General features: G+C 33.9%; 52 protein-coding genes. 15 read left to right on the plus strand and 37 right to left on the minus strand.

Translation table 11 applies throughout. From position 1 onward, the window contains the following. Positions 1-326: 326 nt before the first annotated feature. From T537_RS0103945 to T537_RS13255, 12 genes are all read right to left on the minus strand, one after another. Entirely contained in the window at positions 327-1,100 is a 774-nt protein-coding gene (locus tag T537_RS0103945; protein ID WP_031556421.1) for a CvpA family protein, read from the minus strand. Positions 1,101-1,112: 12 nt separating this feature from the next. Then, positions 1,113-2,363, minus strand: a complete 1,251-nt coding sequence (locus T537_RS0103950; protein WP_031556422.1) for a DUF5711 family protein — start codon at positions 2,361-2,363, stop codon at positions 1,113-1,115. Positions 2,364-2,378: 15 nt separating this feature from the next. Continuing rightward, positions 2,379-3,473 carry a hypothetical protein gene (locus tag T537_RS0103955; RefSeq protein WP_027438006.1) on the minus strand — a complete coding sequence of 365 codons (1,095 nt, stop codon included), beginning with the start codon at positions 3,471-3,473 and terminating at the stop codon, positions 2,379-2,381. A gap of 177 nt (positions 3,474-3,650) precedes the next feature. Further along, positions 3,651-5,939, minus strand: coding sequence for a hydratase (locus T537_RS0103960; protein WP_031556424.1), 2,289 nt, complete (start codon positions 5,937-5,939; stop codon positions 3,651-3,653). Between the two features lie 50 nt (positions 5,940-5,989). Beyond that, a complete protein-coding gene (locus T537_RS0103965) occupies positions 5,990-6,406 on the minus strand; it encodes an HIT family protein (protein ID WP_027438004.1) in 417 nt (138 codons plus the stop codon). A 110-nt stretch (positions 6,407-6,516) separates the two neighbouring features. After that, a complete protein-coding gene (locus T537_RS0103970; RefSeq protein WP_027438003.1) occupies positions 6,517-7,539 on the minus strand; it encodes a hypothetical protein in 1,023 nt (340 codons plus the stop codon). A gap of 64 nt (positions 7,540-7,603) precedes the next feature. After that, positions 7,604-9,187 carry a DUF6382 and FHA domain-containing protein gene (locus tag T537_RS0103975; protein WP_031556426.1) on the minus strand — a complete coding sequence of 528 codons (1,584 nt, stop codon included), beginning with the start codon at positions 9,185-9,187 and terminating at the stop codon, positions 7,604-7,606. After that, complete coding sequence (locus T537_RS0103980; protein ID WP_031556428.1) at positions 9,174-9,665, minus strand: TadE family protein; 492 nt, start codon at positions 9,663-9,665, stop codon at positions 9,174-9,176. Before T537_RS0103980 ends, T537_RS0103975 begins: the two co-directional genes overlap by 14 nt. Next, a complete protein-coding gene (locus T537_RS0103985) occupies positions 9,662-10,141 on the minus strand; it encodes a hypothetical protein (protein ID WP_031556430.1) in 480 nt (159 codons plus the stop codon). Before T537_RS0103985 ends, T537_RS0103980 begins: the two co-directional genes overlap by 4 nt. Continuing rightward, on the minus strand, positions 10,134-11,033 hold the full coding sequence (locus tag T537_RS0103990) for a TadE/TadG family type IV pilus assembly protein (RefSeq protein WP_031556432.1): 900 nt from the start codon (positions 11,031-11,033) through the stop codon (positions 10,134-10,136). The genes T537_RS0103985 and T537_RS0103990 overlap by 8 nt, the downstream gene beginning before the upstream one ends. A gap of 41 nt (positions 11,034-11,074) precedes the next feature. Then, a complete protein-coding gene (locus T537_RS0103995; RefSeq protein ID WP_031556434.1) occupies positions 11,075-13,189 on the minus strand; it encodes a DUF5702 domain-containing protein in 2,115 nt (704 codons plus the stop codon). Between the two features lie 4 nt (positions 13,190-13,193). Beyond that, entirely contained in the window at positions 13,194-13,295 is a 102-nt protein-coding gene (locus T537_RS13255) for a Flp1 family type IVb pilin (protein WP_081823253.1), read from the minus strand. A gap of 738 nt (positions 13,296-14,033) precedes the next feature. On the opposite strand from T537_RS13255, the gene T537_RS12825 reads away from it, so the two are divergent. Both T537_RS12825 and T537_RS12345 read left to right on the plus strand, forming a co-directional pair. Next, the gene (locus T537_RS12825) at positions 14,034-14,438 is read left to right on the plus strand and encodes a plasmid mobilization protein (protein WP_051637152.1); all 405 of its coding nucleotides are present in this window, start codon (positions 14,034-14,036) and stop codon (positions 14,436-14,438) included. Then, positions 14,387-15,982, plus strand: a complete 1,596-nt coding sequence (locus T537_RS12345) for a relaxase/mobilization nuclease domain-containing protein (protein WP_081823251.1) — start codon at positions 14,387-14,389, stop codon at positions 15,980-15,982. The genes T537_RS12825 and T537_RS12345 overlap by 52 nt, the downstream gene beginning before the upstream one ends. Before the next feature lie 235 nt (positions 15,983-16,217). Here the strand turns inward: T537_RS12345 and T537_RS0104005 are convergent, their stop codons facing one another. The 11 genes from T537_RS0104005 to T537_RS0104055 all read right to left on the minus strand — a co-directional run bounded on the left by T537_RS0104005 (position 16,218) and on the right by T537_RS0104055 (position 29,153). Next, complete coding sequence (locus T537_RS0104005; RefSeq protein WP_031556437.1) at positions 16,218-16,910, minus strand: hypothetical protein; 693 nt, start codon at positions 16,908-16,910, stop codon at positions 16,218-16,220. Between the two features lie 190 nt (positions 16,911-17,100). Continuing rightward, positions 17,101-19,095 carry a hypothetical protein gene (locus T537_RS0104010; RefSeq protein WP_031556438.1) on the minus strand — a complete coding sequence of 665 codons (1,995 nt, stop codon included), beginning with the start codon at positions 19,093-19,095 and terminating at the stop codon, positions 17,101-17,103. A gap of 28 nt (positions 19,096-19,123) precedes the next feature. Further along, positions 19,124-19,387 carry a hypothetical protein gene (locus tag T537_RS0104015; RefSeq protein WP_031556439.1) on the minus strand — a complete coding sequence of 88 codons (264 nt, stop codon included), beginning with the start codon at positions 19,385-19,387 and terminating at the stop codon, positions 19,124-19,126. Between the two features lie 37 nt (positions 19,388-19,424). Then, positions 19,425-19,841 (minus strand): hypothetical protein, encoded by a 417-nt coding sequence (locus tag T537_RS0104020; protein ID WP_051637154.1) that lies wholly within the window; start codon positions 19,839-19,841, stop codon positions 19,425-19,427. Positions 19,842-19,854: 13 nt separating this feature from the next. Continuing rightward, positions 19,855-20,502 carry a DUF2290 domain-containing protein gene (locus T537_RS0104025; RefSeq protein ID WP_031556443.1) on the minus strand — a complete coding sequence of 216 codons (648 nt, stop codon included), beginning with the start codon at positions 20,500-20,502 and terminating at the stop codon, positions 19,855-19,857. Then, complete coding sequence (locus T537_RS0104030; RefSeq protein WP_031556445.1) at positions 20,492-22,510, minus strand: DEAD/DEAH box helicase; 2,019 nt, start codon at positions 22,508-22,510, stop codon at positions 20,492-20,494. Before T537_RS0104030 ends, T537_RS0104025 begins: the two co-directional genes overlap by 11 nt. Positions 22,511-22,529: 19 nt before the next feature. Then, a complete protein-coding gene (locus tag T537_RS0104035) occupies positions 22,530-23,990 on the minus strand; it encodes a restriction endonuclease subunit S (protein WP_031556447.1) in 1,461 nt (486 codons plus the stop codon). Further along, a complete protein-coding gene (locus T537_RS0104040; protein WP_031556449.1) occupies positions 23,987-25,462 on the minus strand; it encodes a type I restriction-modification system subunit M in 1,476 nt (491 codons plus the stop codon). The genes T537_RS0104035 and T537_RS0104040 overlap by 4 nt, the downstream gene beginning before the upstream one ends. A gap of 29 nt (positions 25,463-25,491) precedes the next feature. Next, the gene (locus T537_RS12350; protein ID WP_051637155.1) at positions 25,492-25,998 is read right to left on the minus strand and encodes a hypothetical protein; all 507 of its coding nucleotides are present in this window, start codon (positions 25,996-25,998) and stop codon (positions 25,492-25,494) included. Position 25,999: 1 nt separating this feature from the next. Beyond that, positions 26,000-28,333, minus strand: a complete 2,334-nt coding sequence (hsdR, locus tag T537_RS0104050) for an EcoAI/FtnUII family type I restriction enzme subunit R (RefSeq protein ID WP_031556453.1) — start codon at positions 28,331-28,333, stop codon at positions 26,000-26,002. A gap of 82 nt (positions 28,334-28,415) precedes the next feature. Further along, positions 28,416-29,153, minus strand: a complete 738-nt coding sequence (locus T537_RS0104055) for a hypothetical protein (protein ID WP_031556455.1) — start codon at positions 29,151-29,153, stop codon at positions 28,416-28,418. 647 nt (positions 29,154-29,800) lie between these two features. Between T537_RS0104055 and T537_RS0104060 the strand changes: the two genes are divergently transcribed. The 8 genes from T537_RS0104060 to T537_RS0104095 all read left to right on the plus strand — a co-directional run bounded on the left by T537_RS0104060 (position 29,801) and on the right by T537_RS0104095 (position 37,566). Next, the gene (locus T537_RS0104060; protein ID WP_031556457.1) at positions 29,801-30,034 is read left to right on the plus strand and encodes a hypothetical protein; all 234 of its coding nucleotides are present in this window, start codon (positions 29,801-29,803) and stop codon (positions 30,032-30,034) included. A gap of 40 nt (positions 30,035-30,074) precedes the next feature. Continuing rightward, on the plus strand, positions 30,075-31,187 hold the full coding sequence (locus T537_RS0104065; RefSeq protein WP_051637156.1) for a tyrosine-type recombinase/integrase: 1,113 nt from the start codon (positions 30,075-30,077) through the stop codon (positions 31,185-31,187). A gap of 142 nt (positions 31,188-31,329) precedes the next feature. Further along, a complete protein-coding gene (locus tag T537_RS0104070; protein WP_031556459.1) occupies positions 31,330-33,246 on the plus strand; it encodes a tyrosine-type recombinase/integrase in 1,917 nt (638 codons plus the stop codon). Continuing rightward, a complete protein-coding gene (locus T537_RS0104075) occupies positions 33,237-35,126 on the plus strand; it encodes a tyrosine-type recombinase/integrase (protein WP_031556460.1) in 1,890 nt (629 codons plus the stop codon). Before T537_RS0104070 ends, T537_RS0104075 begins: the two co-directional genes overlap by 10 nt. Next, positions 35,126-35,503 carry a DUF6262 family protein gene (locus T537_RS0104080; protein ID WP_027105271.1) on the plus strand — a complete coding sequence of 126 codons (378 nt, stop codon included), beginning with the start codon at positions 35,126-35,128 and terminating at the stop codon, positions 35,501-35,503. Before T537_RS0104075 ends, T537_RS0104080 begins: the two co-directional genes overlap by 1 nt. A gap of 18 nt (positions 35,504-35,521) precedes the next feature. Then, positions 35,522-36,439, plus strand: coding sequence for a ParM/StbA family protein (locus T537_RS0104085; protein ID WP_027105270.1), 918 nt, complete (start codon positions 35,522-35,524; stop codon positions 36,437-36,439). Next, positions 36,439-36,792 (plus strand): hypothetical protein, encoded by a 354-nt coding sequence (locus tag T537_RS0104090; RefSeq protein WP_031556462.1) that lies wholly within the window; start codon positions 36,439-36,441, stop codon positions 36,790-36,792. The genes T537_RS0104085 and T537_RS0104090 overlap by 1 nt, the downstream gene beginning before the upstream one ends. A gap of 57 nt (positions 36,793-36,849) precedes the next feature. Further along, positions 36,850-37,566 (plus strand): hypothetical protein, encoded by a 717-nt coding sequence (locus tag T537_RS0104095; RefSeq protein WP_051637157.1) that lies wholly within the window; start codon positions 36,850-36,852, stop codon positions 37,564-37,566. A 4-nt stretch (positions 37,567-37,570) separates the two neighbouring features. Here the strand turns inward: T537_RS0104095 and T537_RS0104100 are convergent, their stop codons facing one another. The 6 genes from T537_RS0104100 to T537_RS0104130 all read right to left on the minus strand — a co-directional run bounded on the left by T537_RS0104100 (position 37,571) and on the right by T537_RS0104130 (position 42,818). Then, the gene (locus tag T537_RS0104100) at positions 37,571-37,864 is read right to left on the minus strand and encodes a hypothetical protein (protein ID WP_031556465.1); all 294 of its coding nucleotides are present in this window, start codon (positions 37,862-37,864) and stop codon (positions 37,571-37,573) included. A 232-nt stretch (positions 37,865-38,096) separates the two neighbouring features. Next, positions 38,097-39,422 carry an immunoglobulin-like domain-containing protein gene (locus tag T537_RS0104110; RefSeq protein WP_031556466.1) on the minus strand — a complete coding sequence of 442 codons (1,326 nt, stop codon included), beginning with the start codon at positions 39,420-39,422 and terminating at the stop codon, positions 38,097-38,099. A 4-nt stretch (positions 39,423-39,426) separates the two neighbouring features. Continuing rightward, the gene (locus T537_RS0104115; protein WP_197017989.1) at positions 39,427-40,221 is read right to left on the minus strand and encodes a type II secretion system F family protein; all 795 of its coding nucleotides are present in this window, start codon (positions 40,219-40,221) and stop codon (positions 39,427-39,429) included. Beyond that, positions 40,133-41,368 (minus strand): TadA family conjugal transfer-associated ATPase, encoded by a 1,236-nt coding sequence (locus T537_RS0104120; RefSeq protein WP_031556470.1) that lies wholly within the window; start codon positions 41,366-41,368, stop codon positions 40,133-40,135. The genes T537_RS0104115 and T537_RS0104120 overlap by 89 nt, the downstream gene beginning before the upstream one ends. Further along, positions 41,358-42,344 carry a P-loop NTPase family protein gene (locus tag T537_RS0104125; protein WP_031556473.1) on the minus strand — a complete coding sequence of 329 codons (987 nt, stop codon included), beginning with the start codon at positions 42,342-42,344 and terminating at the stop codon, positions 41,358-41,360. Before T537_RS0104125 ends, T537_RS0104120 begins: the two co-directional genes overlap by 11 nt. 21 nt (positions 42,345-42,365) lie before the next feature. Continuing rightward, a complete protein-coding gene (locus tag T537_RS0104130; RefSeq protein WP_081823252.1) occupies positions 42,366-42,818 on the minus strand; it encodes a prepilin peptidase in 453 nt (150 codons plus the stop codon). A gap of 126 nt (positions 42,819-42,944) precedes the next feature. Here T537_RS0104130 and T537_RS0104135 point away from each other — a divergent pair, with 126 nt between their 5' ends. Next, positions 42,945-43,925: a glycoside hydrolase family 25 protein gene (locus T537_RS0104135; RefSeq protein WP_051637158.1), complete on the plus strand. Its 981-nt coding sequence runs from the start codon at positions 42,945-42,947 to the stop codon at positions 43,923-43,925. On the opposite strand, the gene nudC is transcribed toward T537_RS0104135, so the two are convergent. The 8 genes from nudC to uvrC form a co-directional block, all read right to left on the minus strand. Continuing rightward, entirely contained in the window at positions 43,926-44,972 is a 1,047-nt protein-coding gene (gene nudC, locus T537_RS11960; RefSeq protein WP_034244246.1) for an NAD(+) diphosphatase, read from the minus strand. It lies immediately after the preceding gene. 53 nt (positions 44,973-45,025) lie between these two features. Beyond that, on the minus strand, positions 45,026-45,976 hold the full coding sequence (locus T537_RS0104145) for a TIGR03943 family putative permease subunit (RefSeq protein ID WP_031556478.1): 951 nt from the start codon (positions 45,974-45,976) through the stop codon (positions 45,026-45,028). Between the two features lie 108 nt (positions 45,977-46,084). Then, positions 46,085-47,263 carry a GTP-binding protein gene (locus T537_RS0104150; protein ID WP_031556479.1) on the minus strand — a complete coding sequence of 393 codons (1,179 nt, stop codon included), beginning with the start codon at positions 47,261-47,263 and terminating at the stop codon, positions 46,085-46,087. Between the two features lie 219 nt (positions 47,264-47,482). Next, complete coding sequence (whiA, locus tag T537_RS0104155) at positions 47,483-48,433, minus strand: DNA-binding protein WhiA (RefSeq protein ID WP_031556481.1); 951 nt, start codon at positions 48,431-48,433, stop codon at positions 47,483-47,485. Positions 48,434-48,435: 2 nt separating this feature from the next. Further along, positions 48,436-49,311 carry an RNase adapter RapZ gene (gene rapZ / locus T537_RS0104160; RefSeq protein WP_027437988.1) on the minus strand — a complete coding sequence of 292 codons (876 nt, stop codon included), beginning with the start codon at positions 49,309-49,311 and terminating at the stop codon, positions 48,436-48,438. A 46-nt stretch (positions 49,312-49,357) separates the two neighbouring features. Beyond that, the gene (murB, locus tag T537_RS0104165) at positions 49,358-50,275 is read right to left on the minus strand and encodes a UDP-N-acetylmuramate dehydrogenase (RefSeq protein ID WP_031556483.1); all 918 of its coding nucleotides are present in this window, start codon (positions 50,273-50,275) and stop codon (positions 49,358-49,360) included. A gap of 120 nt (positions 50,276-50,395) precedes the next feature. Beyond that, positions 50,396-51,355: an HPr(Ser) kinase/phosphatase gene (gene hprK, locus T537_RS0104170; RefSeq protein WP_031556484.1), complete on the minus strand. Its 960-nt coding sequence runs from the start codon at positions 51,353-51,355 to the stop codon at positions 50,396-50,398. Positions 51,356-51,465: 110 nt separating this feature from the next. Next, a complete protein-coding gene (gene uvrC / locus T537_RS0104175; RefSeq protein WP_031556486.1) occupies positions 51,466-53,304 on the minus strand; it encodes an excinuclease ABC subunit UvrC in 1,839 nt (612 codons plus the stop codon). A 252-nt stretch (positions 53,305-53,556) separates the two neighbouring features. Here uvrC and T537_RS0104180 point away from each other — a divergent pair, with 252 nt between their 5' ends. The 4 genes from T537_RS0104180 (at position 53,557) to T537_RS0104195 (ending at position 57,607) form a co-directional block, all read left to right on the plus strand. After that, positions 53,557-55,215: a hypothetical protein gene (locus tag T537_RS0104180; protein ID WP_031556487.1), complete on the plus strand. Its 1,659-nt coding sequence runs from the start codon at positions 53,557-53,559 to the stop codon at positions 55,213-55,215. 14 nt (positions 55,216-55,229) lie between these two features. Continuing rightward, positions 55,230-55,814: a hypothetical protein gene (locus T537_RS0104185; protein ID WP_031556488.1), complete on the plus strand. Its 585-nt coding sequence runs from the start codon at positions 55,230-55,232 to the stop codon at positions 55,812-55,814. Between the two features lie 168 nt (positions 55,815-55,982). After that, positions 55,983-56,852: a hypothetical protein gene (locus T537_RS0104190; RefSeq protein WP_031556490.1), complete on the plus strand. Its 870-nt coding sequence runs from the start codon at positions 55,983-55,985 to the stop codon at positions 56,850-56,852. 14 nt (positions 56,853-56,866) lie between these two features. Continuing rightward, positions 56,867-57,607 (plus strand): hypothetical protein, encoded by a 741-nt coding sequence (locus T537_RS0104195; protein ID WP_031556492.1) that lies wholly within the window; start codon positions 56,867-56,869, stop codon positions 57,605-57,607. Positions 57,608-57,671 lie beyond the last annotated feature (64 nt).

A 57,671-nucleotide genomic window follows, 5' to 3' on the forward strand; every position in this document is an offset into this window, starting at 1 on the left:
TTTTTCAAAGAATTTTCAAGGTTGTCATTCTGTTCAGTTGTCAAGGTTCTATATCTTCAAAGCCTGTTGTTTACTGGCTTTGTTTTGTTTTTGTGTTGCTGCTGTATCGCAGCGACTTGTATATATTATCACCTCAGTTTTATTATGTCAACCACTTTTTCGTATTTTTTTTGATATTTTTTTATTTTTTAAAAATCATTCTTTTTCTTTATTTTATATACTATTTTTTTCTTAAGTAGCAAAAAAGCCCCTCCCACCAAAGGTAGAAAAGGGCTTTTCACTAGTTATTTTATTTTTCTTTATTTATTCTTCTTTATTCATTATAGCTAGGCTACTCTCTTTAATAATATTGCACTTAATAAATTGTTGTTATATAGAAAGGCTAAGAAGCTATTATCATTTATCTCTGTTAATAATTGTGCTCCTAGGGTTGTATTACCCATTGCTGTTATTACTATAAACAATAACCACACCACCAGCACTCCTTCGCATAATCCTAACAATAAACCTAGAGCATTATTTGCTTCATCCACAAATGGTATTCGTTCTATTATATTTGTAAAGATTAATAGTAGTCTAAAGATTAAATATAGTACTATTAATATTACTACATAAACTAATGCGTTAAAAACAATATTGGACAAGCTCAATGCTACTAGATGCACTGCTATATCATTCACACTTGTATTTCCATACTCTGCTGTTGCTTTTAGTATTTCGGATGATGACTCATCGTCTAATGCGTTCACTATACTTTCTGGTAGATCAAATTTTTCTCCAACCTGTCTCACTATTTCATTTACTTTACCTGATATTTGATTTAGTGAACTTGTATCCACTGTTTGATTTGCTAGTTCATTGCTTTTTAAATATCCTTGCACTGATTCGTTACTACTTATTGTCTCATAAAAATACTGTGCTAAGTTTTCGTCAATTGTAGAATTATTCTTTATTGTATTAGTTATTATTGGAGCAAGTATTGTTGTTAACAAAATACTTACTATCAATGATATTACTGATACTGCTATTTTTAACAATCCCTTTTTATAACCCCAGTAGGCAAACGCAAGCAATATCGCTAAAATAACTACTATTAACATATTCATCCCCCTTTATTTTAATTTTATTGTTCTTATATATTTAGAACTTATTATTATGTACTTATCCCTTCTTCCTACTGTTATCACATCTGATATCGATGAATCAAATGATATATTTGCTAATACTTTTCCTTTAAGATTCATTACACATATAGACTGCGAATTATTCATAATAATAGTCTTATTGTCCACCTGTATATTGTCGTAATCTGTATTAAACTCTGTTTCACATATTTTTTTGCCTGATAAATTGTACACCAATAACTTATATGCATTTACAGAATCTGTGTTATTTGTAACTATTCCAATTGTGTCTTTCCCATAAAAATATTTCAGAATTTCATCGTCAACTTCTATTGTCTTATACAGTTTTGGTGTCTCTTTTATTCTATATATATTTATGCTTTTTTCACTTATTGCAACTGCTTTGTTGTTAGTTAAAAACTGGACATCTCCTACTATTGTCGTGTCAAAGTCATATCCACCTACGACTCTTTCTGTCTCATTTTTACCTACCTCTGAAAAATTATAAAACACAATATTATTCTTCATTTTTTCATCATTAACATAAATATATGATGCCATTAATTTTGTGCCATCATCTGTTATGCTTATATCAAATGGATATCCATCTCCTGATAAGGTTGTTTTTACACTATATACTTTGTCGCCGGTTTTATCATACATGTTAATATAATTAGCATTATTATCCTCTAGCACTGCTACAACAATACCGTTTTTTGCTATTTCAATTTGTGTTATTAACAATGAAGTATTTATGTCTTTAATGTATCCTTTCTCATCAAAAACATATATAACATTTCCGTTTATATCTCCAACTGCTATATTTTTTTCACAGGTTTTCACCTGGGGTTTATGCATATCAAAAGACTGATCCCATATTGGTGTTCCATCTTGTTTAAAATATGATATACCATTATTACTATATCTTAAGTATCCGTCGTTATAGTCCATATATTCTGCCGATTCCACATCTTCTCGACTTTCAGATTTCACGAGTTTATAAGATGAATATGTTCTATTCTCTATCATATTCATGACAATAAGTATTACTACTACCGCGGCTATTATTCCAAGGCCTATCTTCTTAATTTTCTGTATCTTGTGTCTCTTGATTTTTTGTTTAATTTCTTCATCTGTATAAATTCCATCATTATCTGATGTTTCATTTTGAACTATTCGTTTGATGGGTGCATTCTTATCACCATTAAACCTTGGTTTACTTGATAAAATGTCAGCCATAAATCCTCCAATTTATTATCTTAGTTCTTTGAATTCTGATATTGCTTGTCCAATTGTATCAAATGAATATTCTTGCATCATCTCAGCTAATTCAAAGAGTTTGTCTTCACTGTCTATAAATTCTCTTCCTAAATAAGACTCATAATTATTAGAAATATACATCTTCTGATCGATTAATTTCTGTTCAAGAACGTCTCTTTCTTCTTTCTTAGCAGCAAGTAAATTCTTGTTTTCTTCAATCTTTCCTGTATATCTTCCTTCTATTTCAGTTATAATATCTGTTTTTGTTTTCTGCTCAAACTCATCACAAGCAGCTTCTCTTTCACTTTCTATTCGTAAAATTTCATCATTAATTTCTTGAATCTTCTCATCGTATGATTCTAGTCCATACATTTCTTCATTCTTATCTCTTTTGATAGAATGTCTTATTTTTTCAATCTTAATTTCATTTATCTTTATAAGATTTTTTATTTCCTGTGCCTGAATAATTAAATCTCTATGCTTTACCATAATTCCTGAATTTACTTTTTTATAAATCATTAAAACAAACAATGTCATTATAAACGAATATGCTACTAAAACAGCATCTGGAATTACAGTACTTAATAGTATTCCCATTGGTATTAAGCCAAATACAATTGCCACACACACAACAAAAATCACATAATCTATTGTTGTTTTAGAATTAAAAAGCGCCAAAAATAATCTTGAATTACAAAAAAGACTAACTTTTTCCTGCGCAAATGCTTTATTTATCTGTCTTTTTAATTCTCTGTTTTCTGATTTTAGATCTGCAGTTTCTAGAAGGATTCTCTCCTTAACACCTTCCATCTTTGCCTGATCTCTTTTGCTTTGTGCCTTTCTTAACTTATCTTTTCTTGCATCAACAAGTTTATCATAACTTGCGTTAATACTTGCACTTCCCTCTTTAACTCTTGAAGATACCTCTGTTTGAATATTTTTTTCTGCTGTATTTACTTCCCTTTGAAGAGCTTTAATACCTTCATTTAACTCATCTAGTGCTTCTCTATTATCATTGTATTCTGTAACATCTGATATTATCTGCTCTAAGACCTCTAAATCTCCATTTAGTATATTCTGTTCTGCCATTTTTCACTCCCTCTTTCTAAGCCAAAAGTGTATTATAAAGGTTATGGGAGACTCTCTATTCGAGAATCCCCCTGTACCTTAATAAATTAATTAAATTGTAACAACATTTAAAAAGTATCGCAATTACTTAAGATTGATTTTTTTAAAAATACAATTCTAAATGTCTATTTTTTACTATTAATGATTTGACTTATAATAATTAATTAAACATCCATCTAATATAATTTGGCGTTCATCATCTGTAAGCTCGTCCATCTTAAGTTCGAATTCTTTCATTCCCTTATTAACTACATAAGCCTTAAAACTTGTTGCCTTATTTGTTATTGCTTCCTGTACATTAGGAATAAAGATGTAATCATCATTGGCAAATGGTAACTCACCCTTATCTACGATAAATGGTAACATACCCCAGTTAATAAGATTTGATCTATATCTCTTTGTAGCATATTCATTAGCAATATTTGCCCAACCGCCAAGAACCTTCTGACAAGATGCAGCCTGTTCTCTAGCTGAACCATCTCCTGGTTTTACTGCAAAAATTGTAGAACCAACACCTGTGTTTTCTTTAGAAACATCAAAGCTTTCCTTGATTGTATGCATAATATCTCTTAATTCTGGAAGAGCCTCGCCCATACATTCTCCTGCTTCTCTTGCCTTTTCTGCCTTTTGAACTTCCTTAGCTTTTCCTACATATGCAGGGTCTTTTCTTGAAAGTGCAAATTCCGCAAGACCAAGAGGGTTTGATCTATAAGATGATGTTTCTCCTGATGGAATAAGTTCATCTGTTGTTGTAACAGGATCATGAATTTCTGATACAACCTTTATTATTAAATTCTCTGGTAAAGCTACCATTTCTGGCCAATCTTTAATGTTAGGTCCAAACTGGATTTCCTGATTTGGATCTGCAACTCCCTTACTATCAAATACTCTATTAGCATAAATTGAGCTATCAAAATGATATGTTGGGCCACTAAATTCTACATCTAAATCTGTAGCTGCTGTTAAGTAACCCTTATTAGCTGCTGTTGCTGCAATTGAACGAGCATCCATAAGTGCAACTGATGCAATCTGACCATTTTGTAACTTAGAACCTTCTCTATTAGGGAAGTTTCTAGTTGAATGTCTAATTGAGAAGGCATTGTTAGCTGGTGTATCACCTGCACCAAAGCATGGACCACAAAATGCTGTCTTAACAATAGCACCTGTTGCCATAAGGTCAGCTAATCTGCCATTTCTTGCAAGTTCCACATAAATTGGTGTTGAAGCAGGATATACAGATAATGTAAATTCATCTGCACCAATTGAACGGCCCTTTAATATATCTGCTGCCGCACAAATATTCTCAAAGCCACCACCTGCACAACCTGCAATAATTCCCTGGTCAACGTATAGCTTGCCGTTTCTAATCTTATTCTGTAAAGAATAATCCACCTGACCATCAAGACTTACTAAAGCCTTCTTCTCTACATCAGCTAAAATATCCTTTAGATTTGCATTAACTTCTTCGATTGTATATGTATTACTTGGATGGAATGGCATAGCAATCATAGGCTTAATCTTAGAAAGGTCTACATAAACTACTCCATCATAGTAAGCAACTTCACCTGGATTAAGTTCAGCATATGACTGACTTCTTCCATGAATATCATAGAATTCCTTAATTCTTTCATCTGTTCTCCAGATTGATGAAAGACATGTTGTCTCTGTTGTCATTACATCTACACCAATTCTGAAATCAGCTGATAGACTAGATACACCAGGACCTACGAATTCCATTACCTTATTCTTAACATAACCATTAGCAAACACTTCACCAATAATTGCTAATGCCACATCCTGAGGACCTACGCCCTTAGCAGGCTCGCCTGTCATATAAATAGCAACTACTCCTGGCATATTAATATCATAAGTTCTATTAAGTAACTGTTTAACAAGTTCAGGACCACCCTCGCCCATAGCCATAGTACCTAGGGCACCGTAACGAGTATGACTATCTGAACCAAGAATCATTTTTCCTGCTTCTGCAAGTTCTTCTCTAGCAAACTGGTGGATTACTGCCTGATGAGGTGGAACATAGATTCCGCCATACTTCTTAGCAGCTGTAAGTCCAAACATGTGATCATCTTCATTAATTGTACCGCCAACAGCGCATAAACTATTGTGGCAGTTTGTTAAAACATATGGAATTGGGAACTTCTCAAGCCCTGAAGCTCTTGCTGTCTGAATAATACCTACAAAAGTAATATCGTGAGAAGTCATCTTATCAAATTTGATTTTTAACTTTTCCATATTACCTGATGTATTATGCTTTTCTAAAATACCATATGCAATTGTGTTCTTCTTAGCTTCTTCTACTGAAACTTCACGACCTACTTTACTTGCTAGTTCTTGACATGCGTTAACACCATCCTCAATTATGTCAACTCCATTAACAAGATAAGCTCCGCCTTCGCTTAATTTTATCATGTTACACTCCTCCGTTTTTAAGTACTAAATACAATCCCGCGATTTAAATCTTATAATAAAGACGACACTTTACTTTTTATTTCATCAATATCTTCTTGTGTTGCCACACCTTGAGCCCATGTCACATTAACACTATCATTTACATATCTTGGAATAATATGCATATGGAAATGGAATACTGTCTGTCCTGCTGCCTCTCCATTATTCTGTACTATATTTAAGCCATCAAAATCTAGTACCTGCTTATATGCTTTTGCAATCTTAGTTGCAACTTTAAATACATGTGCTGATGTTTCTTCATCTAATTCATAAATATTATCAAAATGATTCTTAGGTAAAATTAAGACATGTCCCTTTGCTGCTGGACTTGCGTCAAAAATCACCTTTACAACTTCATCTTCATATAATGAATTTGTTGGAATTTCTCCATTTGCTAATTTACAAAAAATACAATCGTCTTTCTTCATATGCTTTCTCCCTTAATTGTTATTAGTACTTTTTTGTACACATTTACTCACTGCACTTAACTAAAGTACACCTAGTATAATAACCCAAAGCTATTTATATTACAATATTTCTATTTCTGAAAAAAGAATAATTCATCTAGCATTTTTAAGTCTTTTAGGCTGCCCTTAGCTGTCATATCTCCTGCCATAAATGAACGCTGAAATGATACTTGACCCGACACTATTTTTTCAAAAGTTTCTTTATTCATCTTGCCTATTACATCAGCATCCATATTATTACCATACTCAACTTCTATATTGCTTCCAGAAATATTTATTACAATGTTTTTTTGTTCTTTCTGGCTATCCTGATTATATTTATCTGCATCAGTTATTATTAACATATAACTTCCAATATACTTTGTTGATGGGTTAAATCCTTCTTTTAAAACATCTATAAAATATTTGTCCCCACCCTTGCTTTCAGTGTCATATAATTCCTTATACATTGCTGACAAATACTCTATATCTTCTTTTTGCTTTTTTACAAATGTATCATCAGAAGCAAATTTAGATAACTGCTCATTCTCCTGAGGTGATAAATAAACCGTTTCTTTTAATATATTCTTTTTTATCATAACGCAACTTGAAGGAAGAGTTAGAGCTTTCTTTGAAATTATTCTGTATATGTTTTCTGCGAATTTTTCTATATAAGCGTTGTAATCAACGTTAAATTCAAAATCAGATGCATTATCTACATAAGCACTCAAAGAATCACCTAGTTTTCCACCAATCATTTCCCATGAATTGTTGAAAGAGTTTACAACCTCCCTCTCACCATAAGTTCTTGATAGGACAACTGGGAACATATACACATCATCTATCTCATCCTTGTTGGCATATAACCAACAGGAATCTAGAAATTGCTGCATATATCCTCCCATTCCTACCCATTCAACCGTAGTTGCTAATATAACTCCATCGGCATCACTTACCTTTTGTCCTAATGTAGATATGCTATTTTTATTTTCATATAAATTATATCGATCCACTTTTACCTTTAATTCTTCTAAAATACTTTGGATCTTAGCGATTACTGTTAATGTGGGATCATCTGCTATCCCACGACCTCCATAATATATATTCACTCTCATAAGAAATCCCCCAGGTCAAAACATTTCCAAAACTATAATTATTAAATTAAATATAGCATGAAAGCTAGCTTATTTCAACCTTAAAGCTGACAGTTGCTATTCTAAACACATCCCCACTGCTAAGCTTAATTTTTGAATTTGGCTGTAGCTGTATATCATTAACAAATGTACCGTTAGAGGAATTTAAATCCTCTATATAATATTCCCCATCCATAAGCTTTACACACGCATGCATTCTACTAACTAATTTACTATTAATTAATATATCAGATACGTTTTTTAAATTACCAAAAACCACTGGATTTTTAGTTATATAATATGCATTTTCAAACACTTCATATCTACCCACATTCTCATCTTTAAATATTATTGAAAAATCGTTGTTTTCTATGCATCCTGCACTGTCTTCTAAGAAATATAGTTTTAAATTGTTGGCATTCTTTTGTTTTAAATAATCCGATAATAACACTGTATCTGTGGCTTCCTTCTTAAAATCCATCTCTTTGTGTTCTACAAAAGATAAATCCTTAATTGCTTGTTCATTAAAATTTTGTGCTGGCACTACTGTGTTTACTGTTTCAAAGCCAGCAAAGCTTTCTTGATTATTTCTTTCTCTAACAACATATGGTACTTCTTCTTTCTTTACTTCAAGCTTCCTTTTCTTAGTTCCCCTTCTTCCCAATAAAATCAAAAGTGAGCCTAGAATAAGCGTTATTAATGCTGCTTTAGTATTATATACATCTGGTAAAACTCCAGGTGCTAGTAACTTTATTCCGGCTACTACAAAACAAGCTAATCCAGTTACTATCATAGGTATATTTTTTTGACGTGTATTTGATTCTGGATTATCTAACAAAATCTCTTCCTTTGCTAACTGTTTAATTTCTTGTCCATTTAATTCATTCCTAACACTATTAGCACCTTCACAAACATTATCTGGCCTTACATCTAGCATTTGCTGTGGTTGGGTTGGTGGAGTTGCTGGAGTTGGTGGAATATTTGAAACCATCTGTGTCACTACAGGTGTTTCTACCACTTCTGCATCTCCCTTTTTTTGAACTAAACGGTCATAAATACTTATAAACAATTCTGGTAGCTTATATGGATCATACTCCTCGTTAATTATTTTTTGATACAGTTCATAGAGCATTACGATGTCCTTTTTATCCACAGAATGATTAAAGTGCTCTAAAATAAAATCAAAAATACTTCTTAATCCATCAGCAAATGTTACCTTCTTAATTGTTGGCAAATATATAAATTGTAATTTTCTTGTTGTTAAATCCATATAAATATACTCTGGATCTAACAACATATAATCTAAATCAAGCATATAACTATCTATATGCTTAGCTGTTTCTGAAATATCTATGCATATAGACTTAACATCATCTAGTGTTATTTTTTCATATTCATATAGCTTTGAAAACTGCTGTTTTGATGAAATATCATATTTCAAAAAGCCTACATTATTTACCACCTCAGGCTTTATTTTTAAAAAATGATCAGGTCTGTTTTTTACAATCATTTTCACCTGATAATTGTCAGCTAAAATTTCATCTGTATTTATTACTACATAATTATTTCCGTTCACTCTTTCGTAGTCTATTTTCAAATCCTCATCCATCAAATATCTATTCATTTTCATTACCTACCATCTCCTTTAGTGCATTAACAATTCGAATCCACTTTTTGGGATTATTTACACTTATCATTACACTTGTGTTTATTGACTTACTAACAAATTTACTAACCAAAGGAAAAGTAGCATTAGCAGTGATTTTAGTACTACTTTTCTTTGAATCAACTTTTATATCTATGTCATTTAAAAAAAGCGACTTGGCTGCTATGTAATCCTTAACTTTACCACAAAAAGCTTCTTCGCTTTCTTTTTTCTTATCTTCACTATCATTTCCAACAGACTGACCATCCCATGAATTTATAAACTCATATTCATACTGAATTGCTGCCTGTTCTAATGCATTTTTTAATACTATCCTATCATGCATATACATACCCACTATGCAAATTGAAACTAACATCATAAATATAAGCGGTATAATAATGGCATTTTCCACTGTATACATGGCTTCTAGCCTTTTTCGTATAATATTCTTTATCTTCATAACAACATACTCCACTCAAGTGTAAATATAATTATTGATGAAACACATAAAAATGGAATAAATGGTATACTTCCTTTTTTTGATATCTTTTTTAGGCAAAGTCCAATTATTACAAAAACTGCTGCAATAAGCGACGAAACAAAAAGAAGCACTAATCCTACAAAAAAGTCGTGCATTATCATAATTGAAAAAACTATAATACAATCTGCTAATCCAAGGCATCTAGTTAAATATGCCACTAGGCTTAATATGCAAGTAAAGACCAGAATTAAAATATAGTTTTCAATCATTATTGTTTTGTTGAAGCATAAAATATTAACGCTTTCCAACACAATGCTTATGCACAAAAACAAACTAAGCATCCAGATACTTATAGATTTCTTTTTTATATCTACATATCCCATCACTATTAAACTTACAATTGTAAAAATCTTAATAATACTGTTAAATCCTATAATGCTAAAAATATTATTCATGTTGACCTCCACATTTACTACAAGGGCGTCTGCTGCTTACACTTTCTAATGGAACTTTTTGGACATTTCTTTGTAGATGACTACACCTTGAAGATAGATGATATCTGCTGCCATAAGATGTGTAATAAACCGTTGTTCCTACACCTTTACAATGCTCGCATTTATAATATATTCCTCCAGAAGCATTTCTTTTACTTTCTATTTCTTTTGAAGATGTAGATAAAATATCTCTTGTTAAATATGTACATTGACTGTCTTTATGATAAACCGATCCATCTGGAGTTATATACACATACTCAGTTTCACTGCTTTCGTCTTCTTTACTATTTTTAGCAAACTCATCATAATCTTCGCCTAACCATCCATCAGCTACTGTCATAGCTTTTTTCTTAATTAAGCCGATGCCAAAAATATCAAATGGATTTTTTATACAATAATCAATTACAACTTCTATCTTAGAATTATTGTTTAATATAGAACTTCTAAGTACCACTAATCCTGCATTACCACCAACTATATCATGATTGCTTGCGTAATCCGTACCCAGGGTATCTATAAACATTCCTAAAAAAATCGCATCATTTAATCCCATTTGAGCAATATTTACAGCTTTATTTCCATCTTCGTTTTCTTTAAGGGAATTTATATAAGGAGCATTTTCTTTTACATTTTCATAGATATATGCATAGCTAGAACATCTTCTAACTGTTTCATATAATGCTTCATGTACTTTTGTTTCAATTGCAACTACTTGCAAAAGGTGCATTATAGTCATTACTGCAAAGAGTAAAATCGGGATAACTATTGCACCTTCTACAGTAGCACTTGCTTTAAGGTATGCCCCTTTTATATTGGATTGAATCTTTTGGGGGTTATGATCACATTTAATCATTTATCTCTTTTTCCTTTCGTAACATTAAAGGGGCACACTAACTATTTACGGTAAGAATACGATATTTCTTGTGTGTAAATATTAGATGTCTCATTTTTTCTAAACTTGGCCACACCCTTAAATGAGACTATATAATTCTTCATTCTAAAATCTGCGTGACCCAGTTCTATCATTTTTAATTCCATGGCTCCCATTGTCCTCATATTTTTAACACTTTTATCTACAATCAGAAGAAGCATTCTTAAATAATCATCATAAGCTAAACCCGAATCGCTATCGCTGTCATCTTTAAAATCCATGTTTAACATAGCATCCAAAGACAAAACCCAGGTATCATCATTCTTTACCAAAGGGACTTTACCGCCCTTCATAAGTTTTTTTAAATCAACAATGCTTTCTGCATAAGCCCACACACCTAAAATTAAATACTGTCCTGCAATTATTACTGCCGGAATGCCTGTAAAGCCAAGCAAAGTTTGAGAAAGGATTCTAGCCTGATTTTTTTTATCAGTATCAGTAATTAGATATGCTAAATTAGCACCCTCCCTTATTACTGACATTTCAAACAATGTTTTTGACAGGTTTTCCTTATCCGATTTTTCTCCACACAAAATATACTCTAAAACATAGTCGAGTTCGCCGGATTCCTGCTTTTGTAATTTTTCATCCTTAATCAAGGAAGCTGCACTATTAAAATGCATAAACAAATATTCATTATAGAGAACATCATCCTTGGCATCTTTAAGGGATATTCCAGAAGATAATTTTTCATTTTTTATATCACTTGCTAAATCTGTATACGAGATTTTTTTAGTAGAAATTGTAGAATCATCTTCAATGATCATACCTAAATATCCATTTTCTATTGTGGATTTTATATTTTTAATTTTGGATAGTCCTTGATGACTTGATGAAAAATCGATAGCTGAATAATCGAATTCCAAGTCTGAATTAGAAATTGCAGATAAATTACCTTTTAATGAATCCAATGCAGTTCTATATTGCGTAATCTTATCTTGTGTAAGGGTATCGCTTATATTATTTAGATTATTTTCTGCATTATTTAGATATGTTATGTTTTTTGAAAGACCACTTTTAATTTTCTCTATGTCACATAATTTTCTTTGTGCTGACACTCCATCCTTAGATATTTCCTTATAATCATCATTAAATGAGTTATATAAGTCATCTCCTAAGGTATCTTTATTGGTCTGAATCTTTGTATCTAGCTCATTTAGAGCTGTCACACTATTATCTTTTTCTCCGGAAAAGCCATTTGCTGCTTCAATACCTTTATTTGATACTTCCTTTGTAGATGTTACATATTCTTTTATTTTATCATAATCTCGTTTAAAAATATTGGCGTATGAATTATTACCATTTTGATTACTTGCTTCATCGCCTATTTCTTCTAAACCATCAAGACAGGTATACATATCATCGATTATAGATTTCAAATCAATATACGCTAAATCACTTGAGTTTATGACATTATAGACTTTTTCATTATCAACAGCTGCTAAGGCCATACTTGCAGGTCCATAAACACCTCTTTTGGCATAGGCACTTCCTGAAAACTGTGGTTTTCCACCCTTTATAACTAAGCTATCTTCTGTTGTCTTAATACCTTCTACTAGCGTAACTAATTTCAAAGTGTAACTATCTAGTTTTGCTAGCTGTTCTTCTACATCTTCAATCTTATCAGTAATTTCTTTTGTAGCTTCTGCCTGTTTTACAGCTTCATCAGAATCCTTGAATTTATTAACAACATCCGCATACACTCCGTACTTCATATAACTCAAAATCTCATCATAAACTCCAGCACCGCTATTATCTGTTGCATATTCAACTTCATTTATCTGTAATCCATCAAGCATAACTTCTTTTCCCATATCCGATAGGTTCGCATTAATATATTTACTAAGCTTTGCCTGATTTCTATCAGCATTTTCTAATACAAATACATTGAATTCATCAAGACAATCGTTATGATATGCTGAAAAACAAGATTCACTAGCTAATATGCATGCCTGTTTAATTCTTGTATTTATGCTAACATCTGTTGCTGATTTTAATAAAGCTGCAATTAATGACAAAATTATAGTTAAACTAAGTGTTGCTAGAATTGTTATCTGTCCACTTAGTCTTTTATTCATAAAATTAGAAGTCCTTTGTTGCATTTGTCATCTTAGATAAAAGTGATGTTACTAACGATGTAACCTGTTTTTTAAATAGACTAGCAAGGCCGATTAATACAATAATTAATTACCCTGTCCCCCAGGGAAGTAAAGAAAGAAAAGCACTCGCACAGATTCTACAGTGTATATCAAATATCTATTTAAGAACTCTATTCAAGCCAAAGAAGCTCTACTGATATCCAAGTGATATCACCTATAGATATCTAACTGATATCAGCTACTTTGGTCTTTCTAATAATCATATTCATCCAACTGGAGATTGCGACGTGTAGTCCGCTTAATGAAATTATCAGCGGAATTTGACTACACATCCGTGTGCCAATTCCACTTATTCAACGAATACAGCGGCCTACCAAACCACCATTATTCTGATTTGTTACTCACAGGGCATTTACACAGCAGGTTATCTGCAGCCCTGTATATATTTTCAGAATAATAGGCAAGCTACCCACTTTGACTAGTCACTATCGTTCCTAGTCGCGTGGTACCCTCGTTTCACTTCGGTAGCTTGCCAGGGCTAGCCCTTGGAACCCACTGGGGACTTTCATTCCCCCGTCCCCTAGAGCACATCCTCTTATCCGGTAATGGACGAAAAACCGACCTAATAACAGTCAGAAAACTGTCCCATCGGTTTTATCCCATTCCCTACTAAGAGAATTAAGGGCTCTGCCCTTGCATCCCGCCAAAGGAGCTCCGCCCCTTTTGGATAACCCGGTCGCTCACAAATGGAATGTTTCCATCCTATCAATCCAATCATTTGTAACCGATTTGTTCCGCACAATTTTGAAAGGAGATGATACGCATGGGAACAAAAGCTGCAAAAAAGAACAGAACAAGAAATCATCAGGTTAACTTCTATATGAACGATGAAGAGTATCGTAAGTTAACCAAACTGGTAACAGAATCTGGTCTGAATAAACAGACCTACCTTATCAACGCAACACTAGGAGCAACACTTGCCAATCCAGAAGCTTTAAAAGATATCCCGAAGCTCTTGTCTGAGCTTACGGAACTTTTAAATCAGTTCAAAGGTATTGGCATCAATTGTAACCAGATGGCCAAGATTGCAAACACATATAATCAGCCAGCAAATGAAAATAAACTTAAGGAACTTGCAAACGATGTACATGAAACCGGAAAGGAGGTATTGCCACTATGTCAGTCGTTAAAGCTATTAATACGAGAGCTAAATCTTCAGCAGCATTAAGTAACACCCTTGACTATATCTACAAAGATAAGAAAGTCACTGAAGAGCTTAAGCTTGTAACCGGAGATTATTTTGAAGAAAAGGTTACTGCCGATCTTGTGTATCAGCAGTTCAAAGAAACAAAGAAGTTTTGGAATAAGACTGGTGGAAGACAGTATAAGCATTTCGTTATATCCTTTCACCCAGATGAAAAGATAACTCCCGAAGAGACTTTGCTTGTTGGTAAAGAATGGGCAGAACGATGCTTTCCAGGCTTTACCTGCGCTCTTGCGAGCCACATTGATTCTGATCATTGTCACTGCCATGTAGTGGTAAATTCCGTAAACAGCATTGACGGAAGTAAAGTTCATCTGTCCAAATCAGACTTTAAACAGATGAAAAAGATTAATGATGAAATCTGTGAAGCTCATGGCTTATCTGTCTGTGTCAAAGGAAAACACTTTGATGGATCTGATATTGAAGAAGGAACTATCCGTTCCTACGATAAGAGAGATTATCGTCTTATGACAACAGATGGAAAGAAAAGCTTGAAGACAGATTGCATCAGCGCAATTCTTGCTTGTATGACTACTGCGACAAGCAAAGAAGAGTTTATCGCCCAGATGGAAGAGCACGGATATGAAGTGAAATGGGAAGATAATAGAAAGTACGTCACCTTTACACATATCGAATCCGGCAAATCTTTTAGAAATAAGAACTTAGCAGAAACATATAGTATCGAATTATCAAAGGAGGTTTTAGAAAATGCTTTTAACAGAAACAGAACAGTTCAGAAAGAGCGGTCTGATATCACAGACGAAGGAGACCGAGAGCGCAAAGTATTGGAAGAACCAGTACGAGAAGCTACAGAAAAATACGCTAACCCAGATGCAGATCATAGAACGTCAGCAGAAAAGAATAGCACAGTTGGAGGAAAGCCTGGCAATGGCACTTTCAGAGAATGGCCAGTTGAGAGACTTGACCGAAGAGTTGATGAAACAGCGAAACGAACTAGAGGAATCGTTGACTGGGGTAAAAAGCTCCGCGAAACCTTTAGTCACTGCCTTGAACAGCTTAGGTCTTTCGGTTTCGGAAGTGGACTAAAGAGCAATACTCTTGAATCAGAAGCAGATAGGGTGGCAGAGCACATTGAAGATATCCGCACTAGAATTGCCGCAATCGATCACACACTTAGAACTCAGTACCTTCCATCTCAGGGAACGGATTCGTGGATTGATAAGCAGATAACTCTTGAATATCAGGACGAATATAGACTGCTAGATGAACTTTCAGAGCTAATCAAGTCAACCTCTCCTATGGTTCTTGCATTGGCTCAGTCAAAGCGGAACACTTTCCGCCCTGAAAAAGAAGTCGATATGCTAAGAGCTTTGACTTCAAATGAATTTGAGTTAACAAAAGAAGAAGTAGCAGACAGCTTCACAACTGCACTTGCAACTGCGGACAAGATGCTTAATAATGTTCCTTCCACTATGAAATCATTGGAAGAATCTCACGGCTGTCAGCCGATTGACCACAACATTGTAAGACGCGGGCGCAGAAGATAAAAAATGGCTTGGGCTTAATCGCCCAAGCCATCTTCATCTTATACAGTAATCATGCTTACCGGATTTCAGCTTACTTCAATCTGCTGGTGCAAGAAGTCTTCCCACGTACTGATAATAAGATGCAAGATAATTAATCTTTATAATTCTAATTCAAAATCAGACTCCATACTTGGCGGAGTCTGATTTATACTGTTAGTCTTATTCAAAAATTCCACCCCAACATACCATTTAAGTTTTACTCTAATTTTAGTAGTTCATCTAAATAAGTCCATTTCTTAAAAGCTTGTAAGGAATCGTGCCATTCGCCTTCAGATACCTGATGATTTATCTGTCCGTCATACTCACTGCTTCCATCATCGTATAAGTAGTAATATAATCCACTTCCATCTTCAACAATTATGCATTTTCCATTCTCAGTCTCTAACCACGCTGTATCGGGTATAGAAGCTACAAGTATTCTGCTCTTGACCTTACTGCATTGCATATCCGTTATGTTCTTGGACATTTTAAACGTAAGAGATTCATCCTCCGGATCAGGATTCGTCCTTTCAATTTCGAGAATATCGTAGGACAAATCATTCTTCCAAAGGGATACATCCATTTCTTCTGATGATTCAAAAGGATCTTCTCCGCTTACCTTCGTACCATCGGCAGCATAGTTGCCACTTTCTCCTTTGTATGCAATCATTAAGCGGAAAACAACCCGCTCATCCTCGCCTAGCTTTTCCCCAAGGATAATAAAATTATCACTTTTAGGTTTAATGATTTCATATGTGGTTACAGTTCCATCGAAATCCCCGAAAGCATCTTTAGAAACTTCCTCGCGAGTATCCAGCTGAAAATAATCCTCCCAGTTATCCAGCGTTATATCCACTTCCTTAAAGTACGACGAAAATTCATCTAAGGATATCGCATTTTCAGCAGCCACTTCTTCAGAACTTTTACCTGACTTATTATCTTCTGTGACCTTGCTATCAACATCATCTGTTTTTTTAGCACTCTCAGCTGAATTTCCACCACATCCAGATTATAAAATGCATGCCATCATCAACATCGAGGCTATCAGTCCTAGCTTTCTAGAAAATCCCATGTCTTGTTTCTCCTTTAAATCGTTGTTTTTAGTCCTGCTTTATAGCTACGAACGACAGCTTTCCACCTGTAATAGGTTCATCATCAGCCGCGTAAAATGCATAAACTGTCATTTCGTCATCAATTACTTTTTTCACTACGTATCTTGTCGACTTCTCAAAATTTTCGTCATATGCTGTGCATAGTCCATTATCGGCCTTCCAGTATACTCTACCATGTGCAGGATATTTACCGTTTGTCTTATACTTGCCACCCGATTCAAATTCATATTCTTTAGAAGAGCTTATCCATCTCGCAGACCATTTACCAACTAAAGATGTCGCTATTTCATCATCTGTCAGCTCTGTATAGCTATCCTTATTTTTTTCAAAATAGTTGTCTTCCTTGCTATAATCCAGCTGATTTATATTGTTTATAACCTCAGCTATAAGGCACAGCTTCTGGCTATCTTTGTAATCGCCAATCTCGTTGAAAAGTTTTATTGCTTTATCAAGCTTTTGATTATTATAGTAATTTACTGCCTGTTGATACTTTTTCTCCATCTCCTCAGCATTTGTAGTTGCAATATACTCTGAAGCAACGGATTCAAACTCTTCAGAAGTCATACAAACAAATGGCGGTAGCCAGTCCTTATCTCTTGACTGTAGCTCTGGAACCTCATCAACAATTCTTAAAATATACTCGTATTCCCCAATCTTTATAATTGCTTCTTCATCTGATGCTGATATAAAACTCCATTCTTTTTCATACGGTTCTTTCCAACCTTGTCGTTCAACGCTGTAATTATGAAAATCTGTCATTTGTCCTTTTTCACTATCAAAGGCAAAAACTTCAATTGGCTTTCCATCTACAATCTTGTAATACCTTGTACTTATTAAATACTTCTCATATAGTGCTTCATTCGCTACTTCTTTATCAGCTGCTATTTTCTTTGAAATAAATGAGCCGATTGTAATAGCAGCTACAATTACAACAGCTGCAATTGCAACTATAATAAATGACTTTTTTCTCTTTTTTGTGTTGGATTCTTTCGTTAATATGGCAGCTTCTTTTGCTTCCATGAGCTTTTCCGCAGAATCTTTGTAATCGGATATACTTTCAAAAATCTTTATGGCTTCTTGTATTTCACCAATGGATGCACCTTCATGAAGTAAGCCTGTAGCCTTTTGGTAACTCTCTCTGTCAGACAAAGGATAATTACCAGAAACAATATCTACCAGAAGTTCATATATCTCTTTACACTCGGTCATCGATCTACGCTGTTCGTCAAGGGCTTTACTAGCCATCTCTATAGTTCCGTACGCAGATTTTGAAACCTGGGACATCACACCGCTATCATGTACAAGCTCTGTATAAACGCCCCCCTCCTGAAAGCATTCAATTACATTATTGTTGGCATACTTTTTAATTGCAGGATTTCTCTTGAATTTCTGCGCCATTGAAGACTCGATGATGATTCTATAAACAGACATCTTTCCTGCTGTGATGTATCCCTTTCCACTCATAGATACTTTTTCAGACATGGTAGCTTTGGTTTGATGAAATCCTCCCATAGCAATACCACCACTTGCAGCCCCAGTAAATATGGTCTTGGATGGATTATAAGAATACGCTAACGCGCCACCATGATTGAGTTTTATTTCTGGGACACCTTCCGCTTTTGAGTTATCAGTCGATGTGCTGTATACGCTTCCATCAGGTCTTCTGTATATTTTGAGAATCTCTTCTCCGCGCGCACCGTCTTTCTTAGCGCTTGATAATGTCACAATGAGATTACCAGTGACACTTTCCCTTTCAATTCGCTTCTTTTCATTTTCCTCATTTTGTTTTTTTTCAGTTTCAAGCGCATCGAAACATTCCTTCGCCTCAGCAAAAAAATTCTCAATTTTACCGTATTTTAAGCCAAGATCAGTTGCTATCACCTTTGCACGAAGACTCTGCTTTTCATCAAACATGTCAGTGTATCCGCTATCAACACATTGTTTATAAAACTCTGCTAGTTTTTGAGTTCTATCATCTGCCATATCTTACATCCCTCCAATAACTTATTTTTTAGGCTCTTCTCAATGATTTTACCTGATTGTCCAAAAATCTTGCCATTTCAAATCCTTCTTCCACATGCTTTTTGTAGCCATTCCTAAGTTCATCAATGTCCTTATGGAACATGGAATGTACTATCTCATTTCTGTAATTATACCATTTTTCAATCTTTTTCAGGAGGCTTTTCACACCGCTCGCATCAACTGAAACTTTATATACTATCCGTAGAAATTGGATATAATCTGTTTTGTCCTCCGCATCAGATATTTTTGCCAAGATCTTTCTGATTACATATATTTTATCGGAAATATTATCAATCTGCTTTTTGCGCTACGGAACTATACTCATATTCAAACTTAATTACATCTGGAACTGCCTCATAATTGAACATGCAAATACGAGATTGATTTGGGGCCAATACAGTTTTTTCTATTTGTTTCAAAAAATCCTTATTAGCTTCTATATTGAAGCATCCTGTCAAATCTACATCATAATCAAATTTTATAAAATGAGCTGCTGAATTCCCAAAGTTTTTTATCACCAAATAATAATAAGGCTTTTCACCTGTAATTATTGATTGTGTATATATCGCAATATACGGTCTACTTGTACTCTCAATCATTCTATTGTTTTGCTTAAGAGTTACTATCACGGTTATAACAGATATAGCTGCCAAAGCAAATGATAAAATACACAATATTATATTCACAATTACTGCGATATCTTGCATTCTTCTTTTCCCCCTATTCAGCATATACCATTTTAAACTTGCTCAATTCATTAGCAGTTAATTTTATATCTTTTTCATACTGACAATCTATTTTTTGCAAGCATTCATCATTTAAATGATATATATATTTAAATATTAAATATAAGAATTCATATGGATATACCACATGCTTGAAAGGCAATCTTATACTATACTCGAAAACCCCAATATGCATATGCACTAGAGAATGATGATATTCTTGGTTTCCTTTTACATCATAATCAATTCTAATATAATTGCTTATCCTTTTCGCAAATAATTCATCCGAAATATCCGCATCTTCCTCCTCATACTCAAATTCCATACCATCTCGATATAAATCAAATTTATAGTTTGGCAAAAAAGAAAGATTATGCTTAATTATATCTCCATTATCATCAAAAATATAACTCATAGCAATCATAGAATCATCAAGTAAAGACATTGTGTACTTTTCATTCCTCAGTGTACTATCAAACAATTCTTTATAGTTATGATATTTAAAATGATCTGTATTAATCCCAACTTCATATTCTGTCGACTTATAATTAGCAACAATATTGATAATATCTATATCCTTTACCAAATCGTTCATTAGCAAAAATTGTTCTGATACAATTTTAAATTCACTTTTATTGGTCATCTGTACTCTTTTCCAGATGTTCAATTAACTCTCTTATATTAGAAACACCTAATTGTTCTTTTAATACTTCAATTATTACTGATGAATCATCACCAACATCCTTATATACCTTTTGTACAGCATCCATCTTTTCAGATTCAATTTTTGCTATTGATTGCATTTGTTTAAGCTTTTCTCGTGTTGGATATGTAAATGCTAACTTATAACCATTTTTCTTTACTTCTTCGTATTCATCGCAAAAAGAAGTCATAACATCACCCGTAACGCCATAAACATATGTTTTAAATTTTGCCCTTGTCATTGCCGTAAACAATCTATTTCTTGAATATGTAGCCATATTACTCATTTTATGAGCATTTACTACAAATACAATATTGGCTTCATTACCTTTAGCTCTGAAAATAGTTGTGTATGTAATACTACCGTTTCTTTTAAACTTCAGGGCATTATCTTTATTTACAAGATGCGATTGTATCTCATCATCTTCACCACAAACATTTCTCAATTCACCTCTAAATTCCGTAAAATTATCTTGTAATTTTAAACCGGACAGATCAATCACTAATACATCCTCTGGTAGTATATCCTCCTCATTCACTAATCTTTTTATTTCCTTTGCAACATGCGCATATTGATCCTTCTCTTCGTCAACCGCAATTAACTCAACACATTTGTCCGGCTTATAATCTATAACATCCCTTCTATCTAACACAACCGGCGAACCAAATCCCAACGTTCCTTCAACGGTTTTATATCCTACTGCATTCCAAATAGAATAATCCTCCATCATATTTACTATATCGGGATTTCCATCCTTATCTTTTTTATAAATTCCTAATCCTAAAGCATGAGCTGTTACCAATATTTCCTTTGGCGTTCTATAACATACACTTAAGTCAACATCTTCACACTTTTCGCTTCCAAAAATCTCACTCTTAGCCGGAATCGCTGTTGAACTATTCAAGCTCTGAAGTTCATCATACGCATATATAATTTTTCCTGTATACCTAAGCGATTTTTTTGCCATAATGAAAAATGGTAATTTAAAATCCTGTGCCTCATCTATAAAAATGTAATCATACAATGGAACCAATCCCTGTTTTTCTGTTTTTTCAAGTACTTCATTACATACAGCTGCAAATCTATCATCAGTTCCACCTTTTAATAAATACGCCCCTTGATAATTTCTACATTTTACATCGTTTTTTTCGCATATTTCAGAGTAGAAGCCTTTCATTTCACTTCCTCCCCACGAATGTAAAATATGAATTTTGGACATATCTGGCTCTTTGTATTTCTCAAAGTCTTTATAATAGAGTTTAAACAATTCCTTTACATACTGTTTAAGAGACTTTGTATAAAAAACATACGCTAATTCAAGTTCCGGATGTTTAAAATGTTCATAAGCCATTTTCTTTACAAGCAGTATGGTTTTCCCACTTCCTGCCAGACCTCTTATACGCATATGAGAACTAATACTGTTGTATATTCCATTAAACTGATTCTGATCCAACATATTCATATCGTTCGTTCTCTTTTTTATAACCGAACCAAGTGAATCTTCTTTTTTTAATGACCTATCATCTTTACCATTTAACCCATAGAAATTCTGTATAATTCCATTTGTTTCTTTGTAAACTTGAATCGTGAATAATGGTTTAAGATCTAATTTTTCCTTGATTTTCGACAAATCACCTAACCTAACACCTTCATATACAGCATTACCTTCAAAATACAAAGGACTAAGAGATTTACTAGACATTATAATTTTCATAAAATGTCTATTATATACCATTGCTTCTTCATCCGACTCATATAATCCTATTATGCCATTTCTAGACACAATACATGATTTCATAACATTTGTACTGCCATCCATTTCAATAATTGGATATCCATAGTATAAAGCAATTTCTTCATCCGAGTACTGGGTCAACAAATCCTTTACTTTTTCAATTTGATCAATAACTTCTTGTGATAAGCCATTGTATTCTCCATAAATTCGCATGTTTTACATTTCTCCTCACTTATAGTTTTTCGCAAAAGGGTAATAATTCCTCTATCTTATCAACAATACGCCGTTGCTCTTTAACCGGAGGTACTGGAATTACCAGATTAATAATAGCCGCCTGAAATAGATTCGCTTGAGCTGTTTGCTTGGTTTTTTCCCTAATTTGCATCTGAACACACTCAGATTGAATCGCATACATTAAGTATTTTGAGTCTATCAAAATAGGCGAAATCATTGCAGCACTTCGAACCATAACATATTTATTTTTATCTCTTATGCAAGTACATCTTCCTACACTTCCAGAACACGATAACAAAATGTCACCCTCTTGGGGGTTACATCGCATTGATATTCTTTTATATTCTTCCTCGTCAACATAATCAACATCATCTAGCCTGATAGATCCATTTAAAACATTCCTTGCTGATAATAAATAATATCCGCAAAACTTCTTCACTCTATGTGGGGTTTTATGTTCTCCATCTGTAACTTTAGATGATAATTCCCCTACCTTTATCCATTTCCATGAATCTGGTATATCAAATGGTATATCAAAATCAGAAATATCTTCTAATTTTTTCTCCTTCTTAATCTTTCCTTCGTTTAATAGTTTTTGTTTTTCTTCTTGTATCTGCTGATATAATTCTTCAGCCGTTCCTTCTTCCAGTCTCTGCTCCACCAATTTGCCTTGAACAGCATACTGAAGGATAGACTTCTTCATATCCTCCGGGAACTTAGCATTAAACTGTTCCAGCTTCTCATAAACCTCGGCATAGCGGTCAACAAATGGCAAGACCTCTTTCAATCTATTGATAATTCGAGTCATTTCAGCCTCTGGGGGAAGAGGAATAAAGAACCCATTAATTGTGTCCATTGAAATGTTATCATTTGTAGAATTTTTACTTAGTTGTATTACATTTTGTGTTATTGGTGAAAGAATAACATAATTGACATATTCATTTATATCGCATAGACACTTTATCGTTGCAACACGCTGGTTGGTCATCATCTTCTCAGGCAATTTCTCAACAAAATAGCTCTTTCCAACTGTTCCTCCGGTCATACATAAGAGAATGTCCTTTTCGCCTAATAGGTACGACTTTAAATCATCTGAATATGGGTGTCTGACTATCTTTGTATTAATAAAACCCTCTTCATTAAAATCTGATATCCTTACAACACGAACTCCATCTGTCGTATAATTGGTACTCTTAAAGGCATATCCACCATTTATATATGCAACATCTCTTAAATATACCCACTTCCAGCTCTCCGGAATATCGAAAGGATATTCATCAGCAGATATTTCTTCATTGGTTTTATTTTTTTTGATTATACCGACCTTAATCAACTGTTGTTTTTCATGCTGTATACGCTGATAAAACTCATCCGCAGTGCCATCTTCTGTCTTCTGTTCTACCAATTTGCCCTGAATGGCACATTGTAAAATACTTGCCTTTAATTGTTCAGGTGTCATTCTACAGCACCTCCCGTAAGTAAGGCTTCAAGTTCAGCAAGAACCTTGTCTATTTCGGCATTAAGAGTAGTCCTCTTTTCCTGATAATTTCTAATAGTATCAAGAGGATCAAGAACTTCTTCTTCCTCATGAGGGAATCCACAAAGATCAATATTACATCCCTGATCCTTCACAAGAAAATCTGTTGAATACTTCTTTGCCTTCGGTCCATCTTCAAGTTCAATTTCTTTTCTGTCATTCCACCAAGCTATTACATCATCGAAATGCTTCAGCTCCATTGGCTTCGTCTTTGAGAAATGCTTTCTGTCAGAAGGCATATCGACTCTATAAAACCATGTTTCGCCCGTCGGTTTAGTATTATCAAAGAACAGAAGGTTCGTTGATATGGATGTATACGGACTAAATACGGATCCCGGCAATCTGATAACGGTATGCAGATTAAACTCTGTAAGAAGTTTTGTCTTTATCGCTACTTTTGCATTATCAAGACCAAATAGGAATCCATCAGGAACAACAACCGCAGCTCTGCCGTTCTTCTTCAGACGGTACATGATAACTGACATAAAGAGATCCGCTGTCTCAGATGAAGCCAGGTCATCCGGAAAGAATCCCTGAATTGACTTATCCTCATGACCACCGTAAGGAGGATTCATCATAATAACATCAAACTTGTCATCGTCTGTATAATCAAGAAGGTTATGCTTCAGAGAGTTCATGTGATAGATATTCGGCACTTCTATATCATGCAGGAGCATATTGGTAACACAAAGAAGGTAAGGGAAAGGTTTCTTTTCAATACCATAGATACTGTCATCAAACTGCTTCTGTGCAGCTGTATCCTTTACTTGCTTCTGTAACTGCCCGAGCCATGATGTAATAAAGCCTCCTGTACCACATGCAAAATCAGCCATCTTCTCACCAAGTTTAGGCTGTATCATAAGAGCCATAAAATCTGTTACGGCACGGGGAGTGTAGAACTCACCGGAAGATCCGGCAGCCTGTAAGTCACGAAGAATCTCTTCATAAACAAAACCAAAAGCGTGACTTTCCTTCACATCATCAAATTCAATCTCATCAATAATATCAATGACCTGACGAAGATATACACCGTCCTTCATATAGTTGTTGGCATCCTCAAAGGTAGACTTTACAATAGCCTTCTTTACAGGAGTATCCGGTGTTACATCTAAATCCTTTAATGTTGGGAAAAGCGTATTGTTAACAAAGTTCAGTAACGTATCTCCCGTCATCGCATGACCATTATCATCTACCTGCGCCCAATTACGCCATCTACATTCTTCCGGAATAATAGATGTATAATAATCCTCATTCAGTTCCCAATCATCTTCCTTAGCATCATATACCTTCAAAAAAAGCATCCATACCATCTGCTCAATTCTCTGCGCATCTCCGTTAATACCCGCATCCATACGCATAACATCTCTTATTCTTTTTATAAAGCCTGACTGCATTGCCACTTTTTAATTACCTCTTTTCGCATTTATACTATATCGTTATTATCTAATTGAGACATTTCTGAATTTCCACCTAACACTGTCGCTAAAGTCAGAATTCCCACACCAATAACAGTTAAAACACCACCCGCTACCTTTAATCGATACATGCGCATTTCCTTATTTGCAGCAGACAATTTATCCTGAAGTTTATCCAATCGATCCATAATCTGAAATTTCTCTTCAAGCGTTAGTTCATTTTCATCTAGCATTTTTATTAGTTGCTGATTCTCAGCATCAATCATTGCAATAAGTGCATCATGATTCTTATCACCACTTTTAATCACATTCTCAGCAATTTCCTTATACTGAGCGACACCATCTTTTACTGCATTGGCAAAATTAGGAAACTGCTCTAATGCCTTTTTTGCCACTTCCGGATCCATTTTCTGAATAGATGAGGCAAAGCGCATTACCGTATCTTTACTAAGATGTCTAAAATCTTCTATCTTTAGTTGTTTTAAAACCTTTTTTTCCGAAATTGTTCTACTCATCTTATCCCACCTCAATTGCATATATATTATCTTCTAATTCCTTTATTGCTTGATCATACTGTACCTTGCCCCCAAAAAGCTTAACTATCTTTGCTGGCTTTCCATATTTTTCAAAATCAGCTAATGAAAGGACCTTAATATCTTCAACCTCACTGATGCCTTGATTCATATACTTATCCAAAAGTATCTCAAGAACAGCTCGTGCGTCTCCAGAATACTTTGAAAAGAAATCACGTTTCTTAACATTATTAGCTCTTTCAGCTCTTGTAAGGGGCTTCTGACCGTATGCCACATAACAAATAAAATCAAAATCATCTACATCCGACATACCCTGATTTTCTTTTAATGCTTTTAAATCAATGCCCATTTCTGCAAATGATTTCTCAATTTCCTCTTTTTTATCTGATGCCTTCCACTTACGAATGAAATCAGATAAAGAGGCATACTCACCCTTTATGTTTGTTCTCGTATAATCAATGATATCTTCCTGCCGAAGTAGCTTTCCATTTGCATCATATACAGAAACAGTCTTATTAATTACCTTTACACGACATCCATCTTTATCTACAATAGGTTTTTCAACATGGTCAATAATGATTGGTGGCTTCTCACCCGGTTTTGCATACGGAGTTCTTGGTACAGAGCCTGGTTTAAATCCTTCATCCTGCTCGATCGGACCATCCCAATCTGGATCAGTAAATAATCTAGTGACATTTCTAAAATCCATTACTACAAAATGGGTCTTTCCTTCTTTTTCGCGGATTCTAGTTCCACGCCCAATGATCTGCTTAAATGTCGTCATGCTCTCAACAATCTTGTCTAAAACAATAAGTTTTGTCATCTTACAGTCTGCACCTGTTGAAAGTAGTTCAGAAGTTGTAGCAATAACCGGATAAGGTGATGATACTGAAATAAAGTAATCCAATTTTGATTTACCAAAATCATCACTTCCCGTAATTCTTACACAGTAATCTGGATTCTTCGCTACCATATCTTGATTTAACTGACACAAAGCATTTCTCATAAGCTCTGCATGAAGCTCATTTGCGCAAAATACAATCGTTTTCTGCATACGATCTGTGCTCTTAAGATATGCTGTTATCTCATCCGCCACTTGATTAATACGATCTTCGAGAATAATGTTATAATCATAATCTTTATTGTTATAAACTCGATCCTCGATTTCATTTCCATATAAATCTGTCTGTCCCTTATAAGGTCTCCAGCCTTCACCTATATTAGTTGTAATGTTAATAACCTTAAAAGGCGCAAGGAATCCGTCCTCAATCCCTTGCTTTAGGCTATACGTGTAAACGGGATCTCCAAAGTAATCAATATTTGATACTTTCTCACTTTCCTTTGGAGTTGCAGTCATACCAATCTGTGTTGCACTCGAAAAGTATTCAAGTATCTTTCTCCAATTACTATCTTCTTTTGCTGAACCACGATGACACTCATCAACAATAATCAGATCAAAAAAATCCGCCGGAAAAAACTTGAATCTTTCCTCATCATTTTGGCCAACCATCTGCTGATAAAGGGCAAAATTAACCTCATATGACATGATTTTTTGAATATCATCGTGAGCGAAATCCACCTTATGTATTGTTTTTTCCAAAGGCGCAAAATCTTGAAGGATGCTCTGATCCACAAGAATATTTCTGTCAGCCAAATACAAAATACGCTTCTTTAAGTTTGCTTTAAGCAATCGATACACAATCTGGAAAGCAGTATATGTTTTGCCTGTACCCGTTGCCATAACCAACAATAATCTTTCCTGTCCATCTGCAATACGTTCTACTGTTCTATTAACAGCATTTCGCTGATAATATCTTGGTGGATACGTGCTTTGGCTAGAGTAGTACGGCTGATTAATAATCTTCTTTTCAGCCTCTGTAATACCTGCGCCACCATTCATTTCTTGATAAAATCTCTCCACAAGTTCTTCTTGTGTTGGAAACTCTTCAAGAGAAAGCTGACGTTCTTTACCTGTTAAAAAATCATGCTCATAAAAACCATCTCCGTTGGAACTATACGCAAATGGCAAATCCATCATTTGTGCATATGTAATTGCCTGCTGAAGTCCAAAAGAAACTGTATGATTATTATCTTTTGCCTCAACAACAGCGATTGGTTTTCCTGTATTCAAATAAAGCATATAGTCGCAGTACTTTGGCTTACTTCTTGCGACCATATTTCCCCTTAAGTTAATTCGACCATCTGTAATTTTGGTCTCCATTGTAATATGACCACTCCACCCTTTTTGAATCGCGGGTGTTATGTAATTTAACTTAATGTCTTCTTCAGACATCTGCTTTTTACTTAAAACAGTCATATAACCCTCCTTAACGCATTCCACACGTTCTACACTTTTTCACAATAATTTAACCACTAACAGTGTCCCATATATTGGACTCCTATAAAGATAATGGCACATTTTTTTCAGAGCTTGTTTTTGTTAAAACATATCCTTTATCTTCTTTTGTAACCTCAACACTAGTTTGCAGATAGCATTCTTCTCCTATCAATCCATCAATCTTATTTACAAGTGCTACAGATATTCTTAGCGATATAAGATTTAATTCAATGTCTTTTATCTGGTTGAAAACGTCTTCACTAGCTGTAAGGAATGTAACCTTTGAATCCGGACTGATAACCTCAGCTTCTTTACTTCCAAGGATTCCAAGAATATCTTCTTTTGTTACGTTATCCTTTGTTACCGGAATGAAGTACCAACTTTCAAATGGTGCACCTTCAATCTTTGCGCAAAGTGGTGCACCGGCTGTTCCATCACTTACAAACTGCCACTTGAAGCTAGTTCTACAAAGTGTTGGTAGAAGAGTGTTCATTGGTGACCACTCACTATTTACCATAGTCGCACTGATATCATCATCTTCATATTTATCTGAATCATATCCGGCAGCTTCTAAAAGCTCTTTATAAGATGGGCCTTGTGATACAAGGGCTATCTTTTTTAATGTCTGCGGTGTTGGCGTTTTATCTTCGCGCAGGTTCTTATACTTACTTAAGTATGCATAACTTATTTCTGCATCCTTTGAAAACTGCGCGACAGTTCTTGTACCAATTGCAGCCATCAATGCTTCGCCGAATTTATCTTTATCAAACTTAAAATCTGGTTCTACACTTCGTTTCATGCGTAATCCTCCATTTAAGCTCTATTATACTACGGAATCGATATTTTGTCCCATTAAAATATATTTTATTTCTACTCGAAACTCTGTTCAAATGTGCCTTTCTATATTCTAAAATATATTCTATTGCATTTTAGAATATATTTTATTGTTGCATTCCTGTATTTTCTGTGTATAATGTTAATAAAAGATATATAGAATATATCCTATTCTATATTCTATAAAAACTCTGGTTTATTTTTAGTAATCAATGAAATATCAACCCATATATAGGGTATAAGAAAAAATTTTGGGCTTCAGTTTAGTAATGAGCGATTTAGACCCCCAAATGTATATAGAGGGATAGATTTCTGCAGATTCAGACCTGAACTGTCCCATATGTTTTATGAAAGGGCATAAGCCCATATATTTTTTTGAAATTTATTTTAAAAATTTACACGAGTTTTTTAGTAATCGGTTCTGACTCGGTCCAAATATAAGGTAGATGGATAAGAAGTAAATCGGATGCAATCACTTGTAAATGCTTACTTAATACAGCATCCACTCTTATTACTTCGTCCATGATATCCGCAGGTGATATCACTTAAGAACTTTTGGTATCAACTCCAACTGGAGTTTACATACAAATTTTAAGAAAGGAGGGCACACATATGCTTAGACACATTTGGGTTACACCAAAGCAGTTTTGTGAGCTTACCAATTTATCAATGGATGAAATGAATTCCATTGCTGATGAGTATGGCTTCGTCACAAAGGAAGAAAACGGCCAGCTTTACTTAGATCTCATGGATTTTGGCTACGTCTACAAAACAGTCCATATGATTAATCGCGTTGATATAAGCAAAAGATATGAGCCATTCACAGAAGATGACTTATCAGCGTAGGTTCTGATTCGCAAATGATTGAGAAGGGAGGTGATGCGGATTGAACAGATACATCGTTGATTCAGTTTCTAATGGAACAATCGTGTACTTTATCATCCGCGACACTTCCAACAACTCAATTGTTCCACTTCCTACCAAGTATCTAAAATTCAAAAAGAATCTTGGCAGAAAGAAAAAGACTTTAAAGAACATCGCTCTTAAGCTTACCTGGTATCTCAACTACCTTGAAGACAACAAGCTTACCATCAACAAAGTGCTTGAGCTTTCTGCTTTTGAACAGCAGGAGCATTTCACAAGCTACCTACACTTTATAAGAGCAGGCAGACACACTACATCAGGCAAATGTCCTGACAACAACACAGCAAACGACTACTTAAGAAGCATCTTCGATTTTTACGATTTCGTAATCCTCGAATATGACAACGGCACTGCACTTAAGGTACTTAGAGATTCCACCTTTGTATATACCAACTCCATTGGACTTCGGTATGCAAAGACAGTAAAGACTTTTCATGGATATCTTCCCAGAGAAGAACATCATGCAAAGAGTATTACAGAAGATGATTTACACACTTTGATTTCATCAGCACGAACCAAAAGAGACAAGCTCTTACTTCTTCTTTTGGAAGAAACCGGTTTTCGTATCGGTGAAATCTTAGGAATTAAATATACGACAGACATTGATTTTGAAAACAAGAAAGTATTTGTTCGCTACAGAGAAACAAACCCAAACGGAGCTTACGCAAAGTATGCAGAAGAACGTGGAGCAAGAATTTCAAACTCAACATTTGATCTTCTCATGATTTATTTAACTGATACGACCGAGCTTCGCAAAAACACAGATTACCTATTTGTTTCTGAAAGCGGTCCTTCCAAGGGAAAGCCCCTTACCTTAAGTGGAGTAAATTCCCTATTTGAAAGACTCGAAAAGCGATGTGGTATTAGCGGACATTCCCACATGCTTAGACACTACTTTGCTAACGAGCGTAGAAAAGCTGGTTGGGACATGGCACAGATTTCAACTTCTTTAGGGCACAAAAACATTGCTACTACAGAAGCCTACTTAAATGTTGAAGATGACGAACTTGCCGAAGCAAACGACAACTACTTTGTTGAATCTATGAAGTTTGTCGACATTAACGACTTCCTTTAGGATGCCCACTTATGATATGGCTTTCGTTCATCTGTAAAGCCTACCTACTGATATTTTTACCCCGGCTTGACAGATTCTCTTACAGCCAAGAGTAGTAGCTAAGCATCCTAAAGAAAAACATTACACGAAAGGAGATTGCCTTATGGGCGCACTGAAAATAGCTCAAATTGAATACTCTTACGTCCATGAGGAAATCATTAGCACTGGATACAAAGAAGCCACCGGTATTGATTTAATTGAGGGCTTCTTACTAAGTCGAAGAATAACTTCCTTAGATGACGTAGACCTTGATACTGCAATTGATTTCTACAACATGGTTTTAACTTGTACAACAATTACAGATACTCAGAAATCTCACTTTGCATCAGCTCTTGAAATGATAATCCGCTTAAGAGGAAAGTCTTTTCCTGAGTTAAAAGAAGTCATCAAGGACAGAGCCAAGCGAAACAAGTTGGAGTTCTTCCTTGCATTACGAAACATCACCGACTTAGCTGATATTGATGCAGTCGACAGAGTAGAGTTTGAACGCTACATATCAAACACCTTTGTAGCAAAGCGAATCGAATATATAAAGATCATCGATAGAGCAAAGCTATATGCCATTGAGCAGTCAATGAACGATTTACATCCACATGTACTTCGCTATGAGAACAAGCTTATTTACCTTACATATCATCCGAACATTGCGATTGCAAAGCAGTTTGAATATACGCAGGTAAAGGAACCGCTTTTCTTTGATTTTTCGCTCAATGTTTCTGAGGTTTTAAAGCGTCAGGTATTTGCATTACTAAAATACGACCTTGAAGACGGAGACAAAGTAACTACACACATGCTTCTTCAGAATCGTATTACTCCGCTTTGGTACTTATACAAATACTGTGTTGAGCATGAAATTGATGATATTTCAAAGGTTACAAATGCTGAAGTAGAAGGATTTATAGAGTACTTAAATACATTACCAATAAAGAGCACCACATGTTCTAGAGCTGCATTTAAGCGAATACGAAAGTTTACATTTTTAAATGCACCATCAATTGATTGGGATGCATCCGCTTGGTTTTTAGAGCGCTTTTCCTTTACAGAAGGAAGAGTAAATCCTTCAAATCCACGTGAAGCATTCTACTTTGATGATGTTGAAATAACAGAAAACCTTGATTTACTGAAAGACTACATGAAATACCTACTTGGTCTTTCTCAGAGACTTTCAATTACATCTATTTACATGATTTACAACAATGTAAAGCGAATGCTTTTCTACTTCGATGAAAATGGCATTTACCTTACTAAGCTTACAAAGGCAGACCTTGAAAACTACATCAATTACTTGCAAAGAAAAGATGTCCGTGTTGCAACTATAAATTCGCACCTAGGTGAGATTTCTAAATTCATTTACTACTTAGAAGCAAAAGAATGTATACAGCCTCTTAGATTTCACTTTGAAAAATACAGAGGATTTGAGGTTTACAAACACAACGACATTTCCGTTTCAAAGGAAGATCAAAGAAAAGTTTTCGAGGTACTTGGATACTTCCCTGAGGAGCTTCGATTAATGTTTTTAAATCTTTGGTGTTTAGGTATTCGAGTAAATGAAGTCTGCACAATAAAAGGAAATGCTTACCTCTTTGATGGCTCAACCGCTTGGTTTTTGATCTATCAGAACAAAGCCAAAAGAGAAAAACGAATCCCTATACCAACAGAGCTTTACGACCTGATGACAGAATACATCAATCGAAACAATATTGCTCCAGATGAATATGTTTTTAAGGCTCCACATACCACTGGGCCTTACCGCTCCGGAACCTTTAGACAGCAGATGAATATTCTCTTTGACAAGTATGGAATATCTGAAACCTATAAGTTCAAACCCCATGGCTACAGACACACACTTGCCACGGAGCTTTACAACGATGGTGCCAATATTCAGTGCATCAGAGAATACTTAGGACACTCTAGTGAAGACATGACCAAGCACTACATCGACCATCTACCAAATAAGATAGACAAATTAAACGAAGAATACTTCGCTACCAAAAATAAGGAGGACATTCAATGGAACTAAAATTTAAAGAATTTAACAGCTATAAGCACCTAACGGAAAAAGACTTAAAATCCGACTACTACAAACCGGAGTATGGCTTCGATTTAAGCCTACTTCCAACGCTTTCTCTCCAAGAACAGTTAGCTCCTTTTATCTTAGAGCGAGGGAACACACTAACCTTTTTAAGTCTTTACATAGACCGTAGAAGCTACATGCTCTTTGCTGAATTCATATCCACCTGTTATCCGGATCTTGAATCTATGTTAGACCTTGATGTTGAATCAGCTACTGCAAGAATGATTGGCTTTCTCCATGACAAAAATATTAATCCTAGAAGAAAGCAGATAGATGGTTTTGTCCTGCATCCTGCTATTCGTTACATAAGCCAAGCACATTTTTATTGCTTACCTAAGGACAATTTCATCTTCTATAGAGACCTTGACTGCTACAAAGACGTTCCAAAGAAGAAGCAAACCTCCGCACATTATCATCCAGAGTACTTCTTCAACTTAAATGTATTGCCGTCATCCTTAATAGAAGAATTTCGAGAATTCATTACTGCAAGGGGAAAGGAATTATCTTTTACCAGTATTACCAATGAAAGACGATGCTTTGGCCACATAGCTGACTTTTTATGCGATACCTATCCATCCATCAAGTCTTTATATGACTTAGACAAAGATAGCTGTATTAGAAAATATAAAATTTGGGCTATGAAGCATCAGATACCTTTAACCATTACCAGTAATAAGAGAAACAAGTTACATCCAGAAACAAAGATACATCCGTTTTTTAAGTACCTAAAGACCATCCTTTCTTACTTTACCTATGATGACGGATTATTCCATTTTGAGGATGATATATGGATATTGGATAGGCTTGATTTTCCTGTCAGGCGTCCTCCGGTTAACACAATTGCCAGCATCAATTTTGAGAACATCCTTCAAGACAAAATGAAAGCTGAAACAAAGAAAGCTATTCTCTTTCGTCTCAAGGAAGTTTCTGCAAGAACAGCAGTAAATGATGTACATGTAATTAATGTTTTCACCGAATATCTTGCAAGGGATTACCCACAAATAGAATCCTTTGCCGAAATTGATCGAGAGATAATTGAATCTTACTTGATTTACCTAAATACGGAAGATACTAGACGCAAGAACTATCGCACAGAGCTTATATCTCTAAAGAACATATTAGCCACCATAGGTCTTGTAATAGATGAATATTCTCTTACGAAATTATTCTTCCCTGAAGATATTCCAAAGAACAATATTCCAGTCTTTCGCTTTTATACGGATAGCGAGCTTGAAACTTTAAATAGTGGATTTAAAACTCTAGATCCTCAGACCGGACGATTAATGATTCTTCATGAAATCTTAGGTTGCAGAATCTCTGAGACACTTACCTTAAGAACGGATTGTATAAGAGAAGATGAAAACGGACACTTATACATCACCATTCATCAGGCCAAAGTTAACAGAAGTTATCGAAAGCCTATAAACGATGATATTAAAAATATAATTGAAAGTGCCATTGCATACACAACATCACATTACGGTCCACGAGATTATATCTTTGTTGACGACAATAATCCTGATAAGCCTATAACCTATGGAGCAATGTATTACCGAGTACAGTGCATGATTATTGAAAACGACTTACGTGATGACCACGGAGAACTCTTTACTGTAAGTACTCATCTTTTCAGAAAGACTTATGGAAAAAGACTTTGTGATATGGGACTTGATGATTCTATTATTGCCAAATTACTTGGACATGCCAATACTTCATCTGTTAAGCACTACCGCAAAATGACAAGTAAAGTCCTTGCTGAAGGCACTAAAAAACTTAGAGAAGAAAAGGACAAAACCATTAATAAATACAAAGGAGGTTGGAACTAATGGCAAACTACACAAACATGGTAAAAAGCAATCACGACAGATCTGAAGCTATGCTAAACCTTTCCCTTACCACAATTTCGGAAATGGTTGAGGATGGCGAAAAAGTCACTGTCGCAGAACTTGTAAGACGCACTGGCTTTTCTAGAGACTACTTCTACAAAAATAAAGATGTTCACGAAGCACTTACAAATGCTATCACCTTACAAATCGGAAAAGTCTTTATTAACAGAAAAGAAGAGTCTCTTCTAAAAGCTACCAGACGAGAAAACGAGTTACTAAAGCTAAAGATTATTTCTTTAGAAAAGAACATTGAAACATTAACTGCTGAGCTTAAAAAGAAAAGCTCTTCAGAATTTGACCTAGTTAACAATTTATAAGAAAGAGAGGATTTTAAAATGAGTGAATTAATTATTGGAGTAGACGTTGGATTTGGTAACACAAAAACATCCCACAAAGTATTTTCTAGTGGAGTGATTAAACATTCCACAAAGCCACCTATTTCAAGCATGGTGGTTGAAACAAATGAGGGATTCTATTCAGTTGGCAATCCTAAGATTACCATTCAGGAATCTAAAATGAATAACGAGGACATGCTTGTTCTCACCGAAGCTGCTATCGCAGAAGAACTTAAGATGCAGGGCATGACTCAGGCTGACATTCATCTTGGTGTAGGTGTACCACTTACACGTATGGGAGCCGAAAAAGAACCTATGCTTGATTACTACAAACGCAATCGTAAACTTGTTTTCAAGTATGAAGATGTAACCTATAGCATCAACCTTTTAAGTGTAAATGTATATCCACAGGGCTATGCCGGAATCGTGAACTATATCAACAAATTCAGCAGACTTGCTGTTGTTATCGACATTGGAAGTTGGACGATTGATATCATGCCTATCCGTGAGAGAAAAGCTGATGCTGGTAACTGTAAGAGCCTTTCTCTTGGAACCATTACATGTATGCACAAAATCAATGAACACCTAAGAGAGCAGTTTAACGGTGAAGCAGATGAAATCTTACTTAAGGATGTAATGATTACCGGTTCAAGCGTTGATCTTCCACCTAAGTATCTTACAGTCATTCAGAACGACCTTAAAACCTACGTGGAAGACATTATGGGACAGCTTCGTGCTTTACAGTTCAACCTTGATACAACTCAGCTTATCTTTATCGGTGGAGGTTCCACAATCATTAAGAACTTCCTTGATGCTGAGAAATATCCAAAGGCTACTGTAATTGATGATGTTCACATTAACGCGAAAGGCTATGAAGACCTTATTCGTTACCAGATACGAAACGGAGGATTAAAATAATGAAATCCTTTGCCAAAACCATCAGATTCTATGATACACACAAAGATCAGGTGGCAATAAAGGCAATTTCAAACTATGCCGAATATGGCTTTAGCAGTGCTAATGAAATGGTTGTGACAGCTCTGTATGAACTTGCAGAGCGTCATAACAACCATTCCTCAAACGAACTGCCACTTGATGAACTAGCAGACAAAATCGTAGCAAGGCTTGGTGGAAATATCACCATTGCTTCGGGAACTTCAGAGGCGATTCCTTCTTCTTGTGTTTCCTCCGGTCCCGAAACATGGGATACCCCAGAACCAGCTACAGACGAAAACATCAGCGATGTAATGGCTGATATACTTTCGTTTTAATAGGAGGTATAATAAATTGTATACAAACAATAAAGATCCAACTTAAGGAGTTCCTATATGTTAATGCCACAAAATGATTCAGACCAAACAGCTTGGAAGTTTTATAAATCTTTCTATGGAAATAAGCTTAAGACCAACGGCAAGAACCACCATCTCACCTATAACGGCATCTCAATCGATGTAAATGGTGATGTTTGCTTTAATGTTAAATTACAACCGCAAAAACGTTACACATTACTAGGTAGCATTGTAAAAAACGTGGATTGTTTTAGTCGACTCAAAGAACTACTTGATTCGCTACTATATTCTCCGATAAATATAAGCATATTACCTAAAACCGGTGGATTAAACACGGTCAAAGGTCAGTTTTCCTGTGATAGATTTGACTCCTTTATATGGCTTATAAATGCATACTATAACGGCTTGCGTGCTCCAATAGTAAATCGAGGCACAAAGAATTCGTATATTAGTAACCAATCTAAACTTGCAGATTTCTTGGATAAAATAGGCTCGACTAAAGAATTTTGCCATCTCTTTTATGGGATTAATGATAACAAACTAATAGAAGAACTTATTGCCTCAGGAGTAAAGGATATATCTACTCCTAATGAATTCTATAACTATTTGCAACTTGCTATAAAGTTTTGGTATGCGCGAATTGACGTACTAGAACAGAAAAAGGAATCCTCAAACAACGATATATCCTTCTATAAAGTGCAACTTTCTAATCTGTCAAAGCTTCTAGAAGCAGCTATAACAGAATCAGAAAAATAACTAGTTATAAATACTTCAAATACACCCTTTTATGAAGACTATATCTATCATGAGATTTTATCGACGAGATACTCTGCTTTACATTATAGCATTGCCAGTGTTTGTGATAATACTTCTGGCCTGGATGCTTATGATATAGCACAATAGGATATTCAGAAAGTGCGATATTCCTTTTTTGAATGATCCATGAATCTCTAGTATTTTTACTTTGAATCTCAATGAAGTTATCCTCTACAGGATATCTAAGCACCTTGAAATAACCTTTATCAATGAGATGTAACTCTTTATAGGTAAACATATAAGACTCCCTTCTTATTGATACTGACATATTGATTGATAGGATGGATATAACAAATAGATAAACAGATATAAGATATATTCTTTCTACAGATTCTATAATGAATAAGAGATAAAGTACTTCTCAATAATTATTAAAACTACCTCGATAACTCCCATTCCATCTTCTTCCTTCATAAATTTCATAAACTGCTTCATACTTTTTTCTTCCTTTCTTTTTTAAAAAATCTATTCTAAATTCCAAATGATGATAATGCTGGTACCATTACTATTGCTAATACAATAGCTAACATTATTAACATTGGAAATAGAAGCTTGGTTGATGCTTCTTCACCTTTTTTTAGTGCTAACTGTTTTCTAATCGTAAAGGCTTGTCCCATTTCATCATCTAATAACTGGAGCAATTCTTTACTTCCCTTTTTAACACTACTTTCTAGTAATGATGCAAACTTCATATATTCCTTTATATTTACTCTTTTACCAAAATTCTGATAGCAAAGAGCTTCGCTTATACCTGCCTGCATATTACACTCTGTTTCATACATTTCATCATATATGGCATGTTTCTTTATTTTTCCTGATTTTACATCTCTTAAATAATCACTGACTATTTTTCTCCATGCCAATCTTATGGTCATCCCTGATCCTAACAATAAAACTATCTTAGAGACTACTTCTGAATAATCATATTTCATTTCCTGAATTCGTTTTGTAGCCTTTTGTCGTTCGTTATAATAATCGCTATAATAATATAAAAATACTGCTACTACACCCATTAAAATATAGAAAAAAGGAGATGTAAGTCCAAGATTTAACCTATAGGAAAGTTGCTTGTCTAAAACTTTATCTGGTAAGGTGATTTCTCCATTTTCTTGAGAATCATTAACTTTACTATTCACCTTTTTAGCAACTATATTCTCTATTGTTTGATTTTTAGCATCCTGACGTGGTAACACTGTTATTTCATAATTAAGCTCTGAATTGTAAGTTTCATAACTTAACACCGCTTTAAGATTTACCTTCTTTGATTCATTATCTTCAAAATTATAATTATCAACTTTGCCGTTATAATTAACCACTTCATAATCACCAGAATACCAGTCTACCTTAACAACATCATTACAACACCATGTAATTAAATTAAGATCCTGTCTTACCTCATCCAATGTCTGATTTTTTCCTAGCATTTTTTTATTAATCTCATCACTTGCTCTTTTGAAATAATCGGACACCTCTGATTCAGATAATTTTCTTGGCTCAATACTTAAATCTACCGTTGTTATTAACTTTCCATCACTGTCATAAATATCAATTTTTTCTTGTTTAGCATCGCTACCTGCCTCTGGTCGTTTTAACCTATTACCTTCGATTTGTGTCTCATTACTATTATTAATCCCTGTCATTATGGCCAGTAAAATCGATGCAGCAATAATTAATATGGAAGTTCTTATTTTTTTATTGTTTTTTATTAGATTAGGAATTCCCTTTACGTTGATTTTTTTCATATTGAATTTATTCGTGTCGATTTTTTTCAATATGTCTTTTGCTATTAACTTCACTTAATTACACCTCTATATTCATTATTTTTTGAGAAAGTCTAATAGATATCATGTAAAGCACAAGACATATGCTCATAATTACAACTCCCAAGGGATTTCCATATAAACACTCAAGATAACCTACTGATGTAACTTTCAAATAAATAACCATTACTAAGGGAATACATTCCATTACTCTTTGTTCCATCTTCTTTCCACTAATCATGGTATCTATTTCCGAAGCTATATACCATTTTTCTTGGATTTGACTACTTGTATTTTTAATAATCTGGATTAAATTTCCACCACTTCTTTTGGCGTATTTAAAGACTTCTGCAAAATATTTTATATCTTCTATATTAGACTTAATCGCAAATTCTTCTATAACGGTTTCGATATTTTCATTACTTCGAATTCGATTCCTAATATTATAAAACTCTCTTGTCATTTCATCGTCTTTGCCGTAATTTTTCTCTAAATCTATTGCTGCTTCTGTAAAAGCATTCTCTATTGAATAACCAACATCAAGGGCAAAAGATACTGCAAGCATTGCTTCCTTAAACTTTTCTGTAAATATCGACACTTTCTTTCGCTTCTTATCTTCTATCTCATTTTTTAGAAAAGCCAATAATAACGGACTTATAATAATAGCAATTAAGAAATTTCCATAAAAGCAATAGGCAACTGCTAATAAAAATCCTATTCCTTTAGCAAGCATTACAATGTCGATTTCATTCCAGTCTAATTCCAGCAATTTGAAATTTTTCTTTACATGAAACTTCCCTGTCTGTCCTTTTAAGATGCCCAATAATTTTCCCATGTTCATCTTCACCTTCTTCCACGAATTCAAATAAAGGATTTAACTTTATTTCTCCATTCTCATATCTAAGCACTTCTGTTATTTCAACAACTTTTCTTGATTTATCCCTCATTCTCTTTAAATGAACAATTAAATCAATTGCTGATCCAATCTGTTGCTTAATTGCTTCTAGAGGCATCTTAATTCCACTCATTAACACCATAGTTTCAAGTCTTGATAACATATCTTCTGATGAATTACTATGTCCTGTTGATAATGAACCATCATGTCCTGTATTCATACTTGTGAGCATATCAAGTGCTTCACCACCTCTACACTCACCAACCACGATTCTATCTGGTCTCATTCTAAGAGATGACTTAATCAAATCTCTTATTGTTATTTCATTTTTACCTTCCACATTGGCATTTCTAGATTCTAATCGAACTAAATTATCTACCCTTTGTAGCTGTAGTTCTGCAGAATCCTCAATTGTTATTACTCTTTCATCTTCTGGAATAAAATTAGATAGGGCATTTAGAAATGTTGTTTTTCCACTTCCTGTACCGCCACTTATGAAAATATTTAATCTGGCATTAACCGCCTTTTTTAAAAATAATGCTGCTTCCTTTGTTATGGAATTATAAGCAATTAGTTTTTCAATACTTAAGGGAGTTTTATAGAATTTACGAATTGTTATTGTTGGTCCATTTAGAGCAACTGGTGGTAATACAATATTTACTCTTGACCCATCCGCTAAACGTGTATCCACAATAGGAGAACTTTCATTTACAATTCTATTGGCCATAGCTGCTATTTTTTGAGCTATGTCTTCTAGTTTCATTTCATTTTCGAACTTTCCTTCATAACGTTTAAGCTGTCCGTTTTTTTCAATAAAAATATCATCAGGACCGTTTATCATTATTTCCGTTATTTGTTCATCATCAAGGAGCTCTTGTAAAAGATCAAGCTTTCTAATTGCATTAAACAATCGCATTTTTAAATTTTCTTTTACTTGTAATGGTAAGCGATGATTCATGGAATAGTCCATTATCTTCTGATCTATAATGGCAAATATGCTTTCTTCACTTGGCTCGGATGTCATATCTAGTTCATTATAAATTTCCCGTTTTATCTTAGAAAAAACTTCATCTATGTTACCTACCATCCGCCACCTCTTTTATTCTTGCGAATGTCCTACTATACTCAATTCTATTTAGTATATCCTCATTCATACAGTCTTCCGATAAATCCACAAGCACCTCTCTATAGTTATCAAGCAATGAATTCATCCCTGTTTCATTCATATATGTAACCATTGAAAGTTCCCTTGCCTTATCAAAATAGTTATGAACTTTTGGCATAAACAACTTATCGCATACCGCATATAAATTCCATGGTGATTTTACTCCATTTCCCATATCAATAACTATATAAGCATATCCAAGTTCTTTACCAAGTAATTGAAAAAAAAGAACCAAATCCTCCACGCCTATATAGGATATGTCTTCTGCACACATTACAGGAGAAATATAATCCAATCCTTTATCCTTATTAATACATTGTCCTATTTTTTCACAATATTGCATTTTGTTTTGTTTGAAATAATAGAGAGCATCTGAAAGACAATTCATTCGATTATCTGATAATATGCCTGATAAACCGGCAAACTCTTCAAGACTGACAAATAATGTTTGTCCTTTTTTAGAATAATACTTTGCTAGACCTAGGGATAATACTAAACGTTCACTGTTATTCATACCAACAACTCCCATGATCTTAGTTTCATTTAATCTTTTGTTTTTTATTTTGTTATTGGAAACCCTTTTAATTAATTCATTAGTTGGCTGATATTTACATTCATACAGCACGTCGGAATCTACCATGTTCATATCTTCACTATCTTCACAAAGAACCACAATTTTTTTGGCTGATTCCATATTGTTCTCACAATAGTATTCGTAAGTTTCCTCATTAATCATTAAAAGCTCAATTTTTACATCTTTCAAATAATCAATCAAATTATCCTTATCTGTAAATACCTGAGCATTATACGTGAAATCCTCTGAATCATTTAGTGTACTCATAAGTCTTTTTGCATAAGTTTCATCTGAATCATAAATAACACAATTATTATGTGACATTCAACACCTCATTTCTTTAGTTTAAAAAATAATCGAGATAATCAATCCCGTAAGAATTGCATAAGCAAAATGTATTCTATGTACCTTAAAGCCGAAATCTGAATTAACCACAACACTTTTCTTTAATGCTACTTCCACAGCACCAATAATTCCAGCAGCTATCATAGAAAACACAAAAACTTGTTTAATTTCACCTCCTAAAAGCAAACCAAGACTAAACAATAATTTTACATCTCCTGCTCCAATTCCACCTACTGTGTAAACTAAATATGTTATGAAAAAAACAGCCACAGCACAAACTATATTCTCAAATAAATTAATTGGACAATGTAAAAAGTGCTCTGTTAAAATCAAAACTAGACTTACACATACAGCTATTAAATTAAGTAAATTAGGAATCTTGTATGATGAATAATCAAAATAGACTGCGATTAACGCAAGAATTAAAGCAACTACAACATTTAGTATAATAATATCGACCTCCTAATGTTGTGGTCAAGAAATACTATACATTCTAAATTATTAGTTGTCAACTGTTAAAAAGACAAAATCATATTTTTATGATATAGTAGTATTATATTTTGTATTAATGGAGAAATTATGAAAAGAGAAAAATTATTCAAAGCATTATTAGCAACGGGTTTAGCATTACTTGTGCTTACATCTGGAATGCTAATACATTTACAAGCTAGTGGCGTTAATATTATAACTGGAGGCTTAAACGAAAAACGAAAAAATGAGATTAAGAGTCAAGGTAAGCAAGAAGTTCTTACAGCTATTCAAGACGAATACAATAATGGCTCATCTACAAATAATATGCTACGCAATATTTTTGATGGCTATATTGTTTATCAAGCAAATAGCAAATATAACTTCGCCAAAATCAACACCTCTCTTAATAAGTCTCTTATAAACAGCAATAATATTAAAGTTGATTCAAATAGCGGCTATATTAGCTATGAAGATTCAAATTATAAGTCTGTTGCAGGAGTTGACCTTTCTTTATATCAAGGTGATGTTGACTTTAGTAAGGTTAAAAATGCTGGTTTTGACTACTGTATGTTACGTGCCGGCTATAGAACTTATGGTGGTGGAATCGTTACAGCTGATAGTAAATTTGAAACATATGTATCTGACGCATTAAAGAATAATCTTGATGTTGGCGTTTACTTTTTTTCATCTGCAATTAACACAAATGAGGCTAAGGAAGAAGCTAATTTTGTATTAAATGCAATAAGACCTTATAACATTAAATATCCAATAGTCATTGATGTAGAAGATATCACCACAGGAACATCCAGACAAGCTAGTTTATCTCCAGATGAATTAACAGAAGTTGTTAAGACCTTCTGTGAAACTATCTCAAATGCTGGATATTCCGTAATGATTTACTCTAATTTAAAAGGTTTTGTCGCTAATCTAAATCTTGAAGAATTAGAAAAATACGATAAATGGTTTGCAAATTATAGCCAAACTCCTTACTATCCTTACAAATTTACCATGTGGCAATATAGCTCAACAGGCAAAGTCGATGGCATCAACGGAGATGTAGATTTAAATATCTATCTAAAAGAAAAATAATTAGTTATCTCTACTTAAAATGTCTCTTTTAAATTTTAAGATCATCTCTCTTGTTAAGGATGTATTGTCATCAGTAATATCTATATCCTTTGCGGCAACCCAGGTTCCTACTGAAAGTTCTTCTTCTTGTAACTTGATTGTGTCATCCCCATCAAGTTCACAATAGTAGCCTGAAAGTACGGAACCTGATAAGCCCCAAGGCTGACTCTTATAATAAGTGATATTCTTAACTTTAACGCCTACTTCTTCCATAACTTCACGCATAACGGTCTCTTCCATTGTCTCACCAATTTCAGTAAAACCAGCTACTAAGGCATAATTAGTATATGTTCTTCCTGCATATTTTGTTAGAAGTATCTTATCTTTGTTAGTTACAGCAATAATACATGCTGGAGAAATCTTTGGATAAATTGTATTTCCACATTTTGGGCACTTTAGCATTCTTTCTTTAGTGTCATGTTCTAATGTTGTTGCACATCTTCCGCAAAATCTATTATCACGATACCAACCATAAAGATGAAATCCTGTAATTAAGGCGTGTCCCATTGCCTTATTTTTTAATGTTCTAAAATTATAAACCCCAACAAATTCATAGCCCTCTATAGGTGAAACATATTCTTTATGCACTTTTGTGTCTGCCACTTCACCGAAAAAATCACCCTTTAAAGTTGCATCTTTTTTTATTGCAAGGAAAAATCTTTTCAAGTGTTTTACACTATCTAAATTATAAATATCACTGCTTTCATATAAGTTATCAACATTATCCACAATATTAACACCCTGTTTTTGTGGATAACCTGCCTTATATTCCACCATAGAGAAAAGATATATATATGTGATATCTGATGTGTTATCAACATTATCCACATCGTTGTTCTTAGTTATCCCCGAAAGAAATTCACCATATTGTGGAAATGTTAGGTCATCTTCTCCATTTTTCTTAGCTAAACATGTGGCACCTGCAAAGCAAAAAATAATATCATTTTCTTCTGGTTTTAAGTTTTTGTATTGATTATCTAAGTGTAAAGGAAATATATCTTGTATCATAAAACACCGCCATTCTAAAATATCCCCACCAATAACTGGCGGGGAATTAAATTCTATAAATAAACTAATTCTTCCTTAGGAGCTTCACATGGTGTAACTTCTGTACAGTAAACTACTGGGCCTTTTTTCTTATAAGCCATCTGGAATTCATTCTTTACAGTACCAGTCACCATTACCCATTGCTTATTATCTAATTCTTTAATCTTATCGTAGAAACTAATATAACCAATAAATGATGTATCATCAGCACAACATGTCATAACCTTACGACCTGGTACAAAGTTTCTGTCCTTGAAATATTTATTTTTTAAGACCTGACCTTTAAATCTAACTGTCTTTCCATTGTAGACTTCTGGACGTTCGTTAACATCCATATACCAAATGCCATAGTCATCATCTTCAATTTCAATAACATCAGCGTTAACATCATATGGTAACTGCTCAGATATAGCAACCTGCTCTCCCTTATCATCTTCAAAAACAATCTGAAGCGATGGATTAAGAGCCTTCACACTACGTCTAAAACTGCCTAAATCCATACCTGGCTTGCATCTGTTAAATACTACTAAATCCACAAGCTTTACTGTCTCTGCAATAATTGAACGCATATTAGCCCACTGTAACTGGAACTGTTCAGCGTTAATTAAAGTAATTGCCTGATATATTTCCCAACCATGTGGTTTTTCTGTTTCATAAATAAGCTGTGGAGCCCACATACCATTATATTCAACAAGTACGATCCATGGATTATACTCTTTATCTAATTCAACTAATTTTTCATATGTAAACTCTTCTTTTTCAAGTACAACCATATCAATTCCATTATCCTTAAGGAATTTCTCTGAGTACTCTTCTTCGCCTTCTTCTAACACAATTAAAAGTTTCTTCTGTGCTTCTTCAAACTGGCCCATTTCAACTGTATCAACGATAAAACTTGTTTTACCACTATCCAACTGACCATTAATTAAAAATATAGGAATCTGATATTGCTCTTCCTGTGCCATTTTATCCACCTTTCTAAAAAAGGTGCGACATAAAAATAAACATCGCACCTATTTCTAACACAAATTATATTGTCTGTTTAATTTGTAAAAAATTTACCTATCATCAAATTATAACTTAAATAATTCCTTTAATTTAGCTTCATTAAGCTTAGAACCAATTACGCAAATTCTACCTGTAAAGTCTGGCTGACCATCTCTAATTTCATATTCACCTGGTACTAAATCGAAGTTAAACCAGTTACCTTCATTAGACTGAACCATACCCTTTGTTCTAAGAATAATACCGTATTCTGTAGATTCAGATAATTCATCAAGAATTTCATCTAAATCAGCCTTGCTAAACTTGTTAGCTGTTTCAACACCCCAGCTCTCAAATACTTCATCTGCATGATGGTGGTGATGGTCATGATGATGTCCACATGAGCACTCTTCTCCATCGTGGTGGTGATGTTCATGATCATGTTCTTCATGCTCATGATCGTGGTCATGATGATGTCCGCATGAGCATTCTTCTCCATCGTGATGATGGTGTTCATGGTCGTGATCATGTTCTTCATGCTCATGATCGTGGTCATGGTCATGATGATGTCCACATGAGCATTCTTCTCCATCATGATGATGGTGTTCATGTTCATGTTCTTCATGAGCTTTTTCTGCTGCTTCTGCAAGCATCTGTAACTCAAGATTAGAAACATTTTCCATAGCACCAAGAATTGTATCACCTGAAATATCATCCCAAGTTGTTGTGATTATATGTGCTTTTTCATTTAATGTTCTAATTAATTCAATAGCCTTATTAAGCTTTTCTTCTGTAATATTCTGTGTTCTACTTAAGATAATTGTTCCAGCATGTTCAATCTGGTTATTAAAGAATTCACCAAAATTCTTCATATAAACCTTAACCTTAGAAGCATCTGCAACTGTAGAAGCACTGTTTAATGTGATTTCATTCTCAATATGAAGATCCTTAACAGCCTTAATAACATCAGATAATTTACCAACACCTGATGGTTCAATAATAATTCTATCTGGATGATATTTATCGACAACTTCCTTTAAAGATGTACCAAAATCACCAACTAATGAACAACAAATACAACCCGAATTCATTTCACGAATTTCAACGCCAGATTCCTTTAAAAAACCACCATCAATTCCTATTTCACCGAATTCATTCTCTATTAAAACTACCTGTTCCTTATTAAGATTGCTATCAGCAAGAAGCTTCTTAATTAAAGTTGTCTTACCAGCACCTAAGAAACCAGAAATTATATCTACCTTAGTCATTTTAAAAAACCTTCTTTCTACAAAATTAAATTGTGTGTAATTGATATTAGTACTTATTTAGCTTCCTTGTCAAGAATACAACTCTTATTTAAGAATTAATTTATAATTATTGCTAAACAAATCATTAATATCAGTTAGATATACTAAACTCATATTTTATTATACTATTCTTGTCAATCCCTTTTAAAACAAATGATTATATAGGCAAAACCTGTTTAGTTATTCTCCTCTGCTAAGTCTTAGTTCTTCCGCAAATTCACTTATTTTTCTAAGTCTGTGATTTACCCCTGACTTTCCAACGGGAGGTACTAACATTTCCCCTAATGCTTTAAGATTTGTATCTTGATTTTCTAGTCTTAATAGGGCAATTTCTCTTAAGTTAGGTTTGAGTTTATCAAGCCCAACTGTATCTCTAATATACTCAATATCATTAACCTGCTTAACTGCTGCCTCTATAGTTTTATTTAAATTGGCCGTTTCACAGTTAACCTTTCGATTAATGTCATTACTTATACCCTTATAAATCATTATATTAAAAAGTTCCATTTGAAGAACTACAGCGCCCATTAAATTCAACACATCTGTAATATTGTTGCCTTCTTTAATATACACGACAAAATTATTTTTTCTTTGTGTAATCTTAGCATCAAGATTAAAGAAGTTAAGAATCTCTGCTAATTCAAGAGCATCATCTTCAAAAGCACATACTATTTCATAATGATATGACTTATTAGGATCACTTATAGAGCCAGCTGCAAGAAATGCACCTCTTATAAAAGCCTTCTTACAACAGTCTTTCTGAATAATACGAGGATCTATAAACTGCTCATTTATAGATAGAAAAGTGTCATCACACCACTTTATTGTCTGTAGAATATTAGCAACCAACTGTTGCTTAATAATTCTAATAGTAACAAGCTTACTTCCCTTTAATTCATAGGATTTTTTTATATCAGATTCCTTAGCATCAAAAAGGCTTTTTAAAAGCAGCTCAAATTTTTCAATAACTATAGGGTTCTCTATTAAACTTTCAATGCCAATTAATCCTTCATCTGTCTCAACCACATGAGCTGTAAAAGCCATAAGTCCTGCGAACTCTGCAATTTGACAATGTCTTGCAGTGTCCATTTTATTCAATAATTCCTTTTTTACATCTAACGAAAAAGACATTTCTAACCTTTCCTCTTCGCATCTTTTTCTATATCACGATGCTCGATTTTACATCCATATTCTAGTTCCCATATAATCTTATAAATTTCATTAGCAAGAGTTACAGATCTATGCTTACCACCTGTACAACCAATGGCAATTACTAAATTGTTCTTACCTTCTTTAACATAATTTGGAAGTAAGAATTTAAGCATATCTTTCATCTTCTCTAAAAATTCTTTTGATTCAGGTGCCTTTAATACATAGTCCTGAATAGGCTTGTCATTACCTGTTAGGGGACGCAATTCCTGAATATAATATGGATTTGGAAGGAAACGCACATCAAAAACCAAATCGGCATCTGATGGTATTCCGTATTTAAAGCCAAAAGACAATACAGTAACAAAAAGATTATTAAACTTCTTATTATGAATAAAAATCTTCTCCATTTCAGCCTTAAACTCTCTAGTTAACATATTACTAGTATCTATAATTATGCTTGATCTTCTTCTAATAAAATCTAAGCGTCTACGCTCTTCTTTAATTCCATCTTCAATTCTATTATCCTTAGCAAGTGGATGAGTTCTTCTAGTTTCTTTGTATCTCTTAACTAGAACCTCATCATTAGCATCAAGATATAGAATGCTACAATTCACATTATTAAGCTGGTTAATTTCATCTAACACAGCATCTAATTCCTTGAAGCCATCACCACTACGAACGTCGACTCCAAGTGCAATATTTTCATAACCACCCTCACCCTTAGAAGCAATTGTAGCAAACTTCATAATAAGAGAAATTGGCATATTATCTACGCAATAAAATCCCTCATCCTCTAGTACATTCAAAGCTGTACTTTTTCCAGCTCCGGACATGCCGGTAACTATTATCATTCTCATATTTTGCTCCTTTCAGGTAAATACATTAAACTATTTTATGTATTTATTAGAACCCTACTTTAATAACCTCTAATTCCAAGTCTACACCATTTTTTTCTTTAACCACGGCTCTAACCTTGTCTGTTAATTCAATAACATCACTAGCTGTGGCATTTCCTACGTTAACAACAAAGCCAGCGTGCTTATCTGATACCATAGCACCACCAACCTGTAAGCCTTTAAGACCTGCCTCATCTATAAGTTTAGCTGCAATATAGCCCTCTGGACGCTTAAATGTGCTACCTGCGCTATGGAAATTAGTAGGCTGTTTTTCTCTTCTTTGAGTATTAAAATCATTAATCTTAGCCTTAATTTCTTCTGTTGTTGACTTACCAAGCTTAAATGTTGCATCTAATATGACATAGTCTTTATTAGCTAAAATACTTGTTCTATAGCCAAACTTAAGCTCTTCATTAGATAATGAAACAACTTCACCTTCTGGAGAAATTGCTGTTACACAAACTAAGCAATCCTTTAATTCTCCACCATAAGCGCCAGCGTTCATACGAACACCACCACCAATAGTTCCTGGAATACCTGTTGCAAATTCAAAACCTGTTGCTCCCATTCTAGCTAAATAATTTCCAACACTAGACATAAGCTCACCAGATGTAACTCTAATAGTGTAAACATCATCAGTGTTTTCCAATGTTTCCATACCCTTAAAGAACTTCAATGAAACGATTACACCATCAAATCCACTATCACTAACTAACAGATTACTACCATTACCCATTACAAAATAATTAGTTTTTGTTTCTCTTAAAAGTCTTATTATTTCAATTATTTCTTCTCTTGTACTTGGAAAAACCAATATATTACATGGTCCACCAATTCTAAATGTTGTATAGTTCTTTAAATATTCCTTCTGAAAAATTCTAGAATCACCAACTATACTCTTAAGTCTCTCGTAAATATCTATCATAAAATCTCCTATTATTTTCTTATTTGTAAAAAATACACATGAAAACAAGGAAAAGTTGCGGCCATTTCTAGCTACAACTTCCCCCCTAATTCATTCTAACTCATATAAAACAAATATTAATTAATCGTCGTCTTCTTCACCTTTCATAAGGTTCTCCTGAACACGTCTATATAACTCTACTGCTGCATTATATCCCATCTTTTTCTGTCTATGGTTAACAGCTGCTGCCTCTACAATAACAGCTAAATTTCTACCAGGTCTAATTGGAAGTGAATGACAAACCACCTTATTACCAAGGTATTCAGTATATTCTTCCTCTAAACCTAAGCGGTCATATTCCTTATCCTTATTCCAATCCTCAAGCTTAATAACCATATCGATTTCTTGAGTCTCTTTAACTGATTCAACACCAAAAAGAGTCTTAACATCAATAATACCAATACCTCTAAGCTCAATGAAATATTTAGTAACACCAGGAGCCGAACCTACTAATGTCTCATCAGAAACTTTTCTGATTTCAACAGCATCGTCAGTAACAAGTCTATGACCTCTCTTAATAAGTTCAAGAGCAGCTTCTGACTTACCAATACCTGATTCACCAGTTATTAAAACACCTTCACCATAAACATCTACTAAAACTCCATGAATAACAATACATGGAGCAAGCTGAACTTTTAACCATCTAATAACTTCAGCTGAAAAAGAAGATGTTGTATCATGGGAACTAAGAATAGGAATCCCTAGCTTATTGGCCATATCAATTACTTCCTGCTCTGGTCGTAATTCACGACAAAAGATCAAGCAAGGAATATTACTAGATAATAACTGAGAATATCTAGATAATCTCTCCTCTTTTGTTAAACTTTCAAGATATCTATATTCCACATTACCAATAATCTGTAATCTATCATTGTCAAAGGATTGGTAAAAACCTGTTAACTGAAGTGCAGGACGATTTATTTCCGGAACATGTACCCATATTCCAGACACGTCAATTTCTGGTGTTAAGTTAGCTAGCTGCATTTTATCTATGATTTTGGATAATCTCACCTTTTCTTTTCCGTTGGTAGTTCCACCCATTGTGAATCCTCCTTGCATTTTGTCAATAGTAATCCTTACTACTAATATCTATATCATTTATTTAAAGTTTATCACAGCTAATATGACTTTTCAACGACAGTATTAGCTAACTAATGGAAAAAGCTATAAATATTTTCAGCCAATTCCATAGTTATGCCATCTACCTCCATAAGTTCTGGTATAGACGCATTTCTAATTTTATCAATATCAAGAAACGCCTTCATTAAAGCCTTACGTTTAACTGGTCCTATTCCCTTGATGTCATCTAACACTGATTTAACCTCATACTTACCACGCAAACTTCTATGATAAGTAATAGCAAACCTATGGGCTTCATCCTGAACTCTTGTAATAAGTTTAAATCCTTCTGAATGCTTATTTATTGGAATCTCAACATTGTTATAATAAAGACCTCTTGTACTGTGGGTATCATCCTTTACCATACCAGCAACAGGAATATTAAGGCCTAGAGAATCAAGAACCTCTAGGGCAATATTTACCTGGCCACGACCACCATCCATCATAATAATATCTGGTAATTTAGAAAAGCCTCTAGAATCTTCACTACCTTCAAGTTCAGCAAGACCTCTGCTAAATCGTCTAGTTAACACCTCACGCATTGACTCATAATCATTAGGTCCCTTAACAGTTCTAATCTTAAACTTGCGATAATCGTTTTTCTTAGGCTTTCCATTTTCAAAAACAATCATTGAACCTACAGATTCAACACCACTTGTATTAGAAATATCATAAGCCTCCACTCTCTTAAGGTTTTTAAGGTGTAACCAAGACTCAATTTCCTTCATAGCTCCAATAGTTCTTTTTTCTTCAAGTTTAATCTTCTCTGTATCTTGATTAAGAACCATCTGTGCATTCTTATAAGCAAGTTCTACCATCTTCTCCTTATCACCTTTTTTAGGAGTAATAAGACTAACTTTCCTTTGTTTTAAACCACTAAGCCATTCAGTTATAATATCCAATTCATCAATTTCTTCCTGTAGCATAATAATATTAGGAATATACGGAGTTCCGCCATAATACTGCTTTATAAAATTAAGGATAATATCTGCTCTTGTATCTCCTGTAGCTACGCGCATATGAAAATGTTCTCTACCAAGAAGCTTACCATCTCTAATAAAGAAAATCTGCACAACCGCATCTTCGCCATTAGAAGCACATGCAATAACATCTCTATCAGTTGGATCATCCGCTGTAATCTTCTGCTTTTGAGCCACCTGTTTAACAGAATTAAGTAAATCTCTATACTTTGCAGCTTCTTCAAATTCTAGTTTTTCTGATGCATCTAACATTTTTTCATTTAGGGAATCAAGAATTTCTGCGTAATTTCCATTAAGGAAACTAATCACGCCCTCAATTCTTTCTCTATATTCCTCAGTATTTATATAGCCTTGGCAAGGCGCATCGCACTGCCCAATATGATAATTAAGACAAGGTCTTTCTTTACCAATATCAGCTGGCAATTTACGGTTACAGGTTCTTACCTTATAAAGCTTAGTTAAAAGCTCAATTGTGTCCTTAACCGCATAAGAAGACGTATAAGGGCCAAAATATTTTCCTGTTCCATGCTTCATAGTTCTTGAAAATAGCACTCTAGGATATGCCTCATTAACCGTAACCTTAATAAAAGGATAAGTCTTATCATCCTTAAGCATTGTATTGTATTTAGGTCTATGTTCCTTAATAAGATTATTCTCAAGCACAAGAGCTTCAAGTTCAGAGTCTGTAATAATATACTCAAAGTAAGCCACACGAGACACCATTTGAATAATCTTAGGTGAATGATTTCTGTGGCTTTGAAAATACTGTCTCACCCTATTTTTCAAGATTTTGGCCTTGCCTACATATATAATATTGTCAAATTTATCATGCATAATATATACTCCAGGCTTAGCTGGAAGTTTCTTTAATTCTTCTTCTAAATCAAACATAATTTAATCTTCCCATTACCAATGATATTTACAATTCTCTTTGCTAATTCGTTCTATTTATATTATATATTTGAAAAACATATTCATCAATTGGATACAATATAATTTTATCATTTATTAATTTCTATTCTAATTCTAACGCTTCGCATTACACTTTTCTGTTGATGTATATATATATATATATATATATTATAATCATATTAGTAGTATACGTGACAATTTAATAACTTTTATTTACGAAAGGGGAATTATATGCATTCTATTATTACAAACACAAAAAAGATTGTATCTCTTGCTTTGTGCCTTATTCTCTTAATAATAGGAACTAATTTCGGGATAACTAAAGCAGAAGATTCGCAGACAAATGATTCGCAGACAAATGATTCGCAGACAGATGATTCGCAGACAGGTGATTCGAAGAAAGGTTACGAACTAAGGGTTTCTTATGATGTTACTGACAATTCCATAAGTGAATCAAATTATTTTTCCTACACTACAGATGGATCTAGTTGGACAAGAATAACAGGTAACGGTCCTTATGAAAATGTATTAGCTATAAAACTAACTCTTGATCAAAACCACAGTCTTGCTACTCATACCAGCATAGGCAGTGTTGACAACAACCATACTTTTACCCCGCTAGATATGTCAAAAATAATGAATAATTTAACGGCTGATAATGGATTTACTCTTGCTGGCGATAATATCGATAGATTTGAAATCAATAATATTGGTTTTTTTAATAATTCATCATCTGGAGAAAATAATAATGATAATAACAATCAACAAGTAGACCATTCATTTAAGGGCACTATTTATCTTACATGGATTGCTAATAATAAATTTTATTATCACAAAATAAGCGGATTAATTACTAACGATCCAACAACTCTACAAACAAAATCAATTGCTGAAATGAAAGCCGATAATGATAATTCTGTATTATTTGAAATCGGAAACAGTTATGAATTTTGCTATGAAAGTTTTGGTGGCTTAATTGATACCAATGACACTACTGGAAATACTTATACAAATTCAGATTTTAACTCAGCAACAGCTAATCAAAAATTATCAATGTTAAGAGAGCTTGACTTAACAATAGATCCAACGGGTGCTGTAAGTACCTCAAACTCTATTTCGACTAATGGTGATAGAGCATTTAGATTGGCTATTTACACTGAAAATTGCAAGGCATTTACAATAAGTGGAAGTGGTAACTACACTATCAATGCCGAAGATCAAATTCTTACTAATTCAACGGTTGATTTAAGTGACTCAACGGTTAGCAATCCTGCTGAAGTTAATTCATTTATATTAAATGATACAGTAAATATCGTTGCAAATAACATTGGTAGCACAGCTACATCAATAGACTCGATTGAAGCTGTAAATGTAGCTAATTCTAATGCTATTACAATTAATAATACAACTAGGCAAGTAACTTTTAATTCTAATTTCTACAACAATGTTACATTTAAGATTACAGACACTAATAATAAAGCATACTACGTTAAGGTTAACAGATATGACATGTTAATATCAGATTCTTTAGTGCCTGATGATACTAATAATAGAATATATTCCAATGTTTATTATTCAAAGTCTCTTGTTGGCAACGTTGCTGTACAAGTAAGAATAGTTAAAAATGATGGATCTGTTGAAATTACTAATGCGACTTTATCATCAACAACACATCTTCCTAATGGTGATGTTGTAGAACAAAATTACGTAGATGGAAGTACTGGTCGTGAAACTATCACATCAGATATCCTTATGTCAACCTTCTATATTGACAAAACTAACGTTAAGGACGCCTACTTTACTGTAATAAATAAAACTAATAACACTATTCTTTCTGGCTCTGGTTACGGATTACACTATAGTGTTGCACAGAGAAAAACAATTTACTAGGGGAGGATACTAACATGAAAAAATATATACAACAACTTATCATTATCGCATGCCTAATTACATTATTAATTCAACCTTATAAGTTAAAAGCTGCTCCTAGTATTATTAATAAACCCGAAGTAACAGCAAATAATAGCACGCTAACAGTAAATGGAAACGCAACTGGGGCTCTCGCTGTTGCAGTTACAATTAACAATGCTAATGGAGACATTGTTGATTTTCAGACTGTGTCTACTGATTCAATTGGAGATTATGTTGCCATATTTACAATAACTACTTCTGGTACATACACTGCAACAACAAGTGATTACGACTCAAATACAATTTCAACACCAAGCGAAGCAATACAAATAACCGTTCCAAAAGCATCTTCAAGTGTACTCGAGCAAACAACTCAAGCAGAAACAACAAACGAAGAAACAACAAAAGATAATATAACTGAAACTGTAAGTCAAAGCATTTCAGATGAAGATAATTCCACATCTGAAAACGGCACTGGAGCAAGTACAGGCGATACAAATAGTTTTTTATTATACATTGTCCTTTTAGCACTATCCCTTAGTTTATGTGCCACTCCTCTAGTCCAAAAAGAAAAATAATCACATAACAATCAATTATAAATAAGGCTAATAGAATAACTACTTAATTGGGTTATTCTATTAGCCTTAAATTTTTTTGCTACTTACCCTATCAGTTGATATTTTAAAAATATTCTATTAAAATATAAGCAAAGATATGTGAATAATTAAATATAAAGGAGAATGCGTATGAAAAATGGCAAACTTATATTTAAACGTTTGGCTTGCTTTTTGTTGACTACTATATTTATTGTTTCCTTAAACAGCACTAAATATACGAAACCAATAAAAGCAGATAATGAAACACACACATTTAGTATTTCGCCAAGTTCAGCATCACGAATTTATGTACTCACTAAGAAAAAAGCCGGCGAAAGCTACACGATACCTAATAATAACTATAATCTTGATTTATCTAACACAAGTAAGACATCCCCAGCAGAAATAGCAGAATTCAAATATCATGAAACACTAGTAATAAAACCTGACACAAACAACACAGCACAAATAAATGATATAAAAGCACTAGATGTAAATGAAGGTGCCGTTACTATTACAGCGGAAAACGATAATAGCTATACATTAAAATTTAATTCTTTCTTTTACGACAACGTAGTATTTGAAATAACTGATTCAAACGCCAAGAAATTTTATTTAAAAATAAATCGCTTTATAAGCATATTTTCTACAAACTATGACAATATTAATGATCCAACACCTGAAGTAAAAAAAGTTTACGCTAACACTTATGTTAAATACACTGAAGAAGTAGGTTCAGAAGTAATTAGGATTAAGACTGTTGTTAAAAAAGTTTATAAAGATGGCAGCTATGAATATTGCAATGCCAATCAAGAAACCGTTGATGGAACTGCATTAGCAATATATGATGATAATAATCACTATAAATTGTGTCAATTCTCAGTTGAAGTCGATTCTAATGTTAAAGAATTGTATTTCTTAATATCAAGACCGCAGTGGTCAGATAGGACTAGAGGTATGATAACTGGATCTGGCATGGGTGTTAAATATAACATAGCTACTAAAAAAACAACATATTAATTAGGAGTATATGTATGAAAAAAAGAAAAATATTACTATTACTCGCATTGGTTATTCTATTAACCTTAAGCAAATATAAAACTATAAAAGCTGGGAATATTCTTACAACTACGGCAACAACCAGTGATGAGAGAAACATACATATATCAGGAACAACTGACCCCTCTATCTATGCTGTAATACTAGGCATATATTCCATGGATCTAGAATTCTTTATTTTAACGCATAACCCAAATGTAACAGAGGAAGAAATCCAACAATACATACAATCTCATCCAAACCTACAGCTTTATACATTAATGGATATTCGTTCTATAGAGGTTACCAACGGAACTTTTGATACTACAATAGACCTAGGCCCAAATCAAAATATAGATATAAAAAATTATAAGTCTCTCCTATATGTATATGCTTCAGATTATGACGGTGGTAATAAACTTGAAACAATTGTACAATACATTAATAACACCCCAACTAATCAAGTAACTGAGTCAGAAAAATCTACTGAAGAAACAGCTAATACAACAAACGAGCCAACTACAACAATCGAAGGAAGCAATGAATCAGAGGTCATTACAGAAATTGAAAGTACAAGAAAAGCTGATTTAGCAGGAGATGCTGATAATATTGATAATAATATTGATAATAATAATGTTAACACCAGTGACTCATCTAGACCTTTTATTTATTCCTTATTACTAGTTATGTCAATTACATTAATTTTTAATCTAAGAAAAAATAAAGACTTATTATAAATAAAAAGAAGCAGATATTCTAAACTGATATGTACCCTATTAAGTAAACAAGGTAAATAACCAA

It is taken from the genome of Lachnospira multipara LB2003 (assembly GCF_000702205.1).
GTDB classification, from domain to species: Bacteria; Bacillota; Clostridia; order Lachnospirales; family Lachnospiraceae; genus Lachnospira; species Lachnospira multipara_A.

Coding starts and splice junctions, on each gene's coding strand:
- T537_RS0104095 (WP_051637157.1), top strand. CDS start 36,850: ATGTTAATGCCACAAAATGATTCAGACCAAACAGCTTGGAAGTTTTAT.
- hprK (WP_031556484.1), bottom strand. CDS start 51,355: ATGGGTGGAACTACCAACGGAAAAGAAAAGGTGAGATTATCCAAAATC.
- T537_RS0103975 (WP_031556426.1), bottom strand. CDS start 9,187: ATGAAAATGAATAGATATTTGATGGATGAGGATTTGAAAATAGACTAC.
- T537_RS0104010 (WP_031556438.1), bottom strand. CDS start 19,095: ATGGCAGATGATAGAACTCAAAAACTAGCAGAGTTTTATAAACAATGT.
- T537_RS0103985 (WP_031556430.1), bottom strand. CDS start 10,141: ATGAATAATATTTTTAGCATTATAGGATTTAACAGTATTATTAAGATT.
- T537_RS0104115 (WP_197017989.1), bottom strand. CDS start 40,221: ATGGGAAAATTATTGGGCATCTTAAAAGGACAGACAGGGAAGTTTCAT.
- T537_RS0104150 (WP_031556479.1), bottom strand. CDS start 47,263: ATGACTAAGGTAGATATAATTTCTGGTTTCTTAGGTGCTGGTAAGACA.
- T537_RS0103970 (WP_027438003.1), bottom strand. CDS start 7,539: ATGAGAGTGAATATATATTATGGAGGTCGTGGGATAGCAGATGATCCC.
- T537_RS0103950 (WP_031556422.1), bottom strand. CDS start 2,363: ATGGCTGACATTTTATCAAGTAAACCAAGGTTTAATGGTGATAAGAAT.
- T537_RS0103955 (WP_027438006.1), bottom strand. CDS start 3,473: ATGGCAGAACAGAATATACTAAATGGAGATTTAGAGGTCTTAGAGCAG.
- T537_RS0104055 (WP_031556455.1), bottom strand. CDS start 29,153: ATGAAACGAAGTGTAGAACCAGATTTTAAGTTTGATAAAGATAAATTC.
- T537_RS0104020 (WP_051637154.1), bottom strand. CDS start 19,841: ATGCAAGATATCGCAGTAATTGTGAATATAATATTGTGTATTTTATCA.
- T537_RS0104025 (WP_031556443.1), bottom strand. CDS start 20,502: ATGACCAATAAAAGTGAATTTAAAATTGTATCAGAACAATTTTTGCTA.
- T537_RS0104085 (WP_027105270.1), top strand. CDS start 35,522: ATGAGTGAATTAATTATTGGAGTAGACGTTGGATTTGGTAACACAAAA.
- T537_RS0104100 (WP_031556465.1), bottom strand. CDS start 37,864: ATGTTTACCTATAAAGAGTTACATCTCATTGATAAAGGTTATTTCAAG.
- hsdR (WP_031556453.1), bottom strand. CDS start 28,333: ATGACTGTTTTAAGTAAAAAGCAGATGTCTGAAGAAGACATTAAGTTA.
- T537_RS0104075 (WP_031556460.1), top strand. CDS start 33,237: ATGGAACTAAAATTTAAAGAATTTAACAGCTATAAGCACCTAACGGAA.
- T537_RS12350 (WP_051637155.1), bottom strand. CDS start 25,998: ATGAGTAGAACAATTTCGGAAAAAAAGGTTTTAAAACAACTAAAGATA.
- T537_RS0103990 (WP_031556432.1), bottom strand. CDS start 11,033: ATGATTAAATGTGATCATAACCCCCAAAAGATTCAATCCAATATAAAA.
- whiA (WP_031556481.1), bottom strand. CDS start 48,433: ATGTCTTTTTCGTTAGATGTAAAAAAGGAATTATTGAATAAAATGGAC.
- T537_RS0104090 (WP_031556462.1), top strand. CDS start 36,439: ATGAAATCCTTTGCCAAAACCATCAGATTCTATGATACACACAAAGAT.
- T537_RS0103960 (WP_031556424.1), bottom strand. CDS start 5,939: ATGATAAAATTAAGCGAAGGCGGAGCTTATCTTGTTAATGGAGTTGAC.
- murB (WP_031556483.1), bottom strand. CDS start 50,275: ATGATAGATATTTACGAGAGACTTAAGAGTATAGTTGGTGATTCTAGA.
- T537_RS0104080 (WP_027105271.1), top strand. CDS start 35,126: ATGGCAAACTACACAAACATGGTAAAAAGCAATCACGACAGATCTGAA.
- T537_RS0104120 (WP_031556470.1), bottom strand. CDS start 41,368: ATGGTAGGTAACATAGATGAAGTTTTTTCTAAGATAAAACGGGAAATT.
- nudC (WP_034244246.1), bottom strand. CDS start 44,972: ATGATACAAGATATATTTCCTTTACACTTAGATAATCAATACAAAAAC.
- T537_RS0104035 (WP_031556447.1), bottom strand. CDS start 23,990: ATGACACCTGAACAATTAAAGGCAAGTATTTTACAATGTGCCATTCAG.
- rapZ (WP_027437988.1), bottom strand. CDS start 49,311: ATGAGAATGATAATAGTTACCGGCATGTCCGGAGCTGGAAAAAGTACA.
- T537_RS0104040 (WP_031556449.1), bottom strand. CDS start 25,462: ATGCAGTCAGGCTTTATAAAAAGAATAAGAGATGTTATGCGTATGGAT.
- T537_RS0104060 (WP_031556457.1), top strand. CDS start 29,801: ATGCTTAGACACATTTGGGTTACACCAAAGCAGTTTTGTGAGCTTACC.
- T537_RS0104070 (WP_031556459.1), top strand. CDS start 31,330: ATGGGCGCACTGAAAATAGCTCAAATTGAATACTCTTACGTCCATGAG.
- T537_RS0103995 (WP_031556434.1), bottom strand. CDS start 13,189: ATGAATAAAAGACTAAGTGGACAGATAACAATTCTAGCAACACTTAGT.
- T537_RS0103945 (WP_031556421.1), bottom strand. CDS start 1,100: ATGTTAATAGTAGTTATTTTAGCGATATTGCTTGCGTTTGCCTACTGG.
- T537_RS0103980 (WP_031556428.1), bottom strand. CDS start 9,665: ATGAAGATAAAGAATATTATACGAAAAAGGCTAGAAGCCATGTATACA.
- T537_RS12345 (WP_081823251.1), top strand. CDS start 14,387: ATGTCAGTCGTTAAAGCTATTAATACGAGAGCTAAATCTTCAGCAGCA.
- T537_RS0104145 (WP_031556478.1), bottom strand. CDS start 45,976: ATGGCACAGGAAGAGCAATATCAGATTCCTATATTTTTAATTAATGGT.
- T537_RS0104195 (WP_031556492.1), top strand. CDS start 56,867: ATGAAAAAAAGAAAAATATTACTATTACTCGCATTGGTTATTCTATTA.
- T537_RS0104190 (WP_031556490.1), top strand. CDS start 55,983: ATGAAAAATGGCAAACTTATATTTAAACGTTTGGCTTGCTTTTTGTTG.
- uvrC (WP_031556486.1), bottom strand. CDS start 53,304: ATGTTTGATTTAGAAGAAGAATTAAAGAAACTTCCAGCTAAGCCTGGA.
- T537_RS0104180 (WP_031556487.1), top strand. CDS start 53,557: ATGCATTCTATTATTACAAACACAAAAAAGATTGTATCTCTTGCTTTG.
- T537_RS12825 (WP_051637152.1), top strand. CDS start 14,034: ATGGGAACAAAAGCTGCAAAAAAGAACAGAACAAGAAATCATCAGGTT.
- T537_RS0104125 (WP_031556473.1), bottom strand. CDS start 42,344: ATGTCACATAATAATTGTGTTATTTATGATTCAGATGAAACTTATGCA.
- T537_RS0104030 (WP_031556445.1), bottom strand. CDS start 22,510: ATGCGAATTTATGGAGAATACAATGGCTTATCACAAGAAGTTATTGAT.
- T537_RS0104135 (WP_051637158.1), top strand. CDS start 42,945: ATGAAAAGAGAAAAATTATTCAAAGCATTATTAGCAACGGGTTTAGCA.
- T537_RS0103965 (WP_027438004.1), bottom strand. CDS start 6,406: ATGAAGAAAGACGATTGTATTTTTTGTAAATTAGCAAATGGAGAAATT.
- T537_RS0104185 (WP_031556488.1), top strand. CDS start 55,230: ATGAAAAAATATATACAACAACTTATCATTATCGCATGCCTAATTACA.